The organism is Kitasatospora sp. NPDC008115, from assembly GCF_042957205.1.
Classification (GTDB): Bacteria; Actinomycetota; Actinomycetes; order Streptomycetales; family Streptomycetaceae; genus Kitasatospora.
In genome coordinates this window covers 286,434-343,080 of record NZ_JBIBHU010000006.1, presented here as the reverse complement: position 1 = coordinate 343,080, position 56,647 = coordinate 286,434, and the positions used below count along the sequence as shown (strand labels likewise).

The following is a 56,647-nucleotide window of genomic DNA, read 5'->3' as shown; positions in this document are numbered from 1 at the left end:
GACCCGGCTGAAGGCGGGGTCCGGGCCGAGTTCGGCGCCGGTGCCGACGGAGCGCTGGGAGACGACGGGGTAGCGGGAGACGGTGAGCAGTTCACCGGTGCGGGCGATGTGGTAGCCGGGGAACTCGGCGGCGAGCCGGGCGTCGTCGTCGAGCCGCCGGTAGCCGTCCTCGCCGAGGCCGGGCTGCCAGACCACGTGCTCCTGGAACAGGTAGACGTCGGCGTTCTGACGGTGGATCAGCTCGTAGAGCCGGTCGACGCCGGTGGAGGCGGCCCAGTACTGGGTGTTGAAGGAGACCACGTGCAGGGCGCCGGGCGGCACGGACCGCTCGCCGTGCCACAGGGCGGGCCAGTTGAGGCCGGAGCCGGTGGTGAGGCCTAGCAGCAGCGGGGGCAGTGCGAGTCCGAGGGCCCAGCCGCGGCGCGGTCCGCAGGCGGCGGTCGCGGCGAGCAGCAGGAACAGCGGCACGCCGACCAGGAACACCGGGGGGACGGCGTCCAGCAGGATCGCCCAGTGCCAGCGGCCGCTGACCGACCAGCGGAAGAAGGCGTACATCAGCCACAGCCCGGTGGCGCCGACCAGGGCGCGCCCGTACCAGGTGCGCAGCCGGCGGGCGAGGCGCCGCGCACCCGTGGGCTCGGGCCGCCGGACGGCGGGCGGCCCCTCCGCGCCGTCCGGCCGGTACATCCGGCGGAAGCGGGGGCTGACCGCGAACTGGGCCAGCCCGGCGGCGAGTCCGGCAGTGACGACGGCGTTCAGCAGCAGGTGGCAGAGGGTGAACAGGGCGAGGAAGCGGTAGCCGCGCTCCTGGCGCACGAAGCGGTACTGGCCGAGGTCGGTGAGCACGAAGGCGGCCAGCAGCAGGGCGGTGGCGATCGCGACGGGCGGCCGCCAGGCGATCAGCGGCAGGCTGAGCAGGGTGAGCGCGGCGAGCAGCGAGGCGACCGCCCGCCCCGGCGTCTCCATGCCCTGCATGGCCCGCCCCCGGCCGAGGTAGAACGGCACCCGCAGCCGGCTGCGCACGAAGGCCTTGCGCAGCAGCGGCCGCATCCGGTTCTCGTCGGAGAGCCGGCCGCGCACGCGGGAGGTGAGCAGCATCGGGTGGCGGGCGGCGAGGCGTTCGGCGTGGTCGATCTCCTCGGTCTGGCGCAGCGCGGGGTTGAACCAGCCGGCGTCCAGGAAGGCGTCGCGGCGCACCGCGCCGAGGGCGTAGAAGCCGCCGCTGACCAGGCCTTCGGCGCTCTTGCGCCAGTAGTGGTACTGGAGGATGCGGTACTGGCCGACGGGGCCTTCGGGAAACAGGGGTTCCTTGTCGGGGACGCCGAACACGGCGCCGTACTCGGGGTGTTCGGCGAACAGGGTGACGGCCTCGGCGACGGCGTCGGGGTGCATGGCGAGGTCGGCGTCGAGGAAGAAGACGATGTCGCCGGTGGCGTGCCGGACGCCGAGGTTGCGGCTGGCGCCGGGGCCGCCGTTGCGTTCGGCGCGCACCAGGGTGACGGGGTGGGCGGCGGCCCGGGCGGCGGAGTCGTCGGTGCTGGCGTCGTCGACCACGATCACCTCGACGGCGGGGTGGCTCTGGGCGAGGACGGACGCGAGGCAGAGGTCGACGGTGCGGCTGTCGTTGTACATCGGCACGACCACCGAGACGAGCGGTGTGGCGGGCATGGCTCCTCGTTCGGAAGGGGCGCGTTCAACGCCGCGTGGCATCAGGTGAGTTGGAAGCCGAGCAGGAGGGCGCCCCAGAGTGCGGCGGTGGCGAGCATGGCGCGGTCGCGCAGCAGGGTGCGCACGGGGTTCCCGCCCTCGGCGTGGACGACGACGATCTGCAGGTAGCGGAAGAGCGCGAACAGGGCGCAGGGGGCGGTGAGCAGGGCGCCGGTCTCGTAGCCGGACTCGGTGCGCAGGTAGAGCAGGTAGCCGACGACGGTGAGGCCGGAGCACAGGACCAGGACGAGGTCGAGGAAGTGCGCGGAGTAGCCGACCAGGGCGGGCCGGTGCCCGCTGCCGGCGACGCCGAGTTCATGGCGGCGCTTGCCGACGATGAGGACCAGGCAGAGGGTGAGGACGGTGAGCACCAGCCAGGCGGACAGCGGGCGGCCGCTGGCGCCGTAGCCGCCGAGCAGGCGCAGCACGAAGCCGGTGGCGACGACGAACACGTCGAGCAGTGGCAGGTGTTTGAGTCTCCAGCTGTAGGCGGCGTTGACGGCGAGGTAGACCAGGACGGGTGCGGCGACGCCGGGTCCGGTGGTGGCGAGCAGCGGGGCGAGCAGGGCGGCGAGGAGGACGGCGAGCGCGACGGCGGCGCGACGGGTGATCCGGCCGGCGGCGAGCGGGCGGTGGCGTTTGACGGGGTGGCGGCGGTCGCGTTCGACGTCGGCGAGGTCGTTGACCACGTAGACCAGGGAGGAGGCGAGCACGAAGGCGGCCGTGGCGACGGCGGTGCGGGCGGTGGTGTCCCAGGCGAGGTCGGCGCCGAGCAGGGGCAGCGGGACGACGAGGACGTTCTTGGGCCACTGTCCGGGGCGGAGCAGGGCGAGCGGTGCGGGCAGCCGGGAGGGGCCCGCGGCGCGGCGGGCGGGTCCGGGCGGCCCGTCCGGGGTGCTCCGCCGGTGCGGTGCGCCGTGCTCGTGCTGTGAACTCTGTTCGCTCAGGGAGGTCATGGCGGAGCGCTCCTCAGAAGAAGATCTTCACGGCGGACAGCAGTCCCTGGCTCCACGGGTCGCGGCTGGTGCGCCCGGCGTTGGGGCCGGCGGCGCGGCCGGCCGGGGGTTCCCGGCGGGTGGTGCGCCACCACTGGTAAGTGCGCAGGATGGCGTCCTGGTTGGAGAGCCTGGGGGCGAAGCCGAGCCGGTCGCGGGCCTTGTCGATGGAGACGTAGGAGTCGGCGGTGAGCTTGTGGAGCAGGCGTCCGTAGACGGGTGAGAGCCGGGCGCGCTGGAGGGTGTCGAGGACGGCGAGGGCGGGGCGGGCGGGCAGGCCGACGACCCGCCTGCCGTGGCCGGCGGCGTCCAGGACGGCCTGGAAGTCCTCGCGCAGGGTGCCGAATTCGGCGGCGGCGAGGTTGTAGGTGTCGTTCGCGACGTCGTCGGGGGCGTGCAGGACGGTGACGACGGCGTCGACCAGGTCGTCGATGGCGAACATCTGGGTCTTCACGTCGCCGCGGCCGAGGACGGGGAAGTTGCGGCCCTCCTCGGCCCATTCGAAGAGCATCGCGAACAGGCCCATGCGGCCGGGGCCGACGAAGGTCTTGGGGCGCAGGATCGGCACGCACAGGCCCTCGGCGCGGTGGCGTTCGGCGATCTCCTCGGCGGCGGCCTTGGCGCGGCTGTAGGTGTCGACGGGCTCGCGGGGGTGGGTCTCGGGGGTGGGGACGAGCCGGGGCAGGCCGTAGACGGCGGTGGAGGAGATGTGCACGAGGCGGGGGGTGCCGGCGGCGCGGGCGGCGGCGAACACGGTGCGGGTGCCGTCGACGATGATCGAGCGGATCTGCTCGTCGGGGTAGCTGGGCAGGGCGGCGGCGGCGTGCACCAGGGCGTCGGCGCCGTGCAGGGCCCGGTCGAGGGCGGCGCGGTCGCGGATGTCGCCGAGGACCTCGACGCCCGGGCCGGGGCGCAGGTCGATGCCGCGCACCCGGTGGCCGTCGGCGGTGAGGCGTTCGGCGAGGCGGGAGCCGAGCATGCCGGCGGCGCCGGTGACGGCGACGGTGAGCCGTGCGGCTCCCGCGCTCACCACTGGGAGCCCACCTTCTGCTTGATGAAGCGGGTGACCAGCCGGCCGAGGCCCTCGTCGAGGACGGCGCCCAGGGCGTCGACGGTGCGCTCGACGTCGGCGGGGTCGGTGACCAGGGAGGGGCCGATGATGAGCGGGTTGCGGCCGTTGAGGGTGTAGTAGGCGAAGATGCCGTGGTCCCGGTAGAGGGCGTTGATGACGGCGCAGGTGACCAGCTTGGTCTTGAAGCGCGGGTCGCGGGCCATGCCGCCGGGGGCGAGCCTGGCGACCAGGTCGAGGATGCGCGGCCCGCCGTCGATGAAGACGCCCCACAGGGCGCCGGCGCCGTCGACCCGGGAGACGGTGTCGGGGTGTTCCTTGGCGAGCCGGCGCAGGCCCGGTTCGAGGACGGCGCCGATGGCGCGGGCGCGGGCCGGGTAGTCGTCCTCGACGGCGATGTTGACGGCCTCCAGGGCGGTGGCGCACTCCTCGCCGAAGCCGTAGTAGGTGGTGGAGGTGGACTGCAGCAGGGCGTCGCCGAGGTTGTCGTAGGCCTTGCGGAAGACGGGTTCGCGGGCGATGAACGCGGAGATGGAGGACTTGCCGCCGCCGAAGGACTTGGAGGTGGTGAGCACGTCGGGCAGCAGGCCGGGGTAGCGCATGAAGTGGAACAGGGTGCCGGTCTTGCCCCAGCCGGTGTAGATCTCGTCGAAGATCAGCACGATCTTCTCGCGGTCGCACAGTTCGCGCAGTCCGCGCAGGAAGTCCTCGGAGCAGGCCTCGATGGTGGAGGCGCTGAACGGCTCGACGAGGATCGCGTAGACGTCGCCGGGGTGGGCGGCGACGGCGCGGCGCACGGAGGCCAGGTCGTTGTAGGTGAAGGTGTCGATGCCGGGGATGGTCGGGAAGGCGAACTGGGCCTGCCCGGTGAGGCCGCCGGAGCCGAGCAGCTTGCCGTGGAAGGCGCGGTCGGCGCGCAGCACGGTGCCGCGCCGGCCGTTGTGGTACTTGTACGCGAGTTTGACGGCGCCTTCGACGGCCTCGGCGCCGGAGTTGGGGAGGAAGGACATCGACAGGTCGCCGGGCAGCACCTCGGCGAGGTTGTGGGAGAGCGCGGCGAGGTAGGGCGAGAAGTAGGTCTTGTGGACCTCCATCCGGCGCTCGCGGGCGAAGCGTTCGCGGGCGGCCAGGATGCGCGGGTGGTTGTGGCCGTGGTTGAGCACGCCGACGCCGCCGGTGACGTCGAGGACGCGCCGGCCGTCGGTGAGGGTGAGGTGGGCGCCCTCGGCGTGGGCGACGAGTTCGCGGCCGAAGCCGAAGGAGGTCATCAGCGAGACCTGGCTCCGGTTCACGTAGCGGCGGTACAGGTCGTGCACCTCGCCGACCTCGAACCGTTCGGCGTCGTCAAGGGTGTACACGGGTGTCTCCCATCGGGGCGGGTGGCGGGGTGGGCGCGGTGGGCGGTTGGGCGGGCGTGGTCGCGGTCGCGGCGGGTGCGGTGGCGGGCGCGGTGGGCGGTGCGGTGGGCGCGGTGGTTGCGGCGCGCAGCCGGGCCCAGGCGAGGACGGTGGCCGCGCCGCCGAGTTCGGCGACGACGCAGACCACCCGGCTGGCCACCGCGGCGCTCGCGGCGGTGCCGCCGGGCAGCACGGTGGCCAGGGCGGCGGCGATGGTGAGCTCGCGCACGCCCCAGCCGTCGGGGACGACCACGGCGAGGCTGCTGACCACGGTGGCGAGCGCGAACGCCCCGATGCCCGGCCCGGCGGAGGCGGCGGCGGGCGCGCCGAGCGCGATCGCGAGGAACCACAGGTGCAGGCCGGAGACCAGCCAGGAGGCGACGGCCAGCGCGATCGCCCGGCGGACGGCGGCGTCCGGCGGCGGGTCGATCGGCCGGCGGGCGAGCCGGGCGAGGGCGGCGACCGGGCGGGTGGCCAGGGCGGGGCGGGCGGCGCAGGCGAGGAAGCCGGCGGCGGGCAGGCAGAGCCAGAACCACTGCCCGGGCAGGGCGGCGGGCGCGGCGAGCAGGCTTACGCCGGCGCCGGTGAGGACGGTGAGGGCGAGGCTGAGCAGGTAGGCGGAGGTCATCGTGGCGGCCGGCACCCCGGCCTCGCGGCCGTGGGTGACATGGGTGACCACGCCCCAGACCCGGCCGGGCAGGTACTTGGAGAGCTGGCCGAGGAAGTAGATCCGGGCGGCGGTCAGGCCCCGGACCGGTCCCGGGGTGCCGGGGGCGCTGCCGGGCGGCGCGGGGACGAGCACCCGCCAGGCGTGCACGGCGAGGACGAGGCCCGCGACGTTGGCGGCGAGCGCGGCGAGCAGCCACGGGACGGCGTCGGCGCGGGCCAGCGCGCGGGCGGCGACCGGGCCGTCGTGGCGCAGCAGCAGGCCGACGCCGACCAGCGCGGCGAGGACGACGGCGGGGGTGAGGAGCCTGCGCAGCCGCTCCCGCATCAGGCCCGCTCCCCCGCCGTACGCCGGCCGGCCGCCCGGTCCCCGGGCAGCAGCATCCGCAGGGCGCCGACGCCCGCGCCGGTCAGCAGCGAGCCGATGACCAGGAAGTGCACCCCGGCGGCGTACGGCACGAAGGCCGGCCCGTGCTGCCGGGCGGCGAAGCGCAGCAGTCCGGCGTTGGCGGCGCAGAACGCGGCCAGTCCGGCGGCGGGCAGCGCCGGGCGGCGGCGGGCCAGCGGCAGGGCGGCCAGGGTGAACGCGGCGGTGACGACCGAGGCGGGGCTGTTGGCGGTGAGGTTGCGCCGCCCGCCGCGCCGGGCCGAGGCCAGGGCCGGGACGAGCACCAGGGCGCGCCGGTAGGTCTCGGCGAGCAGCGGGCCGAGCCGGTCCACCTCGTCGTGGCGGGCGATCACCCGGTCGGTGAGCACGATCCGGTAGTGCGGGGCGAGCCGGTCGCTGAGTTCGAGGTCCTCGGAGTCGCGCAGGCCCTCGTCGAAGCCGCCGATCCGCTCGAACACCTCGCGCCGGACGGCCGCCTGGGCGAAGAACGCCGTCTCCACGACACCCGCGCCGCGCACCCGCCACCAGTGCGCGTGCAGGACCCGGTAGCGCTCCACCGGTCCGTCGTCGAACAGCGGCTCGGGGGCGATCACACCGTGCACGCACCCGCATTCCGGGTCCTTCTCGAGGATTTCCAGGGCATTCGCCACCGAATCGGATGTCAGCGCCTCGTCGGAATCCAGGAAGAAGACGACGTCACCGGTGGCCGCCGCAATTCCGGCGTTCCGCGCGGCGGAAACCCCGCGATTGGGCCACTGCCGGATCAGCGTGCACGGCGGGCCCTGCGCGGGGTGCGGACGGCCCTCGGCGATGCGGGCGGTGGCGTCGGTGGAGCCGTCGTCCACCACGATCACCTGGTGCGGCGGATGGGTCTGGGCGTACACGGAGTCCAGGCAGGCGGCAAGGGTGCGGGCGGCGTTGTGGGCCGGGATGACGACCGATACGGAAAACGTCATGGAGCCAGTTCAAGGGGGGCCCGTATCGGGCCGGTATCGTCCCCGTATTGGGGGGTGTCCGGGTACCGGAGGGCGGAATTCCCGCGTTCCGGCCGCCTGCTACGCTCCGCCGCATGGATCCGGATTCCGTTTCCCCGCTCTTTCGGTCCCCCCGCCCCGGGTCCCCCCGCCCGGGGTCCGCGCGCCTCGGGGCCTCGCGCCTTCGGGCCTCGCTCTCGTGCGCCTCGGGCGGTGTGCGGCTGCTGGCCGCCGCCACCGGGCTGTGGGCGGCGTTCCTGCTGCTGGACCTGGTGGCGAGCGGCCGGTGGTGGTTCTGGCTGATACCGGGGCTGGCGCCGCCGCTGCTGTTCCTCGCCGTCCCGGTGGCGCTGCTGGCGCTGGGGTGGACGGTCCCCGCACCGCCGGTGCGGCGGTGGCTGGTGCCGGCGGTGGTGGCACTGCTGGTCGCGGGGCTGCCCCGGACGGGCCTCAACTGGACGGCGCTGGTGCCGGTTCCGGGGCCGGCGGCGGCCGGGCCCGCGCTCACGGTGTTCTCCTGGAACACCGAGTACTGGGACACCACCGACGACCCGGACGCCTTCTACCGTTTCCTGCACGACCGGGACGCCGACGTCTACCTGCTCCAGGAGTACCTGGCGTGGGTGCGCGAGACGCACGCCGAGGTCGACGAACTCGACCGGATCCGCCGGGAGTTCCCCGGCCACCGGGTGGTGGTGGCCGGCGAACTGGTCACCCTCTCCCGCTTCCCGGTGCTCGCCACGCCGCCGGTCGGCCCGGAGGTGGCGCCGGACGCGCCGTGGGCGGAGACCTTCACCAAGCGCAAGGTGCTGCGCACCGACGTCGACATCCACGGCCGCGCGGTGTCCTTCTACAACGTGCACATCCCGGTCCAGGTGGACACCCGCGAGTCGGTGTTCGGCGGCGCCTTCTACCGGGTGGTGCGGGAGGCGGACGCCGCACGCCGCGAGCAGTTCGCCGCCCTGGAGCGCGACGCCGCCGCCAACCCGCAACCCCTGCTGATCGCGGGCGACTTCAACACCAGCCCCGCGATGGGCGACCTCGATCCGCTGCGCGCCCGCTTCCACGACGCCCGCTCGGCGAGCGGCGAGCTCTACCCCGGCAGCTGGGGCGGCGTCCTCGGCACCGACTGGTGGCGCCTGGACTGGGCGTTCACCTCCCGCACGGTCTCGGTGCAGCGGTACGCCTTCGTGGACGCCCTGGGGATGTCCGACCACCGGGGGCAGGAGCTGCGGCTCGCGCTGCGGCCATGACGATCCGACCGCACGGTGCGACCGGCTGTCGGTGCCGTCTGCTTCACTACCGGCATGAACGACACCCACGACGCCCCTGACCTGCGCGGACTCCTCGCCCGTCTGCCCGACACCGCCGCGCTGCGCGACCGCCTGCGGGGTGTGGCCATGCTGGAGGCGATCCTCGGACCCGCCTGGGGGGACCGTTACTACTCGTTCAACTCCCGGTGGAGCGAGGGCGAGGAGATGGCGTCGATGCGCAACGGGGAGGGCGACGACTGGTTCATGGTCCTCTCCCCCGCCGGGGTGTACGCGCGCGGCTTCGACCACACCGCGCCGAACGCGGGGGCGCGCCTGCTCGCGGAGGTGCCGGAGGCCTTCCGCTCGCACGTCCAGGAGCCGGCCTTCGGCGAGGAGGACGGCGTGCCGCTCGCCACCGTCTGCTTCTGGCGCGAGGCCGGGGACACCGCGTGGCGGGCCCCGTCGGCGTCGCCGACGGGCGGGGTGGAACTCTTCGGCCTGCTCGGCGCGGAGGACCTGACGGAGGCGTACCGGGAATGGGCCGAGGAGTACTACGAACTGGAGGACGGCCTCGACGCGGCGGCGATCGCCCACGTCCTGGCGCTGCGGCCGCTCACCGGGGCCGTGGTGTCCGCCCTCAACCCGGACGTCGAGCCGGCCGATCTCGCCGACGACATCGCCGAGATCGGCTACCCGGTGGCCTGAGCCGCCGTGACCCGGGAGCCGCCGGTCAGGCCCCGGGTCACGCCCCGCCTACAGCGCGGCCTCGTCCAGGCGGTTGCGCTGCTCCTCCGTCAGCGTCACGTCGAGGGCGCCGAGCGCCTCGTCGAGCTGGGCGACCTTGCTCACGCCGACCAGCGGCAGGATCCCCGCCTCGTGGTCGAGCAGCCAGCTGAGCGCCACCTGGTTGACGGTCGCGCCGGTCTCCTCCGCCACCGCGCGCAGGGCGGCGAGCCGCTTCGGCGTGCCGGGGTGGTCGTAGGCGGCGCCGATCTCGACGTCGTCGCGGGTGAGGCCGCCGGAGAGGATCGGGCTGTAGACCCAGAGCCGCAGATCGCCCTCGGAGCGGACGTAGTCGAGGAGTTCCGAGGTCACGTGCACATGGGCGGAGGAGAGCAGCGGCACGTCGAAGCGCGGCTGGAGGTACGAGTACCGGTACTGCAGGTGCGAGTAGCGCGGGCCGTCCCCGGCGAGCGCGCGGGCCCGCTCGACCCGCCAGACGGCGTGGTTGCTCGCGCCGACCGCGCCCGCCTTCCCCGACGTCACCAGGTCGGCGAGGGTCTCCACGGTCTCGGCGAGCGGCACCGAGCGGTCCTCGATGTGGGTCCAGTACACCTCGACGTGGTCCGTGCCGAGGCGCCGCAGGCTGCCCTCGATGCCGGCCCGCACCGCCTTCTCCGACAGCCCCTCCGCCGCCTCCAGCCCGGCCCCGGGCACCGTGGGCCGGGCGCCCACCTTGGTGCTGATGACGACCTGGTCGCGCAGCTTGCGGCTGGCCAGCCAGCGGCCGATGACGGCCTCGCTCTCGTCCCCGGTCGCGCCGTCGAGCCAGAACGCGTAGTTGTTCGCGGTGTCCAGGACCGTCCCGCCGTGCTCGACGAAGTGGTCCAGGAGCCGGAACGAGGTCTCCTCGTCGACGATCGTTCCGAAGCCCAAAGTGCCCAGGACGACGGTGCGCTGAGGAACAGTCATGGGTTTTCATCCCTCCCGTTGTGGTCTGGACCATTCAAGACCGATTCACGATCGCCCGCAACAGATTCCGGAATCACCCGGCGACGACTCAACTTCCGGCCGTCATAGGCGTCGTGAGCACGGGGCACGACGCACGGCCGCGGCAGCACTACAGTCGACCCCCCGCGGCCGATGTCCAGCCCGCCCGGTGGAGGCGCTCGACGCCGTCCAGCAGCACGTCGAGGGCGAACTCGAACTCGAACTGGTCGTCGCATCCCCCGTCGACCGCCGAGCCGCCCTGCGCGTGGGCGGCGGTGGCGGCGATCTCCGCGATCCGCGGGTAGCGGACGGCCAGTTGGGCGGCCGCTCCGGCGTCCGCGCCCGGGGAGCCGGTGAACAGTTCCTGGGTGAAGCCCAGGACGCGACCGCCGAGCGCGTGCATCGCGTGGTGGGTGAGGTCGGCGGACAGGCCCCCGGAGCGGAACAGGCCGATCACCGCCTCCAGGTGGTCGAGCATCGCGGACGTCGGCGCGGGCAGCGACTCGATGACGCGCGGCGCCCAGGGGTGGCGGTGCAGCGCCCGGCGGGCGGACAGTACGCGGTCGCGTACGGCGCCCTTCCAGTGGACGCCGGGCGCCGGCGGGTCGATCTCGCCGACGACGGTGTCGACCATGCCGGTGAGCAGTTCCCCCTTGTTGGCGACGTGCTTGTAGAGGGCCATCGGCACCACGCCCAGCACCTGGGCGAGTTTGCGCATGCTCAGCGCCTCGATCCCGCTCCCGGCGTCGGCGAGCGCCACGGCGGCGTGCAGCACGCGCTCGCGGTTCAGCGGGGTGCGGCGGGTTCCCTCGCCCTCGGTCATCGTCGGCCCTCCCTCGGTTTCGGCGGCCTGACGAGTGTACGGCGTACGCCTACGGTGAGCCCACAGGTGTACGCCGTACACCTCAGAGGGAGGGGGATGATCGGGATGAACAGACGGACGGCCGCGACCACGGGCGCGCTGTTCCTCGTCACCGAAGTCGCCGCGGTGGCCGGGATGCTGCTCTACCGTCCGGCGCTGGACGGCGCCCCGTACGTCGCCGGCGGCGGCCCGGACGGGCGGGTGGCGGCGAAGACGCAGGAGGTCTTCGCGTGGGCCATGCCGCTCACCGCACGACCCGGCCGACCGCCCTCGCGACGACTCTCCCGTCCAGTCCTCCGTCCGCCACCGCCCGCTTGTCCTGGTAGGGGCAGGCCAGTTGCTGCTGGATGGTGTCGGAGAGCAGGTCCTCCTGCCCCTTGAGGGCGTCGGCGATCTCCTGGTCGACGGGGAAGACGAGTTCGGCGGCGACGTTGTCCTGCACGATCCGGGCGAGGTTGTCCAGGGCGGTGAGGACGGGGTCGGCGGGCGTCTCGGCGGTCGGCAGGTCGATGAGGTGGGTGGCCACGGCGGCCGGGTCCATGAACCGCCGGATGATGATGCTGTTCTGGTTGAGCACCGAGGTCGTCCACAGCGAGAGGACCACCACGTAGAGGCCCTTCCACCGCTGCTCCCCCACCCGGCTCCGCCAGCGCCGCATCACCGCCTCCACCCCGGCGATCTGGGCCTTGGCGGCGTGGTACATGTTGGTGCGGATGTCGCCGTACACGCCGCCGCTGAAGTCGGTGAAGGCCCTGATCAGTTCGGGGCCGGACATCGGCCGCTCGATGACCAGCGCGATGAACCGCAGCGCCGCGTCCAGGATCCGCCGCGAGGAGGCCGCGAGCGCGCGCGGCAGGCCGGCGGCGTCGAGTTGCTGCCGGGCGACGGTCAGCGTGGCCGCGAACTCCTGGAGCGGCCGCACCCAGCCCCGCCCCTCCGGGCCCTTGAGGTACGGGGCGAGGACGGTGAAGGTGCCGAGCGGCACATGGGCGATCGACTTCGCCAGCTCGAACACCTCGGCGACGGGGTGCAGCGACTCCCGCTCCCCGGCGTCCACGAGGGTGTAGCGGCCGCCCCGGGAGTCGTTCTGGACGACGATCACCGGGGTGAGGCGGGTGGTCAGATCGGCCTTCAGGGAGGCGTAGTTGCGCCGCATGTCGGCGTTGACGGCGAGCAGCGCGTCCCGCGCCCGCCGCTGCGGCGCGGACCGGAACGCCACCAGGTCGAGGTCGTGCGGATCGACGTCCGCTCCGTGGTCGTTCCGGTACTGCGCCATCGTGCGCCCCACTTCCCGGTCGCGGATCGTTCGCTCCCCACGGTCCCGGTCCCGACGTCCCGGCCGACAGGGCCCGTCGTCCCGTTCGCTCCCGGTTCGACCCGCTGTGCGGTAGATCACGGCGACCGCCGCCGCGCTCGGCGCCTACGATTCGGGAACGATGCACCAGCCCCGGTCGAGGAGACGGCACCCGTGACCACCAGCACGATCGCGCGCGAGAGCTACTACGAGCGGACGGGCGGGCACACCTTCAAGCCCACCGCGCACGCGGGCGGTGCGTGGAGCGCCGACGAGCAGCACTTCAGCCCGCTGGCCGGCCTGGTCGTGCACGCCGTGGACCGGTTCCTCGCCGGGCGCCCCGGTGGCCTGGTGCCCGCCCGGATCAGCTACGACATCCTCGGCCGGATCGCGCTCGACGAGTGCGAGGTCACCGTGGAGTCCGTCCGCCCCGGCCGCACCATCGAACTCCTCGAAGCCACCGTGGCGATCGGCGGACGCGCCGTCGTCCGGGCCCGGGTCTGGCTGCTGGCCGCCCTGGACACCTCGGCCGTCGCCGACAGCCCGCGCGAGCCGCTACCCGCGCCCGAGGACCTCCCCGACTGGGCCATGGACGACGCCTGGGACGGCGGCTACATCTCCTCGATCGACGTCCGCCGGGTGCCGCCGGCCCGCCGGGGCCGCGCGACGGCCTGGCTGACCTCGCGCGTCGACCTGGTCGCGGGCGAACCGAGCAGCCCCCTCGCCTCCTTCGTCGCGATGGTGGACACCGCCAACGGCATCGCCCCGCAGCAGGACCCGGCCGCGTGGATGTTCCCCAACGTCGACCTGACCATCCACCTCCACCGCACCCCGCGCGGGCCCTGGACCGGTCTGGACACCACCGTCACCTTCGGCCCGACCGGCCAGGGCCTCACCAGCACCGTGCTGCACGACGTGGACGGCCCGGTCGGTCAGGCCGAACAGATCCTCACCGTCCGTCCGCAGCCCCGCCCATAGCCACATCCGCAGCCACGCCCGTGGCCCCGCCCGTGGCCACGTCCCCTGCACTGCCGACCGGCGGGCCGGCCGGCTCGCCGGTCGCGTACGCCAGTGGCGGGGCGATCGCCTGCACGTCCGCGCCCTCGCCGACCCAGAGGCCGATGAACAGCGCGGCGGTCGCCTCCAGCAGGCCGGCCCGCTCCAGCCCGCCGCCGGCGACCGGCAGGCAGCCCGTGTCCCGCACCAGCCCGGACACCACGGCGAGGGCCGCCGGGTCGTCCCCGCAGAGCGGCACGGCCAGCGGCCTGCCGTCGAAGACCGGCGGGCGCATCCGCCACACGTCCTCGTGGCAGAGGTTGAACGCCTTGACCACCCGCGCCCCGGGGGCGGCGTCGGCAAGCCGGCGGGCGGCCGGCGGCCCGCCGTCCGTCAGCAGCCGGAAGCCGGGGCCGACGGGGTTGGAACAGTCGACCAGCACCGTGCCGTCCAGCTCCGCCCGCAGCTCCCGCACCACCTCCTCCCCCGCCCCGAAGGGCAGCGCGGCCAGCACCACCTCCCCGAAGGCGGCCGCCTCCCGCAGCCCGGCGGGCTCCGCCCCCGCCCCGAGCCGCCGCGCCAGCCGCCCGGCCCCGGCGGCATCCCGCCCGCCGACCGCCACCCGGTGCCCGGCCCGCACCCAGTGGGTGGCGAGCGCGTCCGCCATGTTGCCCGTTCCCAGCACACCGATCCTCATCGGCCGTCCCTCCGTTCGTCGTCCGCAACCGTCCCCACCGACGCTAGGGAACCCGTAGGGCACCATTCGGTACGTGTCCTCCTCCCACGCCTTCCTCGCCGACTGCCGGGCCCGGCTCGCCTTCGACCTGCTCTCCAACACCTGGAACGCCGTGGTGCTCTGGTCCCTGCGCGACGGCCCGCAGCGCCCGGTCGAACTGCGGGAGCGGATCGGCGGCATCAGCTCCAAGGTCCTCACCGAGACGCTGCGCCGCCTCCAGTTCAACGGCCTGGTCGACCGTCGCCCGCTGCCCGGCGCCCCGCCCGGCGTCGAGTACCGGCTCACCGCGCTGGGCCGCACCTTCCTCGCGCCGATCGACGCCGTCGGCGCCTGGGCGTTCGAGCACGGCGACGAGGTCCTGGCCGCCCAGGAACTCGGCGGTGACGAAGGGACCGGGCAGGCGCCTCCGTGGTCGGAGCCGTCCTGACGGCCGGTCGGCCGGCCGGCCGTGACGGCGGATCAGCGGACGCCCGCCAGCGGCTTCCCTCCCACGACGGCACCGACCGCCGTACGCCGCGCCCCGACGGCCGCCAGGACCCCCAGGGCCCCGATGGCGGCCAGCCCCCAGGGGATGACCCGCACGTCGTACCCGACGAACCAGCCGATCGCGGCCGGGAAGAGGATGCTGCCGGTCATCGAGGCCGAGATGACGAGCCCCACCGACCGCCGGCCGCCGCCGCGCTGCGCGATCCAGGCCAGACCGGTGGGGAAGACCGGCCCCAACGCCAGCCCGGCGAGCAGGAATCCGGCGACCGCCCCGTGCGGCAGAGACGCGAGGACCAGCGAGACGCTGGTCCCGGCGAGCCCGGCGATCACCAGGCCGGCCGTCGAGACCCTGCGGGCGAGGGCCACCGCGCCGAACTTCGACACCGCCGTGGCGCCCCAGAAGACGGCGACGATGCCCGCCGCGGCGGCCGGGCTGTGGCCCTGGCTCTGGATGTCCCTGGCGGCCCAGGCGCCGATCCCCGTCTCCAGCCCGCCGTAGGCGAGGTAGAGCAGCAGGAAGACGGCCAGCGGCCTCCCGCCGAGGGTCGCCCGCGACGCCCGCGCGTCCGCCGTCTCCTCATGGGTGCGCCACCCCGCGACCCGGGCCACCCGCAGGCAGAGCACGGCCCCGACGGCCGCCACCAGGAAGCCGTACGGCCGGCCCCACTTCAGGGAGGCCCCGGCCAGCAGAGGGCCGGCCACGGTTCCGAGCGCGAAGACCCCGTTGAGGAGGTTCACCATTCCCACGCCGTTCTCCTGACGGGCGAACACGTCGTTCACGGTGAGCACGACGTTGCCCGCCCCGAACCCGGCGAGCGCGCAGCCGACGAGGCCGGCGGAGATGTTCCCGGAGAAGTGGATCCCGGCGCAGCCCACCGCGAAGACGAGCGTGGCGGCGGGCAGCACCCGGCGGCCGACGGAGCGGGCCGCCGAGGCGATCACCATCGCGGCCAGACTTCCGGCGAAGAATGCGGTGATCAGATAGGGAACGCCCGCCGCGCCGGTCGGGTAGCGCTTTTCGAACAGGGGCAGCAACGGGCCGGTGCCGGCCTGGGAAACGCCGACGAGAAATAAGAGGAAGAGCGCCGAGCGGTATCCCTCGGCCTTTTTCCTGGGAGTTGCCGGCACTGCGCCTCCTGAAGAATCCTGGGCGAGTGGTGCGGAAGGAGCCTCCCGGGCCCGATGGTTCCCGAGGGAATTCCAATGGGTACATACGATCACGTGATGTACATCACGGCATCTTTCCCGCTCTTTCCGATTCGCCCGTGATCTGCCATAAAAGATACTGCGAAATGTACGCATCTCTTTCCGCATACCGCAACGGAGGAATGACATGCGCTGTGCAGTGACCGGGGGAGACGGGTTCATCGGTCGCTACGCGATGGAGTACCTGCGGGACCAGGGCCACGAGGCCGTTTCCATCGACCGCCGGTCCGGTGTCGATCTGCTGGACGCCAAGCTCAGGCCCGCCCTCGCCGGTGTCGACGGCGTGATCCATCTCGCCGGCGTCCTCGGCACCGAGGAACTCTTCTCCTCGGTCGAGGACGCCATCGACATCAACATCAAGGGCACCTACCGCGTACTGGAGGTGTGCCGCGAGAACGGCGCGCGGTTCGTCGGCATCACCATGCCGCAGGTGTGGCAGAACGTGTACCAGAGCACCAAGCAGTGCGCACAGAACCTCTCCTACGCCTGGCACGCGAACTTCGGCGTTCCGGTCAGCCACGTCAGGGCCTTCAACGCCTTCGGTGCGGGCCAGAAGCACTACGGGGTGCAGAAGATCGTGCCCACCTTCGCCGTCCGGGCGTGGAGCGGCCGGCCGATCCCGGTCTGGGGCGACGGCGAGCAGACCGTCGACCTGGTGCACTCCGCCGATCTCGGCCGGATGCTCGCCGAGGCGCTCGGCTTCGGTGACCGCGAGGTCTTCGACGGCGGCACCGGCGTCGCCTTCACGGTGAACGAGGTCGCCCGGATGGTCCTGGAGGTGACCGGGTCCAGGGCGGGCATCGAGTACCTGCCGATGCGCAAGGGCGAGACCCGCAACGCCGACCTGGTCGCGAAGGGCGAGGGCTGGGACCGGCTGGGCTGGCACCCGGAGTTCCGCGCGTCGGATCTGGAGCAGACGGTCCTGTCCTACCGTCGGTTCGCCGACTCCTGAGGCCTGGGGGGCTCCGTGGACCAGTTGTTCGAAGCCGTGGACCGGGCGCTGCCGCGCCGTCCGCCGGACGACCGCCGGGCGCGCCTCGCGCTCCAGGTGACCGGGACCGGCGGCGAGCCCCGGACGGGCGCGTCCTTCGGGTTGGTCTTCGGCGCCGACGACCTGCTGGGTTGCTGGTGGGGCGACTCCCCGTCGACCCGGCTGCGGCTCCGGCTGCCCGCCGAGCTGCCGGCGCGGTTCCGCGCGAACGGCGGCACGGTCACCGGCACCTCGCTCACCATGTCCGGCGCGGTCGGGTTCTCGGCCGACTGGGCCGAGCTGGCGGCGCTCCGGAACTGCGCGGACGGCCCGCTGTTCCAGGCGTACGTACGGGCTCTGGACGCCCGTCCGCCGGCCTCCGCCAAGGGGGCCGGACGGGCCGGCCGACGGGCGGTGGTCGTGCTCGCCGCGCCGAACGACGCCCACGGCACGCTGAGCACCATCGCCCGGGCCCGCACCCGCCGCGCCGTGGAACTGCTGGACACCCCCGGCACGCACCTGGTGCTGACCGGGGGCTTCGGCGCCCAGTTCAACACCACGGACCAACCGCACTGGCGGCACTGCGCCGCCTGGCTCGCCGGGCGGCCCGGCGGGCCGCCCCCCGTCCTCGCCTGCCTGGAGACCCGACACAGCTACGACGACGTCCTGTTCGCGGACGAGCTGGCACGGCATCATGGGATCGACGAGGTGCTGCTGGTGACGTCCGACCACCACGCGGCCCGGATCAGGTACCTCACGCGCCTGGTGAGGCCGGACTTCCGGGTCGTCGCGGTGTCCCACCCCGACCTCCCGGAGGAGGAGTCGGCCCGGCTCGGGCGGCACGACGCGGGCGCGCTCGGCAGGACGATCGCCTCGACGATCCTCTTCGGGCGCGACCACCTGCCGCTGCCGCTCCGCCGGGTGGCGGACGGCGTTCCGCACGAGGTCTGGCGCCTCGACACCACTGCCCCCGAAAGGACGACCGACAGCCCATGAGCCAGATCTTCTGCGAGCGCATCCTGTTCGACCTCGACGGCGTTCTCGTCGACTCGCTCCCGATCGTCGAACGCATCCTGCGCGACTGGGCGGCGGAGCAGGGCCTCGACGGCGACGACGCGGTGGCCAGGTCGCACGGCCTGCGCGACATCGACCTGATCGCGCTGATCGCCCCGCACCTGAACGCCGCCCACGAGGCCCGGGTCATCGCCGAGCGCGAGGAACGCGACTTCGACGGCATCCGGCCCATCCCCGGCGCACCCGCCCTGCTCGCCGCCCTGCCGGCCGACCGCTGGGGCGTCGTCACCTCAGGCACCCGCCGCGTCGCCCGCGGCCGCCTGGCCGCCGCCGGCCTCCCCGAACCGGGCGTCCTCCTCGCCGCCGAGGACTTCGACCGCGGCAAGCCCGACCCCGAGGGCTACCTCAAGGGCGCGGCCGCCCTGGGCACCGCCCCCGGCTGCTGCCTGGTCATCGAGGACGCCAAGGCGGGCGTGCAAGCGGCCCTCGCCGCCGGCATGCACTGCATCGGCCTGGGCGACGGCCTCTCCGGCCTGCCCGACGGCACCCTAGCGGCAGCGGTGAAGGACCTCACCCAGGTCCAGGTCAGCCCCCTCGACGAGGGCCTGCTGCTGCGGGTGGTGCGCTGACGCCCAGCACGGAACCCACTACCCCGGCGGTGGGCGCTCGTCGACGGGCCCGGCCAGGGTGTCGACGGGCCAGTACGGCGTGGTCCGCTCCTTGCGGGTGAGACCCGCCAGCTCCTCCGGCGGTTCGGCGCCGTCCCGCACGGCCGCGAGGTAGGCCCTGGCCTCCACCAGGCCCAGCCTCGGCGCGCGCCGCCGCAGGTGCCGCATCGCGGCCACCGCCCCGTCCGACCGCAGCAGCCCGCGCACCTCGGCGGCCAGCGGGTCGGGGCGCCGGACGCCCTTGGTCTGGAGCAGGTAGTGGTCCTCCCACCCCTCCTCCTGCCACCACGCCTCGGCGACGTAGTGCAGGCTCCCGTCCTCCCGGTCCACGAGGACGTGGCTGTTCCCCCCGACGATCCTGTCCCGTGCGGACCGGACCGGCCCCCAGAACACGAGCCACCCGACCTCGTACTCCTCCACCGCGTACACGGCCCGCTCGGGCCGCGTCCCCTCGGAGAGGTCCCCGGCCAGGTAGGACTCGACGAGTCCGACGGCACGCTCCTTGTCGATCACGCCCTCATCGTCCACCACGCGTCAACCGGTTATGGCGTAGGAAGTCGGCCCGGCCGACTTCCTACGCCATAACCGGTTGCCCCCTACTTCAGCAGGGCCAGCGCCTTCGCCACGCGGTCGATCGCCGTACAGACCACGTCCGGCTGGTAGGCCGTGAAGCACAGGCGGAAGAAACCGGGGGCGGGGCAGTGCATGGTCTGACCTGGGAGGAGGGTGACCTCCGTCGGTTCGCAGCGCAGGTACTCGAAGAGCCACTGCTCGTCGGGGTCCATGTCGTGGGGCGGGGTGAACTTCTGGGGCTCGCAGGGTGCCTTCCCCGCGCGCTTGCCCAGGTAGGCCGTCAGGTCGAGCCAGAAGAACTGGGCCGGGTTGTCGCCCTCCGTGTGGACGAAGTCGATCCCCTTCTCGACCAGCCTGGCCCGCACCTTCTCGAAGCTCTCGGTCAGCAGCTCCTTGTAGCGCCGCATCGCGTACGTCGTGTACAGCTCCGCGCCGGCCCCGTTCACCGTGCTCTCCAGCAACTCGCCCAGCACGTAGTGCTTCAGCGAGTCGACGGGGGTGAACCACGACATCGAGTGCCGCTTCTCCTCGATGTCCGCCGTTCCGGTCATCGCCCGCTGCACCGGCCCGTACCTCGACACCACGAAGCCCGTCCGGAACCCCGAGAGCCCGAAGTCCTTCGCGAACCCCCACACCACGTGGATCCGCTCCGGCGCCTTCCGGTACGCGTCCAGCGCGAACGCGCTCGTGAACGGCACCCGCACACCGTCGACCTGCGAGTGGCAGTAGATCTCATCCGAGATGATGTGCATGTCGGTCTCGTCCAGCACCCAGGCGTAGATCTCGTCCAGCAGTGGCTTCCCGTAGTTGACGCCCAGCGGGTTCTGCGGGTTGGTCAGCACGAGCAGCCTGGGGTTCTCGGCGTGCACGCGGTAGTACCGGTAGTACTCCTCCCTGATCGCGTCCAGCGTGAGCCGGAAGCGGTCCGGGCCCTCGGTGGGCAGCGGCACCGGGACGCAGGTCAGCTTGGGCCGCTGCTCGAACGACCAGTTGAACCCCTGCCAGTACGGCGCCGGCAGCAGCACCGCGTCGCCCTCCTTCAGCGGCGGCGGGCCGGTCTCCCCCGCTCTCGGCGGGTCCTGGAGCGCGAACGCGAGGCACTCCAGCGCCGACCCGACGCCGCCCGCGCCGAACACGTCGCCCCACGGAACCTCGACCCCGAAGGCCTTGGACAGCAGCGCCGCGACCTCCTGGCGCAGCGCCGGTGCGCCGTAGGGCGTGGCGTAGTGGATGTACTTCTCCGGCAGCAGGTCGATGTGGTCGAACACCATCTTCTGCATCGAGTCCTGGTAGACGAGGACGTTCTCCGCGACGGACAGGTTGATGGCCGTGTCCGGTTCCAGGTCACGATGGAGGGCGAGGGCCTGCTCGAAGTCGGGGATCCGGGTGAGGAGTTCGGTGAGCTCGGTCGGGCCGGGCGAAACGGTCATGGTGCGGTGACTCACTTCCAGGACGGGCGAATGCGGTTGGTTCGCATGCGGATGGCCAGTGGGGGCTCCAGCGCACCACGCCGCCGAAGCCCCCGCCAGCCGTTCGCGCCCATCCGGCGGCGGACCGGTTGCTCACTCCGTCCGCCGCGCCCTCCCCCGCACCCACGCGCCCCCGCTCACCACCAGCGCCGTGCCGAGCGCGTACACCGGCAGCCACCGCGTGGTCGTCGCCGACAGGCAGTCGTCCACCGCCACCCGGCTCTGCTGTTCCTGCGCGTACGCCACCGCCGCCGCGTCCTGCCCGGCCAGGCCGCCCAGCGCGGCCTGGGCGTGCAGGCTCTCGTACCGGCCCGCCTGCACGCACCCCTCCCTGGTGCCCGGCATCGGGAACAGCCAGTCCCACCGCTGCAGCGCCGGCGCCAGCGCGAGCGCCACGCACAGGCCCACCACCAGCGAGTACGCCGCCAGGTTCCAGCCGTAGCCCGCGGACCCCCGCGCCGGAGCCCGCCCGAAGGCCAGGACGACCGTGAGCAGCGTCAGCCCGAGATAGGCGGAGAACCACTCCCACGAGCCCTCCGCGAGCGAGAACGCCAGGACCACGCCGAGCGCGGTGCCGAGGACCCCGGAGTCGGCACCCCCGCCCTCCGCCGCACCGCCACGAACCCTCACCCGCGCACTCCCGCCTCCCGGCTACGGAGCACCAGCCTCCCGCGCGCACCCGCCGCCACCGCACCGACGCCGCCGTGCCGCCACCCGCACGGCCCAGTACCGTCCAGTACCGCCCAATTCCGTCAGGCGCCCGGCAGCGGTTTCACCCACCGCGTCCACTGCGGCTGCGGGCCGTACCCGGCGGCCCGCCAGGTCCGGTGGCCGAGCGCGTTCCCGTCCAGCACCATCGCGTCCGCCCGCCGGCCGCCGAGCGCGGCGAACCGTTCCTCCGCGGCCGCCAGCAGGGCGGCGCCGATGCCGCGCCGCCGGTGCTCCGGGTCGACGGCGAGCCGGTACAGGTGACAGCGCCAACCGTCCCAGCCCGCGATGACCGTGCCGAGCAGCACGGCCGGGTCGTCCGCCCGGACGGCGACCAGCAGGCAGTGCGGATCGCGGGCGAGCAACGCCGCCACGCCCGCCGCGTCGTCCGTGATGCTGGTGCCCTTGGCGGCGCGGGCCCAGAGGGTGAGCACGGCCGGAACCTCTTCGGGGACGGCGGTACGCAGGGTGAAGTCGATCACGGCGAACTGTCTACCAAGGCCACCCACCGGCCCGCCGGGAATTTCAGGAGCCGGACGGGCCGCCCGCCAGCTCCCACACCGTCGTCGTCTTCGACGCCGCGTCCTCCAGGTCCGCGACCACCGGCACCTCGTACGACGCCAGCGAAGCGAACCGCTCGCGCGGCAGGTAGGCCCGGCCGGGGTCGCCGACGATGACCGTCGCCCCCCGCGCCCGGGCGCGTTGCAGGAACGGCAGGAACCGCGCGGCCATCGTCCGCTCGTAGAAGACGTCCCCGGCGAGCACCACCTCCGCCGGCGCGCCGTCCCCGTCCAGCAGGTCCTCGACGGCGGCCGCGACCTCCACACCGTTGACGTCCGCGTTGGCCTCGATGGCGGCGACGGCGTACGCGTCGATCTCGGCCGCCCGCACCGACCGGGCACCGCGCAGCGCCGCCGCGATGCCCACCAGCCCGGAACCCGCCGCGAGGTCCAGCACCGTCCGCCCGGCGACCAGCCCGGGGTGGTCCAGCACATACCTGGCCACCCCGACGCCCCCCGCCCAGGCGAACGCCCAGAACGGCGGCGGCAGCCCGCGCTCACCGCGCGCCGACTCGGTCGTCTCCCACAGCGCGATGGCGTCCTCCGCCATGTGCAGCCGCACCTCAGGCACGAACGGCACCGGCCCCACCCGGGTCTGCGCCCGTACGAACTCCCGATCCGACAAAATGGCCGCCCCCGAACCAACCGGGCGTGTCTCGCTCAGCATGCGCAGCAGCATAGGGCCCCTGAGCAGCCACCCCGTACACGCGCCACCCGCCGAGGCTCCGTCACATTAAATCCTCCTTGTCTCAAGCGAAATGACGGATGGTCTGCTGTTCGAACCGGCCACCGGGGCGGGCGGTGGGCGGTAGGTTCTCCCTGGAGCCGGTGTGCGGCCGGCGGGGAACGGGGTGTTCTGGATGGCGGAGAAGGTGACCGCGGACGGGGTGCTGGCGGGTCGGGCGGCGGTCGTCACGGGTGGCTCGCGCGGGATCGGGCGGGCCGTGGTGGAGCGACTGGCGGCGGACGGCGCGGACGTGGTGTTCGGGTACGCGCACGACGGCGCGGCGGCGGAGGAGGTGGTGCGCGCCGTGGCCGCGCGCGGCGCCGGGCGGGCGCACGCGGTGCGGGCCGACCTCGGTGAAGCGGACGGCGCGGAGCGGCTGATGGCGGCGGCCGAGGAGGACCTCGGCGGGCTGGACATCCTCGTCAACAACGCGGCGGCCTCCTTCACCCGGGCGCCGCTCGCCGAGACCGAGGCCGCGGAGTTCGACGCCGTGCTCGCCGTCAACACCCGCGCGGTGTTCCTGACGCTGCGGTACGCGGCGCGGCGGATGCGCGACGGCGGGCGGATCGTGAACGTCTCCAGCCTCAACACCCGCCGCCCGGTGCCCGGCATCGCCCCGTACCTGGCCAGCAAGGGCGCGCTGGAGCAGTTGACGGAGGCCGCGGCGCTGGAACTCGGGCCGCGCGGGATCACCTGCAACACCGTCTCCCCCGGGCCGGTGGAGACCGAGCTGCTGCGGTCCACCAATCCCCCGCAGGCGCTGGAGACGGTGGCCGGGCTGACGCCGCTGCGACGGCTCGGGCAGCCGGCGGACGTCGCGGACGTCATCGCGTTCCTGGTCGGCCCGGACGGCCGGTGGGTGTCGGGGCAGAACCTCGGCGCGACCGGCGGCCTGCGCTGACGGTCGCCGACCCCCGGCAGTGGCAGGGGCGGAAAGGGTAGGGTCACGCACTGCCACCCGATCCGTACCATTTCGATACCGAAGCCTGGATGAGCTGGGAAGATGCTCGCCGGGCGGGCCGGAGCCCCGGTAGCATCCGGCTCAGGCCAACCGGACCGGCGCAGGCGGCGCAGCACCGCCGTGCCGTGCCACCGGGCGGCGGAAACCCGCGGGTGCGCCCGGGGGCGGACCCCGGCACGACCGGCCGGTGGCGCCGTCCGAGGGCACCCGTGTACACGGCACGCGCGCAAGGGCAGTCGCGCGGAACGGCGAAGGGCAGCGTCTTGGCGGACAGACTCACCGGTGGCGACTCCTCACTCCTGCGGCGGATCAACGCGGCGGTGACCCTCCGGGCGCTGCGCGAGGGCCATGCGGTGACCCTGACCCGGCTGGTCGGGGACACCGGACTGTCCCGGCCGACGGTCGAGGGCGTGATCGAGGGACTGGTGGAGACCGGCCTGGTCGCCGAGGTCGAGCAGCCGCAGGCGGGCGGTCAGCCCGGTTCGGGGCGGCGCGGCCGGCCGGCCCGGTGGTTCCGGTTCCGGGCGGAGGCCGGGCACATCCTCGGCATCGAGATCGGGGTGCACGACATCCGGATCATCCTCGCCGACCTCGCCGGCGAGGTGGTGGGCACCCACTTCCGGCCGGTCGAGGAGACCCTGGACGCGGAGGAACGGCTCAGCACCGTACGGTCGGTGGTCGCGGAGGTACTGCGCAAGGCGGGCGTCTCCCGGGACAACCTGTGGGCGGTGGGCGTCGGCACGCCGGGCATCGTCGACCGGGACGGCACCGTGCAGTTGGGCACCGCGATGCCCGGGTGGACGGGGCTGGACCTCGGCGCGCGGCTGCGGCGCTCGTTCCGCTGCCCGGTGATGATCGAGAACGACGCCAACCTCGCCGCGATCGCCGAGCACTGGCAGGGCGCGGCGGTCGGCGCCGACGACGTCGTGTTCGTCATGGCCGGCCTCAGCCCGGGCGCCGGATCACTCATCAACGGCCGCCTGCACCGCGGCTTCGGCGGCGCGGCGGGCGAGATCGGCGCGCTGCACCTGCTGGGCCAGGAGGTGACGCCGGAACGGCTGCTCTCCACCACCGGCAAGCCGCTCAACCCGCTGGACGAGGCGGCGGTGGCACGGGTGCTGAAGCTGGCCCGCGAGGGCGACGCGGTGGCGAAGGTCGCGACCGACCGCTTCCTGACCCGCCTGGTGCAGAGCGTCGCCGCCCTCGTCCTGGCCATCGACCCGCAACTGGTCGTGATCGGCGGCTGGGCCGCCGGCCTCGACGGCGTCCTCGACCCCCTCCGCGAACGCCTCGCCCAGTTCACCCTCCGCGCCCCCGAGGTGGCCCTGGCCGCCCTCGGCTCGGAGGTCGTCGCCATGGGCGCGCTCCGGGTCGCCCTCGACCAGGTCGAGGAGCAGCTCTTCGCCGTCAACCCCCCGACGGCGGAACCGGCTTCGGCCCGCGCCTGAGCAGCTCGCTCGCCCCGCCCCGGCCACCCGCCCGTGACGGCCTCCGGCAGCATGCGGTCCGCCGGAGGCCGCCGTCCACGAGGCCCCGGTGGAACGCGACGCCGTCGATCGACCTCACCGGCTCGATCGTCAGACCGGTCCGATCGTCAGACCGGTCCGAAGTCCGGGCCGGTGACGTCGATCGTCAGGGTGTTGTCGCAATTGTTGGTGAAGGTGGCCAGCGGCCATTCGACGGCGATCGCAACGAGCTCGTTGCAGAGCAGGTGAACCAACCACACGAGACTGCCGTCGAAGTCGAGCCGCGCGAAGAAGCCGTCCGAGCCGTGCGAACCGCCCCCACTCACCAGGCGCCCGGACCCGTCCGGGAGGGCGGCCTCCGCGAAGACGTAGGCGCAGGCGGTCCACTCCGGGTCCTTCGCCAACAGGGCGCCCAGGTCGATCGGCTCCCCCAGGGCGAAGTCGGTCAGCTCCGCGTCGTCGCAATCCGCCTCCCGCCCGGTGCCGTCCGCCCGGAACAGCCCGCACTCGACCGGCATCTCGCCGGCCGCCCACAGGGACACGATCGCGGAGGCGGCCTCTCCTCCCATCGGCCCCTCAGCCGCCCAGCCTGCGCTGCGCCACCTCGAACGCCCAACGGACGAACGCCACCGGCAGGACGTCCACCTCCGGGGGGACACTGACCACCGCATCCGCCCAGGTGCCCTCCTCGGGCCTGATGACCGCGAGTACGGAGCCCGCCTCGTCGAGCCGCGCATCGCGGAACTCGACGATCCAGGTATCGGGGTTCGAGCCCTCCGACTCGATGACCCTGACCGGTCGGCCGTCGTAGTACTCCATCGCCATGCCGCTCCCCTCCCGTCGGCGTCGGCGGACCCGGGCCAGGGGCCGCACGAGGTGACCCGCGCAAACAGTCGCGCAGCTATCGCCGGTATCGTCCGTAGCCTACCGACCCTTGCGCCGCCCGCCCGGGCACGATCCCGAACGGTTGCCCCTCGTTCAGGCAACCGTGACCGGCAGGCGGAGCCTCAGGCTCCCGGGGTGAACAGGGCCGGACGGAGACGGCCCAGGCCCGGGCGCCTGGCGGGGCGCTCGGGCCTGGGCCTGAGGGTTTTCGGGAGTGGTTCAGGAGGCGGCGGCACCCACGGGGGTGGCGCCGACCGGGGTGACCTCGACGAGGCCGGTCGACCCGAAGGTCAGCTTGCAGGTGTCCGCGCGGTAGGTGGAGACGGCGAGCGCGACCAGCCGGCCGGCCGCGACGTACTGGGTGGTCATCACCAGGACCGGCGAACCGGGCGGGCGCTCCAGCAGTGCAGCCTGCTCCGCCTCGGCGACGCCCAGCTCGACGGAGCGGGACTCGCCGTCGACCTCCAGGCGCTCCAGCTGGCGCAGCACCGAACGGGCGCGGTCGCTCTCGGCGCGGAAGCCGGGCAGGTGCGGCAGCGCGGCGGCCGGCACGTGCAGCGACTCGGTGGCCATGACCCGCCCCTGCACGAGGCGCACCCGGCGCACGGTGTGCACGGGGGCGTCCTCGGCGACACCGAGCGCCTCGGCCAGTCGCCGGGCGGCCGGGGCGGTGGCGCAGTCGACGGTGCGCCAGGCCTGGCTGCGGGCGGCGCCGGGCCAGCCCTCCTCCTGCCGGTTCACCGGGACGCCGACCCGGGGGGCGGCGATCAGGGTGCCGATCCCGCGCCGGCGGACCAGGCGGCCCTCCAGCTCCAGCTGGTCGAGCGCCTGCCGCAGGGTGGCCCTGGCGACACCGAAGCGGGCGGCGAGCTCGCGCTCGTTCGGCAGGATCTGGCCGATGGCGAACTCCGTGTCGATGGCGCGGAGCAGCACCGTGCGCAGGTGCCAGTACTTCGGTTCCGGTACCGCCGTGAGCTGTCCTGTCGTTCCCACCGTGTCCTCCACCCTGGTGTCGTCCGCCCTGCTGAAAGAGGGCGGATCCCGGCCCGCTGTCCGCTGTTGCGGCAGGTGGGAGAGCGGGCTTTTTCCGTCCTTCTTTATTAAAGGTCCTTGCAGTAAGTGACCCTAGGGGCTCGATCGGGAGATGGTCAAGACCAATGGCGTGGCGCGACGGGACTCACGCACAGATTCATGGTGCGTTCACGTCAGCTCCGCAACCGGACGCGTCGCGGCACGGCCCGCGCGCGGCAGTGGGTAGGCTGCCCGAGTGATCGTGGTGACGAGTGTGAACGTGAACGGAATCCGGGCGGCGGCCAAGAAGGGCTTCATCGAGTGGCTGGCCGCCACCGAGGCGGACGTGGTCTGCCTCCAGGAGGTGCGCTCCGAGCCCGAGCAGCTACCGGTCGAACTGCGCGACCTGGACGGCTGGCACACAGTGTGGGCCCCGTCCGCCACCAAGGGCCGGGCCGGCGTGGCGATCCTCTCCCGGGCGGAGCCGAGCCGCACGGTCATCGGCTTCGAGTCGGCCGAATTCGACAATTCGGGCAGGTACGTCGAAATCGACCTGCCGGGCCTGACCGTCGCCAGCCTCTACCTCCCCTCCGGCGAGGTCGGCACCGAGCGCCAGGACGAAAAGGAACGCTTCATGGCGGAGTTCCTCGTCCACCTCCACAAACTCCGCACCCGCGCCGCCGCCGACGGCCGCGAGGTCGTGGTCTGCGGCGACTGGAACATCGCCCACCGCCCCGAGGACCTCAAGAACTGGAAGGCCAACCAGAAGTCCGCCGGCTTCCTCCCCGAGGAACGCGCCTGGCTCTCCCGCGTCTACGACGAGGCCGGCTACACCGACGTCGTCCGCCACCTCCACCCCGACCGCACCGGCCCCTACTCCTGGTGGTCCTACCGCGGCCGCGCCTTCGACAACGACACCGGCTGGCGCATCGACCTCCAGGTCGCCACCCCCACCCTCGCCGCCCGCGCCACCGACGCCCGCGTCGAGCGCGCCGAGACCCACGCCGAACGCTGGAGCGACCACGCGCCCGTGAGCGTGGTCTACGACCTGGAGAGCTGACCCCGGCCGAACGGCCGGGCTGCCCGAGAACGGCGGCCCGGCCGTGCCAACCCTTGATCGCGACGCCGCCGCAGGCAGGACCAGCGGATCGGCACCGACCCCGGACAAGCCCCGCCCTCCCCCGCGGTCAAGGGGTGACCGGGCGAGGGCTCTCGGCCTCCCGCTGTCGCAGGATCTCCGAAAGGCCGGGCCACTTGACCGTGTCGACGTAGGAGTGGTCGGAGATGACTCTTCCGTCGCGGAACCTGAGAACAGCGCACCAGTAGGTCTCCCACGGTCGGCCGTCTTCCGGGTCCGATCCGGACAGCACGCATTCGACCGTGACGGTGTCGTCTTTCGCGATCGAGCGGAGGATTCGGGCGCGACGGTCGGGGGCCTTGGTGAGGATGTAGGACTCCGCTCGATGGAGTTCGGCCTTGTCGGTGGTCTCCAGGAAGCCCGGCAGGAGCAGCGTCGCGCCGTCCTCGTACAGTTCGTTGATGAGGCGGTGGACGTCGGTGTTGTAGAGCTCGATCCACAGGTCCGTCAGTGCGAGGTTGCGGCTCTCTGTCGGTGTCGACACGGTGGTCTTCCTTCGTCGGCGCGGGGTGTGTCCTGCTCATGCGTCGGGCCAGGTGAGCGAGTGCGCGAGGGCCGACGGGTAGTCGGCTTGCGTCATGGGGGCCCTGACGATGCCGGGCGGGTAGCCGAATGCCTCGGCGAGGAGGAGCGCATGGGGTGCGAGCTGGTCGCACAGCCGGTCGGTCGTTGTTGCGATGCGTCGGTATTCGTCGGGGGTCAGGAGGCCCTCGCTGATCAGCCAGGCGGCGTGGCGCGTGGTCTGGTCGAGTGAGTAGACGGCAGTCAGCTTGCCGAGGATCGATCGGGCTCGCGCGTCATCATGGGTGTCGGTGTCCGTCATGGCGCTGTGGGCGGCCAGATTGAGCCCGTGGGCGATGCCGAGGTCCCTCAGGGCTGGGGTGGCCTCGTTCCAGACTTCGAAGGAGGCGCTGTCCGCTCCGCCGGATGCCCCTGCGAGCTTCGTCACCAGTTCTGTCGTGAGCCGGTGCTCGCGCGTGTCGATGAACTCCTGCCACAGCCGGGGGTCGTCGAGCCCGGGGCGGACGGACCGACGCAGTTGGGGTTCAGTGGCAGGGCTGTTCCGTGCCGTGTTGACGAGGGCCTGCGCGGTGTCCAGGGCGATGAGGAGGTCGTCGCCGGTGGCCGCGTGGAAGGCGATGGCAAGGCCCTGGTACTGCCACCCCGGAACGTAACCGGCATTCCGCGGCAACTTCGTCGAGGGTCACCGCTGTCAGGGCTTTGGTTACGCGGCGGTCATCGTGGCGGTGGAGACCGAGGTGACGGGCAGACACTGGCCGAGCGCCTCGATCCTGCTGTGGCGCATGTCGGGCCACCCCCTTCAGGAGCCGTCCTCGCCGAGGTGCCACGGCCGGTGGTCGGGTAGGCGAACGGCCTGCCCCGCGTACGCGAGCCCCGCGCCGAAGCCGACCAGTACCGCCCAGCCTCCCGGACGGACCGCTCCGGAATCCACCAGACGGTGGAGGGCCAGCGGGACGGCCGCGGAACTGGTGTTGCCGGTGACGCGCACGTCATCGGCGACCACCACGTGGCCGGGCGCCTCCAACAGCTTCACCAGTCTCTGGATCAGCAGCCAGTTCGCCTGGTGCGGGACGAACGCGGAGACGTCGCCCCAGTCGATGCCGTTCGTCCTCAGGATCTCCTCGACGACCCCGGGGATCGTGGAGTACACCCATCGGGTAATGGCCAGTCCGTCCATCCGGACCGCCGGCCGCGGTTCCGCCGGGCCCGCGCTCAGCACCGGGGGACGGACTTCCAGCGCCGCCGCCTTGTCGCCCAGCGAACCCCAGACCACGGGTCCGATCCCCGTCTCCGCCCGGCCTTTGCCCACCAGGACGGCCGCGGCGCCGTCGGCGAACACCGGTGCGGTCACCCGGTCGTCGGGGTCGACGAGGTCCAGCATCCGGTCGACACCGATCACCAGGACCGTTGCCACCGTGCCCGCCTCGATCAACGAGTGGGCCAGGTGCAGCGCGTAGCGGAAACTGGCGCAGGCGACGTTGATGTCGAAGGCCGGGACGCCCAGACCGAGCGCGGCGGCGACCTGGGCGGCCACGGTCGGCAGGGGCTGGGGGTTCGTCACCGTCGCGACGATGACCGCGCCCACGCGCTGAGCGGGCAGTCCGCGAGGTGTCCACCTGATCCGTGGAGTGCGCTCAGTGGTCCGTACCGCCGCTGCCGAGGCCGGGGAGGCGGTCGAAGCCGAGGGGCACCGGCGGGTCGTCGTGCAGTGACGCGTCGATCAGTTGCCACCAGCGGCCTTGTTCGACGCGGCGTCGTTCCCAGGCCGGGTCGCGGCCGCGTTCGGAGACCTGGCGGCGGTACCGGCCCCAGGCGGCCTCGTCCGCGAAGGTGACGGTGTGCTCGATGGTGTGGACGTCCGCACCGATCGTGCGGACCGTCCATCGGGTGGCGAGCACGGTGTCGAGGCCCTCGTAGAACCACTGCTCGCGGTCCCGTGCCCAGGACCAGAACGCCTCGGGGTCGCTCGCCGCCGCGTCGGTGAGCCGGATGTGGTAGACGAGGTAGAGCACGAGGTGTTCCTCCGGTCTAGGCGGTGGTGGCGGATCGGCCGGCTTCCCAGCCGTCCCAGGCGGCGCCGAGGGCGTGTTGCCGGGTGCGGCACCGATCGCGCCACCGCCGGACCGTCCGTGCGTTGAGGGCGTCGATGACCTCCCGGCCGGCCACGGGGGCGTCGAGCGGGAGCAGGACGGCGCCCAGGGGGTCGAGGACGGCGCCCCTGCGGACCTTGAGTTCCGGAGCGGAGACGGCCAGCCGGTAGCGGCGCAGACCGTGGGCGGCGGCGAAGTCGACGGGAGCGCAGTAGGTCAGGGCGAAGTACTCGCAGGCCGGCCGGCTCCTCCGGTAGTCGAACCCGTAGTACCGGGCGTAGAGGCGGTCGTGGTGGCGGTAGCAGACGGTGACGGCGACCGGTCGGCCGTCCCGGAGGCCGAAGCAGCCGATCGCCTGGTCCAGGACTCCCGAGGCGCGCTGGGCGGCGAACGACCGCTCCATCCACCCGACATCGGCGGTGCCGCCGTAGCGCGCCCGGTTCTGCGTCACCAGGTACGCGGCCTCCCGGGCGGCCCGCGCGCCGAGCGGCGACCATTCGACGGCGGTGCCGCCGCGCGCGCACGCCCGCAGCTCTGCCCGGCGGCGGGTCCGGTCGTGCTGGCCCGCCGCGGCCAGCAGCTCCTCGAAGCCGCCGGGCGGGACGTCCAGGTTGGCGTCCGCGTCGTGGAGCAGGGCGCGGGCACCGGGGTGCGCGTCGGCGAGCTCCCGTGCGTCGTCCGCGGAAAGGTAGGGCATGACGACGCCTGCCGCACCACAGGAGGCGGCCAGACCGAGTGCGCCCCGCAGGAGGGCGCGGAGCGTCACCCCGCGCAGGGGGCCCCGCACGCAGACGAGTTCGTTGAAGACCGAGCGCCTGGCACCCAGCCAGAGGTAGTCCGCCGGCCGGTCGACCTCGATACCGGCGGCCAGCCCCGACAGGTGGAACAGGCCGGGCGCGTCGCGCTCGCCGGGCCAGGTGGGCAGTGCGCCCAGCAGCCTGCCGCCGAGGGAGGCCGTCACGACCGGACCTTCGCCGTGGGCGATCTCCAGGCCGCGCAGCCACGGGCGGCTGTTGTAGAAGTTGTCCGGTCCCACGAGCGCGTTCCACTGGCCCCGCTCGATCGCGGCGAGGGAGGGCGCGATGGCGACGTGAACGGCTTCGGTGCGGGGCAGGGTCCGTTCGGGCATGGGATTCCCCCTACTGCTTCCGGCAGGTGATGATCGCCGCGTGAGGGCAGTCCAGATAGGGACGCCAGAACTCCTCGCCGAACCGTGCGAGGCCTTCCTCGGACACGACGAAGCCGGGCCAGGAGATCTCGCCGAACCCGGTTTCGCGCAGCGCTTCCTCCAGGGTGGCCCCGGTCCAGTGGCGGGCGGTGATCCGCTGGTCGTACCGGCCGAAGCACAGCTCCAGCGTGACACGCGAGGCATCGGCCCTCGGCTCCGCGTCGTAGAGCCGCAGCCCGTACCGCTCGTAGTACGCGCGCCCGCCGTGGAAGTCGGGGTTGACGGGCAGGGTGACGAAGCGTCCCCCGCGGCGCAGCGCGCGGGCGGCGACCGCGCACAGGTCGACGAGGGCGGCGCGGTCCTCCGCGTAGGGCAGGACGTAGACGCCCAGGACGGTCCCGAAGCGGCCTTCCTCGGAGAGCGGTGGCGTCGTCACGTACTCGATGCCCAGCGGCTCGGCCGCCTCCAGCCGCCTGGCGACGGCGATCATGCCTTCGGAGATGTCGTATCCGACGACGTGTGCGGCTCCCCGGCGCTTCATCTCCCGGCTGTAGAGGCCGGTTCCGCAGCCGAGGTCGAGAACCCGTCGGTGCGCCGCCCCGTCCAGCACGCGGAAGACGCTGGGCGATTCCAGGTGTGTCCTCCACGGCAGGCGGAACATCTCTTCGTACATGTCGCCGAGGGGGTCGAACTGGGTGCTCATGTCCGGACGCCATCCCTTCGGAAGCGGATTCGGTCCTGCGCGTCAGGCTACTCCTCACTCCGTGCGACCGCGACCGCACCGACCGTTCGCGGCGCGGCGCTGCACGGGCCGACTCGCGGGAGGTCACCGTGGGTGGTGGCGCGCCCAGGTGAGTCGTTCGGCGAGGGCGGATGCGTAGGGGCCGTCGTGGCCCAGCGGGGCCCTGGTGGCGGCCGTCGGGTAGCCGAAGGCCCGGACGAGGTCGTCGACATGGTCGGCGAGGGTGTCGCAGAGCGTGTTGAGGGTGTCGTCGATCGAGCGGTAGAGCTCTACGTCCAGCAGTCCCTCGCCGATCAGCCGGCTGGCGTGCGCCTGCGCGGCTTCGCGGAGCGGACGGGGTCCAGGTACGGGTTCCACCGGTCGAACGGGTCCCGGGTGTGGGCGGACTCCGCATCGACGGCCCAGACGTGCTCGGCTCCGGCCAGCGTGCGCAACAGCCGGCGGTCGGGGTGGCCGATCGGGTCGTGGAAGTTGCCGTGCGGGTCGATCCGGGCGTTGTCCCGCAGCCACGCGGTGTACGGTCGGAGCCGGCCAGGGCCTGGTCGAACGGGACCAGCGCGTGCGCGGGCGCCCTGGCCTCGAACGGTCCTGCGCCGCCTGGCACGCGGTCCTCGACGACCACCCGCTGCTGGGCTCCGGACGCGTCGACGCCGCCGTGCGTCGGATGCGCGGCACGCTCGCCCGGCACACCGCCTCACCGGCGGCCCGCTCGGTCCTCGCCCGGGTGCCGGCGCGGCCCGACGCCTGATCAGGCGTCGATCGGGGTCAGCCCCGGGTAGATGTCCTGCCAGCGGTAGCGGCGGCAGTGGAGGTGCCAGAAGGCGAAGGCGGTCATGTAGCGGTCGAGGTGCGGGCGTTGCTCCTCGGTGGCGAGGTCCAGGACGCGGCGGTGGGCGGCCAGGCCGCTGTCGAGGCTGCGGCGGTAGGCGGTGAGGTACGGGATGCCCTCGCTCACCGCGCGGCGGTGGATCCGGCTGGCGAGGAAGTCCTCGCCGTGCACCGCCTCCTTGTAGAAGGACAGGACGTCGTTGACGTCGTTCAGGAACGCGACGCAGGAACTCAGTGCCGCCGACCAGAAGGCCCGGTGGTGCGGGGCCGCCAGGCAGGGATCGGTGAACTGGAGCGAGGTGAACCAGAACTGGGAGAAGCCGTTGAAGACCCGGACGAAGTCGCTGTCGACCTCGTCGGAGGCCTCCGGCGTGAACTCCGCCTCCATGAGGACGCCGCTGACCGCGTTGTAGAAGAAGGTCTTGAACACCGCGAGGAACACCGGATCGCAGAACCGCGCGATCTCGTCGAACATGTACCGGATGTACCGCGTGTTCGGCGAGGACCCGGCTCGCCCGGGCAGCATGCCGGCCCGCAGGATGGCTTCCGCCTCCGCCCGGTCGTGGCAGCACACGTCGTCGGTGTTGGTGGTGAACACCCAGACGCGGTCGAGGGCGAGGGCCGCCGCCTCGTCGGCGACGGGCACCATGAGGGCGCGCATCAGCGTGATGTGGCGGGTGGTGGCCGGGGGGACCGTGACGCCGAACGCCGCGAACTCGGCGGTGAGCGCGGCGGCGGCGGCACGGGCCCGCGCGAGGTCGACGGGCGGGTCGAAGCCTTCGGTGAGGGCGATCATCCCGTCGACCAGGCCCGAGGCCAGGACTTCGGCGACCATGCCGCGGTGCCGGGGATCGGGGATGGCGTCGAGGCCGCTGCGCGCGGTGTAGTGGAGGGTGTCCAGGCCTGGCGGCCGGGGGTGCCTGATCGTACGGCGGTCTGTCAGGTCCACACCGTATCCTTCCGCACGCCGCTTCCGGGGCACCTGCCCGGGCGGCCGCGCCCATCCTCACACAGCCGGTCCCCTCACCGGCCGCGAACCCGGCGCCGTCAACCCGACCGGGCGAACACCGCGCCAACGGGTTGACGGAGTAGCGGCACCGTCATCGGCGGCTTCGCACGCCGTGCCTGGTCGATCTCGGGTAGCGGGTCCTCGAAGCGCACCGTCGGTCCCGGCCTCGGTCGCGGGCGATCCGGACCCGGCGGTGGTCGAGTTCGGTGTGCAGCAGGCGGAGCGCGGCCTCGCGGTCGAGGGTGGCGGCGAAGGCGAAGGGGGCCAGGAAGTCCGGGCCCTGGAAGCGGCTCGGAGGTTCGTGGGGCGACCGCACCCGTGGCATCAGTGCCTCCACGCGCAGTACAGCGGCCCCACCGGCCCGGACACCGTCCGTCACAGCCTGGCAGTACGTCTTCCGGCGCCACTTGTGAGCGCCGCACCCGAGCAGGGCGTTCACGTCCGACGGGGCGGTGGCACTCCCCTGCGCCGGCCCCTCCCGGCGGCCTCCGCCGCGCCGGCCCTGGCCAGGACGGAACGCACCGCCGGCGACGCGGCGTGCCGTCCGAGCGTGCCACGCAGTTGTCGTACCACGGCATCGACGCGGCCCGAGCCCAGCAGTGGGTAGTCGTCGAGCACCGCGTGCCAGGCAGCACAGGCGCGGTCGAGCCGGCCGAGCGAGAGCAGCAGGCCGGCCATCCGTACGGTGGTCACCGCCCGGGCCCGACGTTCGGCAGCAGGGCGGCAGTTGAGTGAGGCGGTGAGCGCGGCCACCGCACCGGGCAGGTCCCGTGCGGCGGCGAGGACCTCGGCCTCCTGATGCGATTAGGCGGCCCAGTCGTAGCAGGAGCTTCCGGGCAGCGGGGGTTCCGCTCGGTCGAGCAGGCGACGGGTCCGGGCGAGATGTTCCGAGGCGACGCGGTGCTCGCCGGCGCCGGCGGCCGCCACGGCCTGCTGGCCCATGAGGTAGGCGGCCACCCGGGCCGGCAGTTCGTGGGCATGGCGGCCGGCCGCCTCGGCCAGATCCCGCGCGTGGTCGTGGTGGCCGAGGTAGAAGGCCTGGACGCTCAGGGCGCGCAGCGCGGTTGCCTGCATGGCCGGGTCGGCGGCCTCGTCGGCGAGTTCCCAGGCCGTGCGGTAGTACACCTGGGCGCGGCCGTGGGAGTGGGCGTCGAACTCGGTGAAGCCGGCCAGCCAGCTGAGCCGGGCGACCGAGACCAGCAACTCCCGGCGTACGCGTGGCGCGGCCGGAACGCGCAGCCAGTCGGCCGTCACCGTGCCGAGCAGGCAGGTCAACGCGGTGCCGACGAGTTGTCCGCCGGAGGATTCCTCCGCGTTGCGGAACGCCGTCGACAGGTGTTCGACGGTCAGTAGCTGGTCCTTCCCCAGCCTTCCGCGGACGGGGCCGGTCGCGAGGTGCGGCGGCCCGGGGTCCCCGGCCGCCGGATGCGACAGGAGAGGGCCGGCCAGGGTGTAGGGGGGCGCGGGCCGGTGGGGGTCCGCGTGGCCCAGGAAGGCCAGGACGTCGGCCGGGGCCGGGCGGTCGCCGCTCCCGGACGGCGCGTCGGCGAGCCAGATGAGGCCGGCGTGTTCGGGTGCCACCGGGCGGCCCAGTTGCCGGGTGAGCACCTCGCAGAGCAAGGCGGGCACCGGTTCCATGGGGTGGGAGCCGGCGAGCCAGTGGCTCACCGAGGTCCTGTCGTAGCGCAAGACGAGGCCGCATTCCGCGCCGACCCGGTTCACGACACGGGCCAGGTCCTCTCCGCTCAGCCGCGTCTACAGCGCCCACCGCTCCCGCTTCCTCACCCCCGCGGACGACGTCCGTGCCGTCGCGACCTGGCACCTGACCCACCCCGTGCGCTTCGCGGACGCGCTGCGGACCCTGCTGGTGCGGCGCCTGCCCGCCGGCGGCATCGACGCCACCGACCCCGCCGCCCTGCTGGCACTCGCGGAGTTCACCGCCGTGGTCGACCCCTCCCTGTGCATCGCCACCGTCATCCACTACGCGCTGTGCGTCGGCACATTGGCCGAGTTCGCGCACGACGAGCCCACCGCCCTCGGCCACCGGCGGGCGCTGGAGTCCGGCGACCTCGCCGGGGCCTTCATGATCACCGAGATCGGCTCGGGCAACAGCCAGCTCGCGGTCCGCACCGAGGCGGTCTTCGACTCCGTCGCCCGCGAGTTCGTCCTGCACACCCCCGACGACGGCGCGCTGAAGTTCACCAATGCCGGCATCAGCGACCGTCCCAAGCTCGGTGTGGTGTGCGCCCGGGTCGTGGTCGGCGGAGCGGACCGCGGGGTCTTCCCCTTCGTCCTGGTGCTCAGCGACGACGCCGGCCCGCGGCCCGGCGTCCGCATGTCCGCACCGGCGGAGATCCCCCTGGTGCCCTTCGACTACGCCCTGGCCGGCTTCGACCGCGTCCGCCTCCCCTACACCGCCTGGCTGCGGGACACCGCCCTCATCGACCCGGACGGTGCCTTCCACGACCCGCTCGGCGACCCCGACCTCCGGCTGCTGCGCACCCTGATCGGGCCCGAGAACGTCTGGGCCATGGCCGCGGTCGCTCTGGCCGCGGTCGGCCGCGCCTCGGCCGCCCTCGCCCTCGGCCACTCCGCCCGGCGCCGCACGATGGCCCGGATCGCACCCGAGTCCACCCTGCTGAACTACCGCACCCAACGACGCGCGCTGTTCGGCGCGCTGGCCACGTCCTACGTGGCGACCTGCCTCGCCAACGGCGCGGCGCGCGACTGGAGCGACCGCATACGCGGCCGCCGGGCTCCCGGCGCCACCGCGACGGCCCCCATGACCTGGGCGCCCTGGGCACCCGCCAACCGGGCCCTCGCCCTGGCCGAGGTCGTCGCCGCGGGGGCGGCCGAGGAGAGCGCCGCCGAGTGCCGCCTGCGCTGCGGGGTGGCCGGGGCGCTGGCGGTCAACCGCTTCCAGTCCTACGAGGGGCTCGGCCACGTCTTCAACGACGCGGGCGGCAACAACCTGCTCACCCTGCTCGACACTGCCCGCGCGCTGGTGCAGGCCCCGGACATCCGCCGGCCGCCGGAGGCACCGGACGGGGCGTCACCGGCGGACCCCCGGAGCTGGCTCTTCCCGGCCCGGTCCCTGGAGTACCGCCTGGTGGCCGAGCTGTCCGAGGCCGTCGACGCCCGGACGCCCCGCTCACACGGCCCGTTCGACCGGTGGAACCCCCATCTGGAGACCGCCCGCGAGGCCGCCCAGGCGCACGCCGACCGGCGCGCCCTGGAGGCCGCCGCCACGGCGACCGCGGCGGTGACCGATCCGCGGGCCCGGGCCCTGCTCCACACCCTGACGGCGGTCCACGCCCTGCGCTTCCAGCAGCGCGTCGCCGGCCGGCTCATCGGCGAGGGGCTGGCGGACGCCGGACTCCACCGCTCGACGGCCGACACCCTCAACACCCTCTGCGACACCCTCGCGCAGCACGCGGACACACTCGTCGAGGCCTTCGGCTACCCGCCCGGCGCGACCGGCGCGCCCCTGGGCCACACCGGGTCCTATGCGTCGGCCCTCGCCGAGAAGCTCGACTGGGCAGGCGGAGGCGCGACGTGAACGCTCTCGGGACCGGTCCTCCACACCGGTGACCACCACAGCAGGGGAACGGCACCGCGCGGCCGCAGCCAGGACCGTCCTCGACCGGGCGCCGAACCCCGACGGCCTCCGTCAGGCGGCCCCGCGCCGTCGCGCCGTCGAGCGCGGCTCCCTCGGTGAAGACCTCGCGGTGTCCCCAGGCCGGTCGGACGAAGCCCTCCGGCGGCCGGAACCCGGCGGCGTGCTCGTGCAGCCGGGCGGTGACCGCGCCGATGTCCCCGGCCGCGCCGGGGCGCGAGTACGGCGGCGACGCCCGCCCGGGGATCCATTCGAACACCACCGCCGTCACCGGCTCGGGGACAGCCCGCCAGTTCCAGGCCGACGACCTTGTCGCCGGCCGGGGTCGCGACGGGCACCGGCGTCCAGGCTTCACTCACGTCGACTCAGGCGGCCCGCGGACGACCAACCAGCTCGACGGGGCACTGACGAATCGACCTGATTTGCAGAACTCCCAGCATCGCTTCGCCGGGCCAACAGGTACCCGTCGAACGGCCAGTTCCTGTGGCGAGCGGCCGAGCACCCAGCCCGTGACCGTGCCCGCGCGTGCAGGGCCGACTGCTTGAGCAGGCCGTAGGCGCGCACCGCAGTGCCCCGCGCTCGCGGGGGGTTTCTCCGCCAGTCAGGGGCGGGGGAAGGATCGCGCTGACCTCGCCCTCGCTACAGCATCCACCCCTGCGAAGTCTCCGACCACGGGACCATGGCGCCCGCTTGTCCGCTCGCAGATGGCGGGGAGGGCCGCACGCGTTCCCCGCGAGCGACGCCGGCGTGTGGGGAACGCGCAGACGGCAGATCGGCGTGGCTGCGGTCTGCGCGAAGGGCTGGATCCGTGAGCATGGCCACCGCCGATGACGGGAGTGTCACTCTGTGTTCGGACCCTCTTCGGTGGTCCGGTGCCGCGGGGACGGGCCGGCGCGGTTTCAGGTGGGTTCGGCGGCAAGTTGGAGGTAGCCGGTGTGGGCTTCGGGGACGGGGCCGGGGGCCTGGTCGGTGGGTTTGGGCTCAGTCGTGGCGTAGACGGTCCAGGCCGTGGGGCCGACCGGTTCCTGCCAGGTCCAGGCCGGGGCGCTGTGGGCGAGGTTGAGGGAGGGTTGGGGCATGGTGAGGATGCCCGGTTGCTGCGTGGGGGCGAGGACGGGGCCGAGGGGCAGGGCCAGGCGCAGGGCGGCGAGGGCCCGGTCGGTGACCGCGTCGGGGAGGGTGAGGCGGGCCGCGGGCAGGACGTCGGTGATGGCCTGGATGCTGTTGTGGGGGCAGGCCAGGAGGGTGACGTGGGTGTCGGTGGCGGGCTGGGTGGGATCCTGGGCCTTGAGGGTGATGTCGGCCGCGGTGGGACGCCGGGTGTAGTGGCCAGGGTCGACGGCGGCGTCGGCGGTCTGGAAGGTGTGCAGACGGGTGCGGTCGGTGCCGGTGAAGTAGCCGAGCAGGCCGTCGCCGGTCAGGTGGGGGTCGCCCAGGCGCACGGGCCACGGGGTATCGGGCGGGGGGGTGGGTGTGGTGGCGCCGAGCCGGGCGGGGGCGGGCAGCGGGGGGCTGTCGAGTTCCAGGCGCAGGCGTGCTGTCATCAGCGCGCAGGGGCGGCCGAGGGCGAGGGCGAGGTTGCGGTTGCCGGCCGCGCGGGGGCTGGGCGGGGTGATGGTGTCCAGGCCGCGTTGGACACACTGGAGGAGCGCCGCGAGGGCTCCGTTGTCCTGGCCACTCGCGAGGAGCGGGGTGAGGAAGGCGTGGAGTTCGGGGTGGTCGTCGGCGAAGCCCTCGTCGGTGGGTGAGGCAAAGGGGGAGCCGGGCAGGGAGCGGCAGCGGCCCGGTCCGTCGTCGGTGCAGTGGAGGTCGAACAGAGGAGTTCCGGCGGGGTCGTAGCACAGCAGGGCGTGGCGGTGGCCGATGCGGGTGGCCAGGAACCAGCCGTGGACGGGGCTTCCCTCGACGGGGGTGTCGAGTTCGTCCAGGGGGGTGCCGGTCGCGGTGTCGAGGAGGTCGAAACGCAGGCGGGCTCCCTGGTGCAGGCGCGGGGGCAGGTCGAGGACGTCGGAAGCGGCCTTCTCCTCCTTGGTCTCGTAGCTGAGGGTGGCGTCGGTGACCTCGAACGACGGGGAGCGCATGGTGGTGTGGCCGGTCCCGGGCTGGAGGATCTCCAGGGTGCGGGCGAAGGCATCGGTGATGGTGAGGGAGGTCAGGCGCATCTGGGCGGCACGATCGGGTGGGAACGTCTGGTCGCCGCGGGCGAGGATGTCCTGGTCCTTGGTGGCGAGGATGCCCTTGGACGAGGCGTCCAGGGGCAGGTGGTCGACATGGCGGGTGAGGACGGCGGGGGCGGGGGTGTAGAAGCCCTCCGCATGGGGCTGGTAGGTGAGGTCGTCCTTGTCCTGGGGGGCGTTGGCGCTGCGGGTGCGCAGGACGGTGTCGCAGCGCCGGCCGGCGAGGGTCTCGTTGACGCCGGCGAGGGTGAACGACTGGACATCCCACGCCTGGTTCTTGATCTTGTCGATGAGTGTCTTGTAGGCGGGGTTGTCGGGCCGGATGTCGGCGGCGTGCCGGAGGCGGTAGAGGGTGTGGTTCTCCAGTAGCGATTGGATGAACGTGTGTCCGGTGACCGTGCGACGCAGTTTGGCGAGGTCCGCGGTGCTGAGGGTGCGGGTGACGCCGGTCTTGTGGGTGTAGCGGGAGAGGGCGTCGGTGTCGGGGTCGAAGGCCCAGTCGGTGTCGGGGGCGGGGTAGATGTCGGCGGTCCATTCGAGGAAGACCGGCCGCCAGGGCTGGTGCCACCACCGAATGTAGGGCACTCCGGATGCGGCCTTCCGAAGGTCGTCGTCGGACACGGTGCTGCGGTGTCCGTGCACGGCCGCGGTGACGGTCGCGGTGAGCGCGGCGAACTCGGCCAGCAGGCGAGGCAACGTGCCGCGCACGTCCGGGGTGACCAGGTTCAGGTCCTCCCGGTCGAGCTGGTCCTGGGCATGGGTGGACAGGACGAGGGGGATGCCGGTGGGCAGGGCGTCGGTGGGGCGTACGGGCAGTCTGCCGCCGAGGAACCCGTCGATTTCCCGGGAGCGGTTCTTGTCTTGCAGGTTGGACAGGGCCACCACCGGGTTGGCGGGCCGGCGGAACGGGGGCAGCGGGACGGGCTGGAGGCGGTGGACCTGGGTGTCGATGCCGTGCTTCTTCTCCCAGTCGGTGATGGCCCGGGCGAGCTGCTCCGTGCTCGTGCCGGTGGGGATGCTCCCCGCAGCGAGGTCGCGGGCGGTGGTGCAGGTGTCGATCCGCGCGGCCAGGGCCTTCATGGCGGAGACGGCTGTCCGATCGGGTGGGGCCGGGTTGTTGTGGTCGTAGGGGCTGGTGATCCACCACAGCCCCTTCAACCGGGCGGTCAGGTCCTTGAGGGTCTGCTGGCCGGTGTCGTAGCCGGCCTGACCAGTGTTGAGTTCGGCCAAGGCCTTGCGCTCCGCGTCGGTGGGGGCGGCGGCCGGCTGCGGGGGGCCGCTTCGGGGTTCGGGGCCGGTCAGCTGCCAGCGGTGGCCGCCGGGCAGGGTGAGGAACTGGCGGTCGTGGCGGACGTAGTCCAGGGCGTGGTCGGTCGCCGGTTCCAGCAGGTGCTGGGGCAGGTGGGGCCGGCCGGTTGCGTCCAGCAGGTCGTAGGAGAACGCCTCGAAGAGGGCCGCCTCGTCGGGCGTGAGTAGGGCCTGCTGGGCGAGCAGGGCGGTGACGGCGTCGATGGTGGAGTGGCCGACCGCGGGCACTACCGTCGGCGAGGCCGGCCGGCCGTCGGCGACGGGACGCTTCCCGTCGGCGTCCTTCCACTGGGCGGGGTCCAGTTCCCGGTCCCAGGGCAGGCCAAGCACACTGCCCGCGTACAGGGTGCCGGCCGTGTCCATGGCCTGGGTGTGCTCGGGCAGGGTCCAGCGCAGGGCGGCGAGCCGGTCCGGCAGCTGGTGGGCGGTGGTCTCGGGCAGTGGATCCGCGGCGGCCTGGCTGTACCAGCCGAGCACCAGGTAGTTGACGATGATCTCGGGCCGTGGCGTCTGCTGACCCTGGGCCTGTTCCAGGTCCTTGAGGGTGTCGTGGAAGGACAGGATGTTCTGGTTGTAGGGCTGGTAGCAGCAGAACGCGGGCAATCCGGTGCTGTCGGCGGTCAGGAACGGCCCGGTGCCGGGCTCCGGGGGGGCGGTGTCCCCGGTGTCGAGGGCGTGGGCGCGGCCGTAGGCGACGGGCTGCGGGTAGCCGCCTTCGTCCGGGTGTCCGGGCAGCAGGGCCACGCCCGGGTCGGCCGGGTCGGCCTGCTCGTCGCCGCGCACGAGCCAGGCGCGCACCTGCGGGGCCGACCCCGTGGCGTCCTTGCGGGCGGCGAAGCTGTGCCGGATGACCAGCCATCGGTTGGGGATGAGGGGGAAGCGCGTTCCGCCGGGCCCGGTCGCGTCGATGCGCCCCTCCCGCAGCGTGGCGGGCAGCTCCCACTGCACGTACACGCCCCAGTCGTCGGTGTCGTCGGCTTCGATGTCGTATTTGTTGCCCGGCTCGGGCAGACCGTGCGGGGCCAGGGCGTCAAAGTCGGGGGTGGACCTGAGGACCTGCTGGCGGTTGGTGTCGTTGACGACGAGGGCGTCGACGCTGATGGGGACGATCAGGGGCTGGGCGGTGGTCATGTGGCAGGCGCCTCACGTCGCGGGGGGCGGGGTGATGGTCAGCTCGGCGGGTGGCTGCAGCAGTTGGAAGGCGAGCGCCTCGCTGTCACGGGCCGGCTTCTGCGGCAGGTGCGCCAGGACGGCGTCGAGCAGGGCGCCGGCTCTGAGGACTTCCCGGTCGTGCCCGCTGGACACCGGCTCGCGCAACAGCGTGGTGCCGCCCAGTACGTCCAGCGGGTCTTGTTGGAGGACGGAGCCGTCCGAGCCGCGTAGGGCGAGCTTGCCCTGGGGGCCGTCCAGGCCGTACTCCAGGACATGGGCGGGTTGGCGCAGCTCGATCGCCTCGGGTGTGGTGTCGAACAGCAGCAGAAGGACCTCGGCGCTCAGTCGGCGCGCCGAGACGACGCTCGCGCCCGTGACGGTGACGCTCAACTGCTCGCCATGAGCCGGCTCTGTACTGCTACCACCGCTGCCGGGTGTGTGCAGTGGGGGCCAGTGGCGCACGATGGGCGAGCGCAGCAGCAGGCCGCAGCCGGGTGCGGTGCCTGGTGACCGCGGCTTGAAGACGATCTCCTTGATCAGTGGATTGAGCTGCTGGTCGGTCTCGGTATGGGTGCCGATGGAGAGCATCCCGTCGGCGAACGCGTTGAGCCAGGTGCCGTCGAGGTGGAAGAAGCGGGCGCTGTCGTGCGGCAGGACGGCATCGGGCAGCGGCAGTAGGTACCACGTCGGCACCAGCATGAGCATCGCGAGCGGGTCCCACAGCCACTCCTGCGCGCCGTTGTCTCCGTCGCCGGCGCGGGTGGCCGGCGACGGGGCGAGTCGGACGGCCAGTGCCTCGGTGAGGGACTGGGTCTGCTGCGGGTCGGCCAGTAGCGCGCCGAGCCGCCCCGGAACGGATGCGCGGGGGGCGGGTGCTTCGGCGGCGGGGGGCGTGAGGCTGGGCGGGGTGTGCAGGGCGGCGGTCAAGCGCTCGCCCAGGCCGTTCCGCATGGCCTGGTCGAATCCGTCGCGCAGCCGGGCGCGGTCCGTCAGGCCCAGCACGCCGTTGGGGTCCAGAGGGCCGGTGCCGCCGAGCGGGTTCAAGGGCCGGGCGGCGTTGTGGGGGTGGGTGGCGAGTGCGGTGGCACGCGCCAGCGCGGCGGCGTCCCGGTGCCAGGTGAGCATGGTGTCGCACAGGTCGTTGCGGGAGAGGACGAGTTGCGCGCCCAGGCTGAACGCGGCCGCCGCCGTGATGTCGAACACGCCCTCGCCCTTGACGTAGGCCAGGGCCGCGTCCGCGCACGACAGCGGTGCGTGGGCCGGCGCGTCCTGCTCGGGACCGGGGATGAACGGCCCCCGGTACCAGGCCCAGGTCTGCTCTCCGGTGACCAGGCGCAGAGGGACGGGGAGGTAGCCGGCGTACAGCCTCGCAGCGGCACCGGTGCCGGCGGCGGCGCCGGGTACGCGCAGCCGGCCATGGCTGCCGTGGCCGAGCCCGACGTCCTTCTTCAGCGCTTCGAAGGCATCCAGGTCGATGCCGGGGTCGTCGGCGGAGGAATCGGCGGTGGTGAAGGTCCACGAGTGCAGTGACACCAGGCGCACCCGGCCGTCGGCGGGTGGCGTGGCGAGCGTTTTGTCGTGGCCGTCGAGTGAGACGAGGTGGGCACTGTAGCGGCCGGGTGCGCGGGGCAGGCGCGCGCCGATGACCGTGGCGGTGGCCCGGCGGGCGCCGGCCTTGCCCGCCGACGCGTCGGAGGTGCGCTGTTCACGCACGTGCGCCCACAGCGCCAGTTCGCCGATCTCGGGCATCAGGGCCCGGTAGAGGCCGGCCGGCAGGTCGAGCACCGTGCAGGGCGCCTGCTCGGGCAGCTGCAGAATGGGCACGGTGGTGCTGGCCGGGACGCTCTTGGCGTCCAGCAGGGCGCGGGCCTGCCCGGTGAGGACGGGCGCGGTCTTCAGGTCCGCCTCGGACAGGACGAGCAGCGCCATCCACGGCGCCGCCTCCCACAACTCCTTGTCCTTGCCGTCCGGGTCCTCCAGCTCCCGCTCCCACGGCAGGTAGGGGTCCGCGATGGCCACGAACGGCAGCAGGTGGCCGAACGCTCCCGACGCCGAGGGCGGCGGGAAGCAGGCCGTGAGCTCGGCACCGGTCAGGGTGAAACGCGGCCCGCCGGCGGTGAGCCTCTGTGTGGGCGGGGAGAACGTCCACGTCGGTGCGCTGTCGCCGGTGCGGGTGACCGTATGGGTGGCGGTGATGGTGTAGTCGCCGCCGCGCAGGCTCGGACGCCAGGCGGTGAACAGAGCGGTGCCGTTCTCGCCGGTGTTCGTGAAAGGGGGTGTCGCCATGTCAGGAGGTCCCTTCCACCAGCCGGGGGACGGCGTCGAGGTAGTCCGCGCCGTGCCCGGCGAATGTGGACAGGTCACTTTCGGCGGGCAGTGCGAGGCCCGGGATGCCACGGGCGGCGAGGTCGGCGGCGACCGCGGTGCGGCGGGCGACCGTCGCGGCTGCGGTGATGTCCTGGGTGATCATTGCGAACTCGACCGTTCCCGCCGCCGGATCGAACCGGCCGGGTGCCGGCTCGTTGGTGACCGCCAGGGTGAACGGCTTGGTCTGCCACGCCTTGTCGGGGAAGAGCGTCTTGGCACTCTGCTCCTGCGCCGGGGAGGTCACCGTCACACCGGTGGCGTAGCCGTCGACCGGCTTCGGACTGTCCAGGTCCTGCGGGGCCGTCGACCAGAGGGCGCCCGGCACGCCGACGCGCGTGGTGGCGGCGGTCCATGACTCGTCGGTGTTCTGATCGTTGACCGGGACCTGGACGTCCTGGCCGTTCTCGCCGCGGCGGGTCAGCGTGACCGCCAGGTGGGAGGTGTAGCCGGGGGCAGCGGAACCGGTACCCTCCACGGGGCGGATGTGCAGTTTGTCCGTCAGTCCGCCGCCCGGATCCGTGGTGTTGACGGTGACCGCGGTCGCCGGGACGGCGGTGTCCACGGCGAAGCGGAACGTACCGCGTCCGGTCGACCACACCGCGGCCGGGGCGTTGGCGTCCGCGTCGGCGAGGGCGGGAAGCAGCCCCTCCAGCGGCGCGAGGTGGACGACCTTACCGTCGCCCGCCGAGCCGTCGCCTCCGCCGGGCAGCAGCCTTCGGCGGAACTCCGTCGCGCTGAGCAGTTGATCGGCCCCGCTGACGCGGTCGGCGCCGAATTCGATGGGGACCGACGTGACGAGGACCTTGAAGCCGGCCGAGCCTCCGACCGGCGGCCCCCACACCCGGCCGTCCGCCGACAGCTCCCCTCCGACACCCCAGATCGAGCCGCGGATCGTCCCTCCCCAGTCCACGTCGAAGTACAACGGGTCCCACTGGATCAGCGCGTCCGCGTAGACGGTGGCGTCCGCCTTCGCCGGGCCCCACTCGCCGTGCAGGGACGCGTTCAACCCGGCCATGAACGCGTGCGGCGTCAGCGCCGCGTAGCACCCGCCCCGCGCGTAGACGCTGCTGCTGATGTTCCAGTCGAAGCCGAGCCGCTCCACAGCCGGGTAGTGCCCGGGCCTGTCGAAACGGGGGTGGTAACCGCCGACGGTGACCACGAAGTCCCCCGGGTGGGCGCTGCCTGCGAACCACAACCTCGCCGCGAGTCCCCCGTGCAGCCGGCAGTTGCGGTCCAGGACGAACGAGCCGTCCGCCACCGCCGCGTCAAGCTCCAGCGTGTCGGTGCTGCGCCGGTATTCCGCGCGCACGTCCACCGCGAGCGTGGCCCACGGGCTGGTGCCCTCCTTCGGGAACCGGGCCTGCGCCCGCCCGTACAGGCCGACCACGAAGTCGTCCCCGAACTCGGCGATCGCCACCGCCGAGACGTCCACCAGCTCGTACACCAGCGCCCGAAACCCGGCCGCCAGCCACACCCCGCCCTCGGAGGGGCTGACCCAGGCCGGCTTCCCGCTGTCGCCGTGCAGCAGGTCACCCAGCACCTTCAGCGGGTCCGTGGGCGGCTGCGCGTCCAGCATCTGCAGGAACGGGAACGATCCGACCTCGCTGATCCTCGGGGTGCGCACCACGGAGTGGTAGCCGAAGCCCGCGGCCAGCGCCTGCAGCCGGAACACCGGCGGTCCCACCGACTTCTTCCCCAGGTCCAGCACCCCGAAGAGGAACAGCGACGGCTGCGCCGACTTCTCGGGCTGCGCGTAGAAGCCCAGCGCGGTGACACTGAGCGTCGGCAGGCCCACCACCGCGATCCCGCCCACCGCCAGCGTGTAGCCGGGGACGTCCTGGCGCACGAACTCGGCCGCCACCGTCACCGGCGGCCGCTTCAGCCCCAGCCCCAGCCCGTCCAGGTGGAACACCGGCGCCGGCGGCTCCTTCAGCGCGACGTCCACTCCCGCCCCCTTGACCGCCAACTCCAGCCCTCCGGCGCTCACCGACGCGTCGACCACCAGCAGCACCCGGTTGTCCGCGTAGCCCACCCCCAGCCGCTCCAGGCGCACCGGCCCCACCTCCCGGCCCGCCGACCACCACGCCACCGCGGAGGTGTTCACACCTCCCGGCCCGGGTGGTGCCGGCTGCCTCTTGGCGGACCCCAGGGGCACCTGGAACGTGTGCCGCAGGTCGGCGACCTGCGCGTCCAGCGCCAGGAAGGCACCCGCCTGCCCGTTCTGCGGCAGCGCCCCCGCGCACGGCCCCAGCAGTGCCGCCAGGCGGGCGCGCTGATCGGCTGTCGGGTCGGTGGAGAGGTAGCCCAGGCGCACCTCCGAGATCCCCGCCCGTGCCACATCGGGCATCAGCGTGTCCACCACCGGAAGCGTCAGCGACAGGTCGGCCGGCTCCGCCGTCGCCACCAGCGCCCATACCCGACCCGACCCGCCCGGCCCTCTGTTCACTCCAACACCTTCCGGCTCAGCAGCGACGGCACGTCAGGCCCCTTGATCCCGTCGCCGTCGATGACGGTGCTGTTCTTCACGCCGCCGTGCAGCGGCGTGACTGGCCAGTTGATGTTGTGGCCGCCGACGCCGTAGACCGCATTCGGGGTGACATAGCAGCGCTTGTCCTCGGCCGCCCAGAAATCCTCAATGAACACTCCCCGGCCGAGCTTCTTCCAGTCCCATCCGGGCTTTAGTTGCAAATCTCTGCTGACTGTCCCGTCCGCCTCTCCGACTGCGACGCTGCGTTCGTCGATGATATGGAAAAACTGAATGGATCGGGCATCGGAGACTTTCTTCGAAACTTTACCTGCGACGACCTTGGCCATGTGGCAGCCGTCCCGGTCCCGCCAGTAGACAACCGAGTAGACATCGCGGTAGGCGGCTGCGACTTCCGCACGGGAGGTGGCCGGGTTGAACGGATGCACCGGGAAGGGCGGATAGTCCGGAGTGTACGAATGATCCGTGTCCAGCCAATCGTGGAGCTCTAGCTGTCCGTCCTTCAAAGCGGCCGCGTAGATTTCGCGAAAGGAATACTTGGGGTGCTCGTCCGTTCTGGTGTCCAGAGCGGAGTAGAGGTAGACGAAGGCCGACCTCTTGACCAGGTCGTCCGGGTAGCCGGTTCTCACGTTCCAGGCGCCTTCTTCGCCGCCCACGAAGAGGCCGTAGACCTCGTTGCTGGGGAAGTTCTGCTCGTCCAGGTCCTGTGAATCAACCCCATAGAAGAAGTGTTTGAGCCCCTGCACCGCATGAGTGGCGGTGGTCTTCATGTCGATTTCGGTGATCTCGTCGCGGCCGCTCAGCACCGCGAAGCAATCGGGCCGGAGCCTGCGTTGGACGGTGGGGAATTCGGCTGGGGGGAGGGCGGCTGCGAGAGCGCTGTCGAAGTCCTGCGGGGGCAGGGCCCGGTCACTGTTCCCTCCCTTCCAGGTGACGTCCAGAACGAGGGCGGCCGACCGCCACAACTGGGCGACCTTGGTGTCCTGGGCCGTGAGGGTGAGGGTGGATCCCGCCGGGGCGAAGAAGGTCACGGGCTTCCCCGCCGACGCCGTGTCCTGCCCTGTCGGCTTGGTGGCGTGCGCGCCGCCGGTGGTGCGGCGGACGAAGGTGTGGGTGATGGCGCCGTTGGTCAGAGTGATCTGCACGTCGTGGGGGCCGGTCACCCCGGGGTCGGTCAGGACTGGCAGCAGGCGCAGGACGCGGTAGTGGGTGGCGAAGCTGATCGTGTAGTAGCCGTCCGCCGGGGCGGGGAACACGAGGGGCTTCTGCGTCGGGTCGAGCACGTAGTGGTGCACCGGCGTCGTCGATACGGTCGGGACGGTGAGTTTCCCGGTGATGGTGAGGTCGGTGAACGTCCCGTCCGACGACAAGACTTCCACCGTGGTCTCCCGCGAGTGGGACGTGCCGGTGCTCTTGTCCACTGCGGTGAGGACGAAGGTGGTTGGTTTCCTCAGATGGGGAACGACCGCCCTGCGGGCATCCGCCCCCAGGCACATCAACTCCTTGTCCCACTTGAGTGTGAAGCCCTGCGATGTGTCGATGTCGCGGGCCTTCCAGGACAGTCGTGCGGGCGTGTTGTAGGCGACCCGGCCAGCGGCGGGCGCCAGGTCGTCGAAGAAGAAGCCGGGCTTCTCCTTCACGACTGGGCGCGCCACCTTCTGCTGCGTCTCGCCGTGGAAGGCGGTGACCTCGATGGAGGCCGACCCCTCGGTGTTGTTCAGGCGCACCTTGGCCAGGGTCAGCCGCAGGCGTTCGGTGGCCGCCTTGCCTTGCGTCGGCGTCAGCGTGACCGTGTATCGGTCCGAGGCGATGTCCGGTGCCGAGGCCTGCCAGGCGTCGTCATCGACGCCGACCTGGGGGGCGATCGATCGGGCGGTGTCCTGATCGGGCACGAGGTCGCTCGGGCCCGCCCCGATCGTCAGCGATACCGTGATCTTGCTCAACTGCTGGAGGAGGGTGAGGTTCAGATCGATCTCCGCCAAGGACGAGGCCGTGGCGGTGGAGGCTGTCACCTCCGGAGGGATGGTGGTCAGCGCGTACTGAATGAGGTCGGGCACGACGGGCTCCTGCGGCGAGGCAGACGGGGCGGGTGATGGGTGTCACTTGCCGTCGGACGGCGACATTGTGAGACGTGAGACGGTCAGACGCCGGAATACCCGGTCGGCGTCGTCGACCAGGACGGTGGTCGTCAGCCTCACGGGGTCCTTGCCGCCGGTGGGGGTGGCGACGAGCAGGAAGGTGGTTGCCGCGGTCAACGGGCCGGTCTCGAACAGCCTCAGGTCGGGGTCGAGCACGATGGCCGGTGACAAGGGGAAGTCCGGTGTGTTGCTGTGGCACAGCAATTCCAGGCTCGCCAGGGCCGCCGGATCCGAGGTCGTCCAGGACAGCGTGGCGCTGTCCTCGCGGCTCACCGTCGTCTTGGAGGCGTTGAAGTCACTGATGAGGGAGTCCTTGTCGTTCACAGGAGGATCCGTCCTGGTGGGGGTCGGCGGTGTCCGTTGCGGTCTCACCCGCCGGTCAAGGGGTGATGTGGAACTGCGGGGTGCTGACGGCCACCTGCATGTAGGCGTTGAGGGTCGTGCCGGTCCACTTCCTCCAGCTTTCGGCCGGCTGGACCGACAGGGTCGCGCCGGCGGGCACCAGCACCGCGACCGGGGAGTTCTCGCCGTTCAGGAGCAGTTCGTCCTTCAGTTCGCTGCCGCCCTCGTTCGGGGTGATCACGACGTCCAGTGCGGGTGGGACCTTGCCCGCGGTCAGGCCATCGGCGTCGGTGACCGCGACCAGGGCCCACCGGTCGCCCGCCTTCTCCGGGTCCGTGAGGTCCAGGGGCGCGCCCTTCTGGTCGTTGGTGCGGTAGCTGACGCTCGTCGCCGACCGGTACCCGGCGTCGGGGAAGGACACGGACTCCAGGACCGTGACGTCGTGCAGGGTCACACTCGGGTCCGCGACCTCGACGATCGTCTGGTGACGATGGGAGAGCGTGGCGTCCGCGAACGCTTCGAGGGTGTAGCCGCAGGTCCTGGTCAGCTTTCCGGTGGACATCTCGGGGTCCCCCTTGGCCGGGGGGTTGCCCACGTCCTTGTCGTCGCTGGAAAGGACGAAGTGGTCGACGTTCTCGGCGGACCACATCAGCTTCGTCTGCTGGCCGTTCGCGACTTGGGGGACCTCCGGCGCCAGATAGTCGAAGAAGAACCGGGCCGGGTGCTTGGCCAGCACCGCCGTCCCCGAGCGCTGCTGGTCCTTGGGTTTTCGGGCGGTGGCGCTCGTCTCGGTGACCTGGACCGTGGCCGAGCCGGGTGTGCGACTGATTTTCACGTCCGGCAGGCTGAAGCGCGCCGCGTGCCCGCCGGAAGCCGTGATCGGGGGGATGGCGATGCGCGTCGCCTTTGTGCGGAAGGCGTAGGTCTCGTCTCCCGCCGTCGTGTCGTGCTTCCAGTCCTTCGGCAGCACCACCTTGTCGAGAGTCGGCAGGTCGCCCTTTTGGGAGCACACGGCGCTCTCGCCCTCGCCCGGCCTCACCGTCAGCGCGATCCGATCGCAGTACACGGTCGACGCTCCGTTGTTGCTGACCGTGAACTCCACGGCCGCGACACTCCCCGCGTTCACCGGCAGGTTGTCCTGGCCCGTGAGGGAGAATGTCAGCAGCGCCGGCTCGGAGCCGGTGTCGCCCGGGTCCCAGCCCGGCGGGTCCAGGCTCGTGCCGGACGATTCGCTTCCCCCTCTTCTGACGGTCAACCGGCGCACCTCGCCCCTCTCGCCGTCGTGCCGCACCAGAACCTCGGCCTCGCCACCGGTCCCGCCGGCGCTGTCGATCTCCACCCCCGATACGGTGAACGTCACCTCCTCGCCCGCCGGGAGGGGACTCCCGGAACTGATGAGGCAGTCGACGGTGTCCTCCGACCCGAGCTGCCCGCCCGCGTCCGCCTCGCAGACGATGTCGTCCCTGTTCGCGGAGGTGACCTCGATCCTCATGCCCTCCGGGATCCCATGGCTGTCCGCTTCACCAGCCGGGCGGGCGAGCAGATAGGAGCCGTCCGGCCCGGCCTGCCCCTGGGGCCGGCGGGTGAGGCCCACCCGGGTGGACAGCGGCTTCGCCGCGGCGGACAGGTTGCGAATCCTGAAGTGGAACGTGCCGCCACCTCCCGGCGGCAGCGGGTCAGGGACGGTGGTAACGGAGATGCCCCAGTCAGCCATGCTCAGGCCTTCCGTGAACGAGGAGTCGGCGCCGACAGACGGTACGACGGCCGCACCTCGGGAGCGCGCCGCACGGCGCCTGCCAGGACTGCATCCACCAGATGATTCCGGTGCGAACCAAGTAAGGTCTATCCGCCACGAGCCGCCCGCCACGCCGGAGCCCGCACGGCTGACGTCCAACAGCCGTGGGACCTCACCCGGAAGCAGCAGAGCCACCTCTCACCGCTGGTGGCGCTGGCGGCGGCAGTGCCCCTCCCATGGGTGGAGGCCTGGACGGTGCGGCACGCCGCCGACTGCCCGCCCCGGGGCGGGACGTCGCAGGCCGTGGCGAGCGGCTACGCGGACACCGACGCGAACACGAAGGATGCGCCGGCGCCGCCCGCCTTGGCCGTGCCGTCAGCCCCGAGGCCGACGGTGGCCGCGCACACCAGCTCGCCGTCCTGCGGCCAGTACTGCAACCGCACCGACGACAGCATCACCTTGTCGAGGAGTTCCGCAGGCAGCTCGTCAGGCGGCTTCACCCCCAGGGCGTCGCACACGTTCGCGGCGGTCAGGCCTTCCCCCTCCGCCGCCTGCCATGTGACGCTCACTCCCCAGCCCCGGACGGTGTCCTGCTCGAAGGTTCCTTCCAGGGTCATGGCACTGTCGGTCCCGGTCAGCCGCAGCCGCGCGGACACCCGGGTGGCGTTGCCGACCGTGCTGTGGGTGACACCCAGGAACAGCTGGGCGGGAGTCTGCCCCAGCGTGAAGTCGATCACCGCTTCGAACGCGAACGTACGCTGCTGCGACGCCCCCTCGCCGGAGGTCTCGATGGTGACGCTGAGGAAGCCGATGGTGACGTCCTTCAGGATGTCGGGCAGGTCCTTCTGCCACTGGCTCTTCACCCAACCCGACAAGTCGGAGAAACGGACCTTCTCGGCGGTCCCGGACTGGCGGATGAATCCCTGCGTCTGGGAGGTCACCTTCAGCCTGACGGGTGTGTCGCCGATCTGCAGCTTCCCGTACGCTTCGGTCTTCGATCCAGGCATCTCAGGCCACCTTCGAGAGTGGTCCGGGGCCGCCCCGGAACCATCAGGGCGTCAGTAGGGGTGCTGCACGAAATGGCAATAGTGGTCGGGGGTGTACCACGCCTGATCGTGCTGCCGGTCATAGACAAACCGCTCCGTGCCCCTGTTGACCCATCGATCGGTGCGGTTCCACACCAGAACGTCGTACTCGTCGTAGTCGATCCCGGCGGGAAAGTACGGAGCGAAGTTCGTGATGGCCGCGCCCGCCGGTGTGGGGTTGCCGCAGTAGCCCGGCACGGGTCGGGTCTCATCGAAAGGCCCCTTGTAGGCGATCCACCATTGGCCCATGGCACCCGTACTCGGGTTGCGCCCGTTGAAGAAGAAGCGCGAGTAGAACGGCGCGGGGGCGGCGGGATCAGGCTCAGGCCATCCGTGTGCACCGCCGTTGGCATAGCGGAGCGGCGCCGGCGAGTGGTCCCAAGGGGGGCCGGCGACGCGCATGGCCGGTGTGACGGCACGCCACCAGTCAGCCAGGTCCGAGACGTCCGCAGGAGGGACGTATGCGAGGAAGGGCGCCGAGCGAACGTCTGGTGCCCGCAGCCCGGCCGCACGTGCGGCCGGCGTGAACGGCGTCACGGACCCCGCGCATGCCAGCACGACAGCAAGCGCCGCGATGCACAGCGATCTCCACCCACGTTCCCGGCACCGGGCCCGGTCATGCGGTTGGCGAGGCACCCATCCACCTCCACAGCACAGGGATCGGAACTACTGGCACCCGGGCGACGGCGTCCGCCCGAAACTCCCCAACCCGGACGATCGCATACGGAAGATTCTGGTTGTGCACTGTACTCGGCCGACCGCTGTACCACCTCCAGCCGCGCAGGCCAGGCACCGCCGCTCGCGCATCCACACGGGTGCAGTAGCGGCCGATCAGGGACGCCAACGAACACAGGCTGCCGGGATCCGGCTGCTCCCCGCGGCCCACGCGGTGCCATCGAGCTCGGCTACACCCGTCCAGTTGCCGGAGAGGGTCACCATGTGCCGGCGTGGCGAGCCTCCCGGACGTCACGACCCGCCCGGGCCATTGCCACCGGCTGCCCGTCACATTTTCGACCCGATCCCATGCCTGAGCGCGAAGAACCTCGGGCGCCCGCCTCGACAGGAGCCATCCGCCCCGGACGAGGTGTCCGGGCCCGCAACTGTCGGCAACGAAGCGTAACGAGTCTCATTGGCGGGTCATACGCGATGACAAGGAACAGGGAGCCGCCGGCCGTGCAGGCCGCTGCTCCGGTGCAGCGTTTGCCAGGGATTGAGACGGCGTCGACACCGCCGAGTCCCCGTACGGCAACGTCGGGCTGGTCACGATCGTCCCGGCTGCCGGGGCGGAGCCGGTCGTAGCGGTGACGGCGGCCGCGTAGCGGGCCACGCCCTTGGCCCCGCCCGGGGCAATGCCGGCGGCCAACCGCAGCCTGCGCGCCGCCAACGCCCCGCCGAGCGCGGCAACGCCTCCCACCAGCGACTCGACCGGGGACACAGAACTGATCAAGACCACCGTCGTCGCCACCAGCACGCCGAACCACACCGCGATCTCGCACGCCGCGCCGCGCACAGCCGCCCCTCCCATCGAAGGCCGCACCCCGTGGTCTGACCTCCTGTCATTCTTCGGCGACCCGCCATGCGGCCCTTGCCGGGCCGGTCGGCGCGCCGACCGGTCACCCGGACGCAGTACCGCCCCGCCGATCGCCTCGCCCTGTGGCGTCAGTGCACGGTCACGTGCGGGCGGACGCCGTCGCGGGAAGCGACTGGGCACGGTCCCGGCGTCGGGCTCGCCCTCAGCCGCCCGGCCATCCCCCGCACCCTGGCGACCGCGGTGGCCGTGCCTTGGGCGGCCTGCTGCTGGAGGCTGCGGGCGCGGGCCCGGTCGTCGAAGCGCCCGGGCGCCCCGAAGTCCTGCCCGGTGTCGACCGGCTCGAAGAGGTTGTCCGGACCACCGGCGCCCCGGCGTTCACCGCTCTGCTGCGAGTCGAAGCCGGTGCGGGCCAGGTAGCGGTCCAGCAGACCCGGGACGATCGCGTTCGCTACCAGGATGACCACGGTGCTGGAAAACCCAAGGCGCGGGCGGCGACCTCCGGCTGGTGGATCGGTGGCACCGGCTGCGCCCTCTCGGGCAGTCGGGAGCGGACCCGTCGAACTGCTGGGTGTTGACCGCCGGCATCTGCACCATCGTGGTGCGCACCCGGGTGCCTGAGACGAGCAGTTCGCAGCGCAGCGCTTCGTGCCAGCCCTGGATGGCGTGCTTGGCTCCGCTGTAGGCGCTCTGCAGCGGGATGCCGCGGTAGGCGATCGCCGAGCCGGCCCTACGGCGATCCGGTCGGGTCGCCGAACGCCTGCCAGGGCACTGCGACGCAGCCCGCACCGGCCACCACGGTGGCCGGCTCGTGTGGTGGCTCCAGCCGCCCCTGAACGTCACCCTCCATCTGGACACCGACGGGCCGCCCCGCCTCGCCCACCTCGACCACCCTTGACCGGGGCAGCCGGCCTGCACGGTGCCGGCGTCGCGGGCGCGACCGCGCGCACCGGTCGGGCGTCAGCTGCGCAACATGGGCAGGACGTGCTGCCGGTAGGCGTCGAAGAACGCCTCCTGGTCGGGCCCGATCTGGCCGACGTAGACCTCGTCGAAGCCCGCCTCGGCGTAGGCGCGCACGGTCTTCGCGTGCTCGTCCGCATCGTCGCCGCAGGTGACGGAATCGGAGATCATCTCGCGGGTGACGAGCCGGCCGGCCTGCTCGAAGTGGGACGGGGTGGGCAGGATCTGGGCGAGCTCGCCGGGCAACAGCTCGGTCGGCCACAGCCGGTGCACGGTGTCGACGGCCTTGTCCCGGTCCGTACTCCAGCACACCTTGACCCCGCCGATCACCGGTTTGCCGGCGCCGCCGCCGTCGCGGAAGGACTTGACGAGGTCGGTGTCGGGGGTCATGGTGACGAACCCGTCGCCGATCCGTCCGGCGAGCTCGGCAGCGCTCGGCCCGAACCCGGAGACGTAGATGGGCAGCGGCCCGGTCGGCGGGGTGTAGAGGCGGGCGTTGTCGACCGTGTAGTGCCGGCCGCGATGGGTGACCAGGCGGCCGGTGAACAGCTCGCGCATGACCTCGATCGCTTCCTCGAGCATGGCGGCGCGGGCGTCGAAGGAGGGCCACCGGTCGCCGTGGATGTGCTCGTTCAACGCCTCGCCGCTGCCCACCCCGAGGGTGAAGCGGCCACCGAGCAGCACGGAGGAGGTCGCGGCGGCCTGCGCGGTGACCGCGGGGTGCAGCCGCACGGTGGGGCAGGTGACCAGGGTGGTGACGGGCAGGTCGGTGGTCTGGGAGAGAGCGCCGATCATCGACCAGACGAACGGGCTGTTGCCCTGGGCGTCGTTCCACGGGTGGAAGTGGTCGGAGATCGCCAGGCGGGTGAACCCGGCCTGTTCGGCGCGCCGGGCCTGCTCGAGCAACTCGGCGGGGGTGAACTCCTCGCAGGACAGGAAGTAGCCGTACTCGGTCATCGTCTCGCGCTCCCTTGCTCGTCCATGGTGCGGGCTCCGTGCTGCGGCTACCCCGCAGCCGCCCCAGGACACCAGCCTCACCCGTGTGGCCCTGGCCCACGCGAGGGCACGACAACTCGTGGTGCGGCACCGCCCGCCTGGCCGATCGGCTCACCCCCGGCGCCGGTCAGTCGGGCGGCGGTCTCGAGCATGAGGGCGTGGACGAAGGCCTGGGGCGGGTTGCCGCGCAGCTGGCGCCGGGCGACGTCGAGCTCCTCCGCGTACAGGCCCGGCGGGCCGCAGGCGGCGCGGTTGCGGTCGAACCAGCGCAGTGCCTCGGCCTGGTTGCCCTGCTGGTGGTGGTGGGCGAGGGCGACGAGGAATCCGCAGAGCAGGAACGCGCCCTCCGCGTCCTGAAGGGGACGCTGGTCGTGGCGGAAGCGGTAGCAGTAGTGGTCCTCGCACAGATCGGCGAGCACGGCGTCCAGGGTGGCGCGGCTTCGCGGATCGTCGGCCGGGACGGCGCCGCGCAGGGCGGGCAGGAGCAGGATCTCGCCGAAGCCGTCGAGC

The 56,647-nt window shown here is 72.7% G+C and carries 53 protein-coding genes and 1 pseudogene (1 of these 54 running past the window's edge); 12 read left to right on the top strand and 42 right to left on the bottom strand.

The window, feature by feature from the left end:
- The 6 genes in view from ACFZBX_RS11085 to ACFZBX_RS11060 are tightly spaced (at most 41 nt apart) and all read right to left on the bottom strand, a layout consistent with a single transcriptional unit that may run on beyond the window.
- Positions 1–1,668: the 5' portion of a glycosyltransferase gene (locus ACFZBX_RS11085; RefSeq protein WP_391533048.1), read on the bottom strand. Its footprint begins 495 nt before the window's first position; only the first 1,668 of its 2,163 coding nucleotides appear in the window; it begins with the start codon at positions 1,666–1,668; its stop codon lies beyond the left edge, outside the window.
- Between the two features lie 41 nt (positions 1,669–1,709).
- On the bottom strand, positions 1,710–2,663 hold the full coding sequence (locus ACFZBX_RS11080) for a UbiA prenyltransferase family protein (RefSeq protein WP_391533046.1): 954 nt from the start codon (positions 2,661–2,663) through the stop codon (positions 1,710–1,712).
- Positions 2,664–2,676: 13 nt separating this feature from the next.
- Positions 2,677–3,732 (bottom strand): NAD-dependent epimerase/dehydratase family protein, encoded by a 1,056-nt coding sequence (locus tag ACFZBX_RS11075; protein WP_391533044.1) that lies wholly within the window; start codon positions 3,730–3,732, stop codon positions 2,677–2,679.
- Positions 3,729–5,129: an aspartate aminotransferase family protein gene (locus ACFZBX_RS11070; RefSeq protein ID WP_391533043.1), complete on the bottom strand. Its 1,401-nt coding sequence runs from the start codon at positions 5,127–5,129 to the stop codon at positions 3,729–3,731. Before ACFZBX_RS11070 ends, ACFZBX_RS11075 begins: the two co-directional genes overlap by 4 nt.
- On the bottom strand, positions 5,116–6,162 hold the full coding sequence (locus ACFZBX_RS11065) for a lysylphosphatidylglycerol synthase domain-containing protein (protein ID WP_391533042.1): 1,047 nt from the start codon (positions 6,160–6,162) through the stop codon (positions 5,116–5,118). The genes ACFZBX_RS11070 and ACFZBX_RS11065 overlap by 14 nt, the downstream gene beginning before the upstream one ends.
- Positions 6,162–7,178 (bottom strand): glycosyltransferase family 2 protein, encoded by a 1,017-nt coding sequence (locus tag ACFZBX_RS11060; RefSeq protein ID WP_391533040.1) that lies wholly within the window; start codon positions 7,176–7,178, stop codon positions 6,162–6,164. The genes ACFZBX_RS11065 and ACFZBX_RS11060 overlap by 1 nt, the downstream gene beginning before the upstream one ends.
- Before the next feature lie 233 nt (positions 7,179–7,411).
- Between ACFZBX_RS11060 and ACFZBX_RS11055 the strand changes: the two genes are divergently transcribed.
- Both ACFZBX_RS11055 and ACFZBX_RS11050 read left to right on the top strand, forming a co-directional pair.
- Entirely contained in the window at positions 7,412–8,449 is a 1,038-nt protein-coding gene (locus ACFZBX_RS11055) for an endonuclease/exonuclease/phosphatase family protein (RefSeq protein ID WP_391533038.1), read from the top strand.
- Positions 8,450–8,503: 54 nt separating this feature from the next.
- Positions 8,504–9,154: a hypothetical protein gene (locus ACFZBX_RS11050; RefSeq protein WP_391533036.1), complete on the top strand. Its 651-nt coding sequence runs from the start codon at positions 8,504–8,506 to the stop codon at positions 9,152–9,154.
- A 48-nt stretch (positions 9,155–9,202) separates the two neighbouring features.
- Here the strand turns inward: ACFZBX_RS11050 and ACFZBX_RS11045 are convergent, their stop codons facing one another.
- From ACFZBX_RS11045 to ACFZBX_RS11035, 3 genes are all read right to left on the bottom strand, one after another.
- Positions 9,203–10,141 carry an aldo/keto reductase gene (locus ACFZBX_RS11045; RefSeq protein ID WP_391533034.1) on the bottom strand — a complete coding sequence of 313 codons (939 nt, stop codon included), beginning with the start codon at positions 10,139–10,141 and terminating at the stop codon, positions 9,203–9,205.
- 148 nt (positions 10,142–10,289) lie between these two features.
- Positions 10,290–10,982, bottom strand: a complete 693-nt coding sequence (locus ACFZBX_RS11040) for a TetR/AcrR family transcriptional regulator C-terminal domain-containing protein (protein ID WP_391533033.1) — start codon at positions 10,980–10,982, stop codon at positions 10,290–10,292.
- A gap of 283 nt (positions 10,983–11,265) precedes the next feature.
- A complete protein-coding gene (locus tag ACFZBX_RS11035) occupies positions 11,266–12,297 on the bottom strand; it encodes a hypothetical protein (RefSeq protein WP_391533031.1) in 1,032 nt (343 codons plus the stop codon).
- 192 nt (positions 12,298–12,489) lie between these two features.
- On the opposite strand from ACFZBX_RS11035, the gene ACFZBX_RS11030 reads away from it, so the two are divergent.
- On the top strand, positions 12,490–13,293 hold the full coding sequence (locus ACFZBX_RS11030) for a thioesterase family protein (RefSeq protein ID WP_391533030.1): 804 nt from the start codon (positions 12,490–12,492) through the stop codon (positions 13,291–13,293).
- Here the strand turns inward: ACFZBX_RS11030 and ACFZBX_RS11025 are convergent.
- Complete coding sequence (locus ACFZBX_RS11025) at positions 13,265–14,008, bottom strand: NADPH-dependent F420 reductase (protein ID WP_391533028.1); 744 nt, start codon at positions 14,006–14,008, stop codon at positions 13,265–13,267. The genes ACFZBX_RS11030 and ACFZBX_RS11025 overlap by 29 nt on opposite strands.
- Positions 14,009–14,081: 73 nt before the next feature.
- Between ACFZBX_RS11025 and ACFZBX_RS11020 the strand changes: the two genes are divergently transcribed.
- On the top strand, positions 14,082–14,474 hold the full coding sequence (locus ACFZBX_RS11020; protein WP_391533026.1) for a winged helix-turn-helix transcriptional regulator: 393 nt from the start codon (positions 14,082–14,084) through the stop codon (positions 14,472–14,474).
- 32 nt (positions 14,475–14,506) lie between these two features.
- Here ACFZBX_RS11020 and ACFZBX_RS11015 read toward each other — a convergent pair whose 3' ends face one another.
- Positions 14,507–15,661: an MFS transporter gene (locus ACFZBX_RS11015; protein WP_391533024.1), complete on the bottom strand. Its 1,155-nt coding sequence runs from the start codon at positions 15,659–15,661 to the stop codon at positions 14,507–14,509.
- 205 nt (positions 15,662–15,866) lie between these two features.
- Between ACFZBX_RS11015 and ACFZBX_RS11010 the strand changes: the two genes are divergently transcribed.
- Genes ACFZBX_RS11010 through ACFZBX_RS11000 form a run of 3 tightly spaced genes read left to right on the top strand, consistent with a single transcriptional unit; the run spans position 15,867 to position 18,352 of the window.
- Positions 15,867–16,691, top strand: coding sequence for an NAD-dependent epimerase/dehydratase family protein (locus ACFZBX_RS11010; protein WP_391533022.1), 825 nt, complete (start codon positions 15,867–15,869; stop codon positions 16,689–16,691).
- A gap of 15 nt (positions 16,692–16,706) precedes the next feature.
- Positions 16,707–17,705: a YdcF family protein gene (locus ACFZBX_RS11005; RefSeq protein ID WP_391533020.1), complete on the top strand. Its 999-nt coding sequence runs from the start codon at positions 16,707–16,709 to the stop codon at positions 17,703–17,705.
- Positions 17,702–18,352: an HAD-IA family hydrolase gene (locus ACFZBX_RS11000; RefSeq protein ID WP_391533019.1), complete on the top strand. Its 651-nt coding sequence runs from the start codon at positions 17,702–17,704 to the stop codon at positions 18,350–18,352. Before ACFZBX_RS11005 ends, ACFZBX_RS11000 begins: the two co-directional genes overlap by 4 nt.
- An 18-nt stretch (positions 18,353–18,370) precedes the next feature.
- Here the strand turns inward: ACFZBX_RS11000 and ACFZBX_RS10995 are convergent, their stop codons facing one another.
- The 5 genes from ACFZBX_RS10995 to ACFZBX_RS10975 all read right to left on the bottom strand — a co-directional run bounded on the left by ACFZBX_RS10995 (position 18,371) and on the right by ACFZBX_RS10975 (position 22,281).
- Positions 18,371–18,904 (bottom strand): hypothetical protein, encoded by a 534-nt coding sequence (locus ACFZBX_RS10995; protein ID WP_391533017.1) that lies wholly within the window; start codon positions 18,902–18,904, stop codon positions 18,371–18,373.
- Positions 18,905–18,987: 83 nt separating this feature from the next.
- The gene (locus ACFZBX_RS10990; RefSeq protein WP_391533016.1) at positions 18,988–20,394 is read right to left on the bottom strand and encodes an aminotransferase class I/II-fold pyridoxal phosphate-dependent enzyme; all 1,407 of its coding nucleotides are present in this window, start codon (positions 20,392–20,394) and stop codon (positions 18,988–18,990) included.
- Between the two features lie 132 nt (positions 20,395–20,526).
- Entirely contained in the window at positions 20,527–21,063 is a 537-nt protein-coding gene (locus ACFZBX_RS10985; RefSeq protein WP_391533015.1) for a hypothetical protein, read from the bottom strand.
- 122 nt (positions 21,064–21,185) lie between these two features.
- The gene (locus tag ACFZBX_RS10980; protein ID WP_391533014.1) at positions 21,186–21,623 is read right to left on the bottom strand and encodes a GNAT family N-acetyltransferase; all 438 of its coding nucleotides are present in this window, start codon (positions 21,621–21,623) and stop codon (positions 21,186–21,188) included.
- Positions 21,624–21,666: 43 nt separating this feature from the next.
- Positions 21,667–22,281, bottom strand: coding sequence for a class I SAM-dependent methyltransferase (locus ACFZBX_RS10975; protein WP_391533012.1), 615 nt, complete (start codon positions 22,279–22,281; stop codon positions 21,667–21,669).
- A 280-nt stretch (positions 22,282–22,561) separates the two neighbouring features.
- Between ACFZBX_RS10975 and ACFZBX_RS10970 the strand changes: the two genes are divergently transcribed.
- Positions 22,562–23,329, top strand: coding sequence for an SDR family oxidoreductase (locus ACFZBX_RS10970; protein WP_391533011.1), 768 nt, complete (start codon positions 22,562–22,564; stop codon positions 23,327–23,329).
- A gap of 323 nt (positions 23,330–23,652) precedes the next feature.
- The gene (locus tag ACFZBX_RS10965; protein ID WP_391533009.1) at positions 23,653–24,837 is read left to right on the top strand and encodes an ROK family protein; all 1,185 of its coding nucleotides are present in this window, start codon (positions 23,653–23,655) and stop codon (positions 24,835–24,837) included.
- A 146-nt stretch (positions 24,838–24,983) separates the two neighbouring features.
- Here the strand turns inward: ACFZBX_RS10965 and ACFZBX_RS10960 are convergent, their stop codons facing one another.
- The 3 genes from ACFZBX_RS10960 to ACFZBX_RS10950 all read right to left on the bottom strand — a co-directional run bounded on the left by ACFZBX_RS10960 (position 24,984) and on the right by ACFZBX_RS10950 (position 26,733).
- Positions 24,984–25,424: a hypothetical protein gene (locus tag ACFZBX_RS10960; protein WP_391533008.1), complete on the bottom strand. Its 441-nt coding sequence runs from the start codon at positions 25,422–25,424 to the stop codon at positions 24,984–24,986.
- Between the two features lie 7 nt (positions 25,425–25,431).
- A complete protein-coding gene (locus tag ACFZBX_RS10955; protein ID WP_391533007.1) occupies positions 25,432–25,680 on the bottom strand; it encodes a hypothetical protein in 249 nt (82 codons plus the stop codon).
- Between the two features lie 279 nt (positions 25,681–25,959).
- Positions 25,960–26,733, bottom strand: coding sequence for a GntR family transcriptional regulator (locus tag ACFZBX_RS10950; protein ID WP_391533005.1), 774 nt, complete (start codon positions 26,731–26,733; stop codon positions 25,960–25,962).
- Between the two features lie 274 nt (positions 26,734–27,007).
- On the opposite strand from ACFZBX_RS10950, the gene ACFZBX_RS10945 reads away from it, so the two are divergent.
- Positions 27,008–27,811, top strand: a complete 804-nt coding sequence (locus ACFZBX_RS10945) for an exodeoxyribonuclease III (protein ID WP_391533004.1) — start codon at positions 27,008–27,010, stop codon at positions 27,809–27,811.
- A 127-nt stretch (positions 27,812–27,938) separates the two neighbouring features.
- Here the strand turns inward: ACFZBX_RS10945 and ACFZBX_RS10940 are convergent, their stop codons facing one another.
- From ACFZBX_RS10940 to ACFZBX_RS10910, 7 genes are all read right to left on the bottom strand, one after another.
- A complete protein-coding gene (locus ACFZBX_RS10940; RefSeq protein WP_391533002.1) occupies positions 27,939–28,373 on the bottom strand; it encodes a nuclear transport factor 2 family protein in 435 nt (144 codons plus the stop codon).
- A 36-nt stretch (positions 28,374–28,409) separates the two neighbouring features.
- Entirely contained in the window at positions 28,410–29,081 is a 672-nt protein-coding gene (locus ACFZBX_RS10935; RefSeq protein WP_391533000.1) for an acyl-CoA dehydrogenase, read from the bottom strand.
- Between the two features lie 129 nt (positions 29,082–29,210).
- Positions 29,211–30,011: a 3-oxoacyl-[acyl-carrier-protein] synthase III C-terminal domain-containing protein gene (locus ACFZBX_RS10930; RefSeq protein ID WP_391533084.1), complete on the bottom strand. Its 801-nt coding sequence runs from the start codon at positions 30,009–30,011 to the stop codon at positions 29,211–29,213.
- 34 nt (positions 30,012–30,045) lie between these two features.
- Positions 30,046–30,423: a hypothetical protein gene (locus ACFZBX_RS10925; RefSeq protein WP_391532998.1), complete on the bottom strand. Its 378-nt coding sequence runs from the start codon at positions 30,421–30,423 to the stop codon at positions 30,046–30,048.
- Between the two features lie 16 nt (positions 30,424–30,439).
- Positions 30,440–31,630, bottom strand: a complete 1,191-nt coding sequence (locus ACFZBX_RS10920) for a peptidogalycan biosysnthesis protein (RefSeq protein ID WP_391532996.1) — start codon at positions 31,628–31,630, stop codon at positions 30,440–30,442.
- Between the two features lie 10 nt (positions 31,631–31,640).
- Entirely contained in the window at positions 31,641–32,372 is a 732-nt protein-coding gene (locus tag ACFZBX_RS10915; protein WP_391532994.1) for a class I SAM-dependent methyltransferase, read from the bottom strand.
- Positions 32,373–32,495: 123 nt separating this feature from the next.
- Positions 32,496–32,768 carry a hypothetical protein gene (locus ACFZBX_RS10910; protein WP_391532992.1) on the bottom strand — a complete coding sequence of 91 codons (273 nt, stop codon included), beginning with the start codon at positions 32,766–32,768 and terminating at the stop codon, positions 32,496–32,498.
- 202 nt (positions 32,769–32,970) lie between these two features.
- Between ACFZBX_RS10910 and ACFZBX_RS10905 the strand changes: the two genes are divergently transcribed.
- Positions 32,971–33,159, top strand: a complete 189-nt coding sequence (locus ACFZBX_RS10905; protein ID WP_391532990.1) for a hypothetical protein — start codon at positions 32,971–32,973, stop codon at positions 33,157–33,159.
- Here the strand turns inward: ACFZBX_RS10905 and ACFZBX_RS10900 are convergent, their stop codons facing one another.
- The 4 genes from ACFZBX_RS10900 to ACFZBX_RS10885 form a co-directional block, all read right to left on the bottom strand.
- Complete coding sequence (locus ACFZBX_RS10900) at positions 33,160–34,188, bottom strand: hypothetical protein (RefSeq protein WP_391532989.1); 1,029 nt, start codon at positions 34,186–34,188, stop codon at positions 33,160–33,162. It lies immediately after the preceding gene.
- Positions 34,189–34,339: 151 nt separating this feature from the next.
- Positions 34,340–34,573 (bottom strand): hypothetical protein, encoded by a 234-nt coding sequence (locus ACFZBX_RS10895; RefSeq protein WP_391532987.1) that lies wholly within the window; start codon positions 34,571–34,573, stop codon positions 34,340–34,342.
- Between the two features lie 110 nt (positions 34,574–34,683).
- Positions 34,684–34,941, bottom strand: coding sequence for a hypothetical protein (locus ACFZBX_RS10890; protein WP_391532986.1), 258 nt, complete (start codon positions 34,939–34,941; stop codon positions 34,684–34,686).
- 111 nt (positions 34,942–35,052) lie between these two features.
- Positions 35,053–35,937, bottom strand: coding sequence for a hypothetical protein (locus ACFZBX_RS10885; protein ID WP_391532985.1), 885 nt, complete (start codon positions 35,935–35,937; stop codon positions 35,053–35,055).
- 145 nt (positions 35,938–36,082) lie between these two features.
- Between ACFZBX_RS10885 and ACFZBX_RS10880 the strand changes: the two genes are divergently transcribed.
- The gene (locus ACFZBX_RS10880) at positions 36,083–37,807 is read left to right on the top strand and encodes an acyl-CoA dehydrogenase (RefSeq protein ID WP_391532983.1); all 1,725 of its coding nucleotides are present in this window, start codon (positions 36,083–36,085) and stop codon (positions 37,805–37,807) included.
- 956 nt (positions 37,808–38,763) lie between these two features.
- Here the strand turns inward: ACFZBX_RS10880 and ACFZBX_RS10875 are convergent.
- The 12 genes and pseudogenes from ACFZBX_RS10875 to ACFZBX_RS10820 form a co-directional block, all read right to left on the bottom strand.
- Entirely contained in the window at positions 38,764–42,480 is a 3,717-nt protein-coding gene (locus tag ACFZBX_RS10875; RefSeq protein ID WP_391532982.1) for a hypothetical protein, read from the bottom strand.
- A gap of 12 nt (positions 42,481–42,492) precedes the next feature.
- Positions 42,493–44,787: a hypothetical protein gene (locus tag ACFZBX_RS10870; protein ID WP_391532980.1), complete on the bottom strand. Its 2,295-nt coding sequence runs from the start codon at positions 44,785–44,787 to the stop codon at positions 42,493–42,495.
- A 1-nt stretch (position 44,788) separates the two neighbouring features.
- Positions 44,789–47,314 carry a DUF6603 domain-containing protein gene (locus tag ACFZBX_RS10865; RefSeq protein ID WP_391532979.1) on the bottom strand — a complete coding sequence of 842 codons (2,526 nt, stop codon included), beginning with the start codon at positions 47,312–47,314 and terminating at the stop codon, positions 44,789–44,791.
- The gene (locus ACFZBX_RS10860; RefSeq protein WP_391532977.1) at positions 47,311–49,410 is read right to left on the bottom strand and encodes a hypothetical protein; all 2,100 of its coding nucleotides are present in this window, start codon (positions 49,408–49,410) and stop codon (positions 47,311–47,313) included. The genes ACFZBX_RS10865 and ACFZBX_RS10860 overlap by 4 nt, the downstream gene beginning before the upstream one ends.
- Before the next feature lie 42 nt (positions 49,411–49,452).
- On the bottom strand, positions 49,453–49,815 hold the full coding sequence (locus ACFZBX_RS10855; RefSeq protein ID WP_391532975.1) for a hypothetical protein: 363 nt from the start codon (positions 49,813–49,815) through the stop codon (positions 49,453–49,455).
- Positions 49,816–49,870: 55 nt separating this feature from the next.
- Positions 49,871–51,547 (bottom strand): hypothetical protein, encoded by a 1,677-nt coding sequence (locus tag ACFZBX_RS10850; protein WP_391532973.1) that lies wholly within the window; start codon positions 51,545–51,547, stop codon positions 49,871–49,873.
- A gap of 335 nt (positions 51,548–51,882) precedes the next feature.
- Positions 51,883–52,575 carry a hypothetical protein gene (locus tag ACFZBX_RS10845; protein ID WP_391532971.1) on the bottom strand — a complete coding sequence of 231 codons (693 nt, stop codon included), beginning with the start codon at positions 52,573–52,575 and terminating at the stop codon, positions 51,883–51,885.
- A 51-nt stretch (positions 52,576–52,626) separates the two neighbouring features.
- Complete coding sequence (locus ACFZBX_RS10840) at positions 52,627–53,190, bottom strand: hypothetical protein (protein ID WP_391532969.1); 564 nt, start codon at positions 53,188–53,190, stop codon at positions 52,627–52,629.
- 589 nt (positions 53,191–53,779) lie between these two features.
- Positions 53,780–54,163 carry a hypothetical protein gene (locus ACFZBX_RS10835; protein ID WP_391532967.1) on the bottom strand — a complete coding sequence of 128 codons (384 nt, stop codon included), beginning with the start codon at positions 54,161–54,163 and terminating at the stop codon, positions 53,780–53,782.
- A gap of 149 nt (positions 54,164–54,312) precedes the next feature.
- Entirely contained in the window at positions 54,313–54,648 is a 336-nt protein-coding gene (locus tag ACFZBX_RS10830; RefSeq protein ID WP_391532965.1) for a hypothetical protein, read from the bottom strand.
- 493 nt (positions 54,649–55,141) lie between these two features.
- On the bottom strand, positions 55,142–56,098 hold the full coding sequence (locus ACFZBX_RS10825; protein ID WP_391532963.1) for an LLM class F420-dependent oxidoreductase: 957 nt from the start codon (positions 56,096–56,098) through the stop codon (positions 55,142–55,144).
- Between the two features lie 77 nt (positions 56,099–56,175).
- Positions 56,176–56,628, bottom strand: a pseudogene (locus ACFZBX_RS10820) (glycoside hydrolase family 15 protein); the annotation flags it as partial.
- Positions 56,629–56,647 lie beyond the last annotated feature (19 nt).

Bases quoted from the DNA above. Each gene is read 5' to 3' on its own strand.
- ACFZBX_RS11080 (WP_391533046.1), bottom strand. From the start codon at position 2,663: ATGACCTCCCTGAGCGAACAGAGTTCACAGCACGAGCACGGCGCACCG.
- ACFZBX_RS11065 (WP_391533042.1), bottom strand. From the start codon at position 6,162: ATGCGGGAGCGGCTGCGCAGGCTCCTCACCCCCGCCGTCGTCCTCGCC.
- ACFZBX_RS11060 (WP_391533040.1), bottom strand. From the start codon at position 7,178: ATGACGTTTTCCGTATCGGTCGTCATCCCGGCCCACAACGCCGCCCGC.
- ACFZBX_RS11050 (WP_391533036.1), top strand. From the start codon at position 8,504: ATGAACGACACCCACGACGCCCCTGACCTGCGCGGACTCCTCGCCCGT.
- ACFZBX_RS11045 (WP_391533034.1), bottom strand. From the start codon at position 10,141: ATGACTGTTCCTCAGCGCACCGTCGTCCTGGGCACTTTGGGCTTCGGA.
- ACFZBX_RS11040 (WP_391533033.1), bottom strand. From the start codon at position 10,982: ATGACCGAGGGCGAGGGAACCCGCCGCACCCCGCTGAACCGCGAGCGC.
- ACFZBX_RS11035 (WP_391533031.1), bottom strand. From the start codon at position 12,297: ATGGCGCAGTACCGGAACGACCACGGAGCGGACGTCGATCCGCACGAC.
- ACFZBX_RS11025 (WP_391533028.1), bottom strand. From the start codon at position 14,008: ATGAGGATCGGTGTGCTGGGAACGGGCAACATGGCGGACGCGCTCGCC.
- ACFZBX_RS11010 (WP_391533022.1), top strand. From the start codon at position 15,867: ATGCGCTGTGCAGTGACCGGGGGAGACGGGTTCATCGGTCGCTACGCG.
- ACFZBX_RS11000 (WP_391533019.1), top strand. From the start codon at position 17,702: ATGAGCCAGATCTTCTGCGAGCGCATCCTGTTCGACCTCGACGGCGTT.
- ACFZBX_RS10990 (WP_391533016.1), bottom strand. From the start codon at position 20,394: ATGACCGTTTCGCCCGGCCCGACCGAGCTCACCGAACTCCTCACCCGG.
- ACFZBX_RS10970 (WP_391533011.1), top strand. From the start codon at position 22,562: ATGGCGGAGAAGGTGACCGCGGACGGGGTGCTGGCGGGTCGGGCGGCG.
- ACFZBX_RS10960 (WP_391533008.1), bottom strand. From the start codon at position 25,424: ATGGGAGGAGAGGCCGCCTCCGCGATCGTGTCCCTGTGGGCGGCCGGC.
- ACFZBX_RS10955 (WP_391533007.1), bottom strand. From the start codon at position 25,680: ATGGCGATGGAGTACTACGACGGCCGACCGGTCAGGGTCATCGAGTCG.
- ACFZBX_RS10920 (WP_391532996.1), bottom strand. From the start codon at position 31,630: ATGCCCGAACGGACCCTGCCCCGCACCGAAGCCGTTCACGTCGCCATC.
- ACFZBX_RS10915 (WP_391532994.1), bottom strand. From the start codon at position 32,372: ATGAGCACCCAGTTCGACCCCCTCGGCGACATGTACGAAGAGATGTTC.
- ACFZBX_RS10895 (WP_391532987.1), bottom strand. From the start codon at position 34,573: ATGCCACGGGTGCGGTCGCCCCACGAACCTCCGAGCCGCTTCCAGGGC.
- ACFZBX_RS10875 (WP_391532982.1), bottom strand. From the start codon at position 42,480: ATGACCACCGCCCAGCCCCTGATCGTCCCCATCAGCGTCGACGCCCTC.
- ACFZBX_RS10870 (WP_391532980.1), bottom strand. From the start codon at position 44,787: ATGGCGACACCCCCTTTCACGAACACCGGCGAGAACGGCACCGCTCTG.
- ACFZBX_RS10850 (WP_391532973.1), bottom strand. From the start codon at position 51,547: ATGGCTGACTGGGGCATCTCCGTTACCACCGTCCCTGACCCGCTGCCG.
- ACFZBX_RS10845 (WP_391532971.1), bottom strand. From the start codon at position 52,575: ATGCCTGGATCGAAGACCGAAGCGTACGGGAAGCTGCAGATCGGCGAC.
- ACFZBX_RS10825 (WP_391532963.1), bottom strand. From the start codon at position 56,098: ATGACCGAGTACGGCTACTTCCTGTCCTGCGAGGAGTTCACCCCCGCC.